Source organism: Pontibacter korlensis (assembly GCF_000973725.1).
Lineage (GTDB): Bacteria > Bacteroidota > Bacteroidia > Cytophagales > Hymenobacteraceae > Pontibacter > Pontibacter korlensis.
Genome location: NZ_CP009621.1, coordinates 2,685,344 through 2,743,014 on the forward strand (window position 1 = coordinate 2,685,344; position 57,671 = coordinate 2,743,014).

At 43.1% G+C, this 57,671-nt stretch carries 37 protein-coding genes (2 of these 37 running past the window's edge); 27 read left to right on the forward strand and 10 right to left on the reverse strand.

Going from position 1 to position 57,671, the window contains the following annotated elements:
- On the reverse strand, positions 1-1,354 hold the 5' portion of the coding sequence (locus tag PKOR_RS24475) for a T9SS type A sorting domain-containing protein (RefSeq protein WP_158453765.1). It extends 818 nt beyond the left edge of the window; 1,354 of the gene's 2,172 nt are visible here — the first part of the coding sequence; the start codon lies at positions 1,352-1,354; its stop codon lies beyond the left edge, outside the window.
- A 667-nt stretch (positions 1,355-2,021) separates the two neighbouring features.
- Here PKOR_RS24475 and PKOR_RS11715 point away from each other — a divergent pair.
- Positions 2,022-2,324 carry a hypothetical protein gene (locus tag PKOR_RS11715; RefSeq protein ID WP_046310934.1) on the forward strand — a complete coding sequence of 101 codons (303 nt, stop codon included), beginning with the start codon at positions 2,022-2,024 and terminating at the stop codon, positions 2,322-2,324.
- Positions 2,325-2,458: 134 nt separating this feature from the next.
- Positions 2,459-2,935: a hypothetical protein gene (locus PKOR_RS11720; RefSeq protein ID WP_046310936.1), complete on the forward strand. Its 477-nt coding sequence runs from the start codon at positions 2,459-2,461 to the stop codon at positions 2,933-2,935.
- Between the two features lie 33 nt (positions 2,936-2,968).
- Here the strand turns inward: PKOR_RS11720 and PKOR_RS11725 are convergent, their stop codons facing one another.
- Positions 2,969-3,670, reverse strand: a complete 702-nt coding sequence (locus PKOR_RS11725; protein ID WP_046310937.1) for an MgtC/SapB family protein — start codon at positions 3,668-3,670, stop codon at positions 2,969-2,971.
- 221 nt (positions 3,671-3,891) lie between these two features.
- Between PKOR_RS11725 and PKOR_RS11730 the strand changes: the two genes are divergently transcribed.
- Entirely contained in the window at positions 3,892-5,241 is a 1,350-nt protein-coding gene (locus PKOR_RS11730; RefSeq protein ID WP_046314404.1) for a GntP family permease, read from the forward strand.
- Between the two features lie 134 nt (positions 5,242-5,375).
- Here the strand turns inward: PKOR_RS11730 and PKOR_RS11735 are convergent, their stop codons facing one another.
- Positions 5,376-6,239 carry an SDR family oxidoreductase gene (locus PKOR_RS11735; RefSeq protein ID WP_046310938.1) on the reverse strand — a complete coding sequence of 288 codons (864 nt, stop codon included), beginning with the start codon at positions 6,237-6,239 and terminating at the stop codon, positions 5,376-5,378.
- A 508-nt stretch (positions 6,240-6,747) separates the two neighbouring features.
- On the opposite strand from PKOR_RS11735, the gene pelA reads away from it, so the two are divergent.
- A complete protein-coding gene (gene pelA, locus PKOR_RS11740; protein ID WP_071843213.1) occupies positions 6,748-7,899 on the forward strand; it encodes a pectate lyase in 1,152 nt (383 codons plus the stop codon).
- 23 nt (positions 7,900-7,922) lie between these two features.
- On the opposite strand, the gene PKOR_RS11745 is transcribed toward pelA, so the two are convergent.
- From PKOR_RS11745 to PKOR_RS26180, 5 genes are all read right to left on the reverse strand, one after another.
- Complete coding sequence (locus PKOR_RS11745; RefSeq protein ID WP_046310939.1) at positions 7,923-8,258, reverse strand: hypothetical protein; 336 nt, start codon at positions 8,256-8,258, stop codon at positions 7,923-7,925.
- A 432-nt stretch (positions 8,259-8,690) separates the two neighbouring features.
- Positions 8,691-9,386 carry a hypothetical protein gene (locus PKOR_RS11755; RefSeq protein WP_046310942.1) on the reverse strand — a complete coding sequence of 232 codons (696 nt, stop codon included), beginning with the start codon at positions 9,384-9,386 and terminating at the stop codon, positions 8,691-8,693.
- Positions 9,387-9,486: 100 nt separating this feature from the next.
- The gene (locus tag PKOR_RS11760) at positions 9,487-9,681 is read right to left on the reverse strand and encodes a hypothetical protein (RefSeq protein ID WP_148561675.1); all 195 of its coding nucleotides are present in this window, start codon (positions 9,679-9,681) and stop codon (positions 9,487-9,489) included.
- A 295-nt stretch (positions 9,682-9,976) separates the two neighbouring features.
- Positions 9,977-10,321 (reverse strand): hypothetical protein, encoded by a 345-nt coding sequence (locus tag PKOR_RS11765; protein WP_046310944.1) that lies wholly within the window; start codon positions 10,319-10,321, stop codon positions 9,977-9,979.
- A 111-nt stretch (positions 10,322-10,432) separates the two neighbouring features.
- The gene (locus PKOR_RS26180; protein ID WP_462938321.1) at positions 10,433-10,675 is read right to left on the reverse strand and encodes an FEKKY domain-containing protein; all 243 of its coding nucleotides are present in this window, start codon (positions 10,673-10,675) and stop codon (positions 10,433-10,435) included.
- A gap of 513 nt (positions 10,676-11,188) precedes the next feature.
- Here PKOR_RS26180 and PKOR_RS11775 point away from each other — a divergent pair.
- Positions 11,189-11,686 carry a GNAT family N-acetyltransferase gene (locus PKOR_RS11775; RefSeq protein WP_046314406.1) on the forward strand — a complete coding sequence of 166 codons (498 nt, stop codon included), beginning with the start codon at positions 11,189-11,191 and terminating at the stop codon, positions 11,684-11,686.
- A gap of 66 nt (positions 11,687-11,752) precedes the next feature.
- On the opposite strand, the gene PKOR_RS26095 is transcribed toward PKOR_RS11775, so the two are convergent.
- Complete coding sequence (locus tag PKOR_RS26095; RefSeq protein WP_046310948.1) at positions 11,753-12,124, reverse strand: Fur family transcriptional regulator; 372 nt, start codon at positions 12,122-12,124, stop codon at positions 11,753-11,755.
- Between the two features lie 183 nt (positions 12,125-12,307).
- On the opposite strand from PKOR_RS26095, the gene PKOR_RS11785 reads away from it, so the two are divergent.
- From PKOR_RS11785 to PKOR_RS11835, 10 genes are all read left to right on the forward strand, one after another.
- Complete coding sequence (locus PKOR_RS11785; RefSeq protein WP_084694771.1) at positions 12,308-13,150, forward strand: FAD-dependent oxidoreductase; 843 nt, start codon at positions 12,308-12,310, stop codon at positions 13,148-13,150.
- Between the two features lie 477 nt (positions 13,151-13,627).
- A complete protein-coding gene (locus tag PKOR_RS11790; protein ID WP_046310949.1) occupies positions 13,628-14,182 on the forward strand; it encodes an RNA polymerase sigma factor in 555 nt (184 codons plus the stop codon).
- Positions 14,183-14,251: 69 nt separating this feature from the next.
- Complete coding sequence (locus PKOR_RS11795) at positions 14,252-15,271, forward strand: FecR family protein (RefSeq protein WP_046310951.1); 1,020 nt, start codon at positions 14,252-14,254, stop codon at positions 15,269-15,271.
- The gene (locus PKOR_RS11800; protein WP_148561676.1) at positions 15,240-18,614 is read left to right on the forward strand and encodes a SusC/RagA family TonB-linked outer membrane protein; all 3,375 of its coding nucleotides are present in this window, start codon (positions 15,240-15,242) and stop codon (positions 18,612-18,614) included. Before PKOR_RS11795 ends, PKOR_RS11800 begins: the two co-directional genes overlap by 32 nt.
- A 24-nt stretch (positions 18,615-18,638) precedes the next feature.
- Positions 18,639-20,198, forward strand: a complete 1,560-nt coding sequence (locus PKOR_RS11805) for a RagB/SusD family nutrient uptake outer membrane protein (RefSeq protein ID WP_046310952.1) — start codon at positions 18,639-18,641, stop codon at positions 20,196-20,198.
- A gap of 38 nt (positions 20,199-20,236) precedes the next feature.
- Positions 20,237-21,661, forward strand: coding sequence for an alkaline phosphatase PhoX (locus tag PKOR_RS11810; protein ID WP_046310954.1), 1,425 nt, complete (start codon positions 20,237-20,239; stop codon positions 21,659-21,661).
- Between the two features lie 51 nt (positions 21,662-21,712).
- Positions 21,713-23,554 carry an alkaline phosphatase gene (locus PKOR_RS11815; protein ID WP_046310956.1) on the forward strand — a complete coding sequence of 614 codons (1,842 nt, stop codon included), beginning with the start codon at positions 21,713-21,715 and terminating at the stop codon, positions 23,552-23,554.
- A 25-nt stretch (positions 23,555-23,579) separates the two neighbouring features.
- Complete coding sequence (locus PKOR_RS11820; RefSeq protein ID WP_046310957.1) at positions 23,580-24,434, forward strand: endonuclease/exonuclease/phosphatase family protein; 855 nt, start codon at positions 23,580-23,582, stop codon at positions 24,432-24,434.
- Positions 24,435-25,110: 676 nt separating this feature from the next.
- The gene (locus tag PKOR_RS11830) at positions 25,111-28,362 is read left to right on the forward strand and encodes a SusC/RagA family TonB-linked outer membrane protein (protein WP_235337490.1); all 3,252 of its coding nucleotides are present in this window, start codon (positions 25,111-25,113) and stop codon (positions 28,360-28,362) included.
- A gap of 49 nt (positions 28,363-28,411) precedes the next feature.
- Positions 28,412-29,890, forward strand: a complete 1,479-nt coding sequence (locus PKOR_RS11835) for a SusD/RagB family nutrient-binding outer membrane lipoprotein (protein ID WP_046310960.1) — start codon at positions 28,412-28,414, stop codon at positions 29,888-29,890.
- A 76-nt stretch (positions 29,891-29,966) separates the two neighbouring features.
- On the opposite strand, the gene PKOR_RS11840 is transcribed toward PKOR_RS11835, so the two are convergent.
- Entirely contained in the window at positions 29,967-32,516 is a 2,550-nt protein-coding gene (locus PKOR_RS11840; protein ID WP_046310962.1) for a phosphocholine-specific phospholipase C, read from the reverse strand.
- 1,613 nt (positions 32,517-34,129) lie between these two features.
- Here PKOR_RS11840 and PKOR_RS11845 point away from each other — a divergent pair.
- The 12 genes from PKOR_RS11845 to PKOR_RS11905 all read left to right on the forward strand — a co-directional run.
- Positions 34,130-37,159 (forward strand): SusC/RagA family TonB-linked outer membrane protein, encoded by a 3,030-nt coding sequence (locus PKOR_RS11845; RefSeq protein ID WP_235337491.1) that lies wholly within the window; start codon positions 34,130-34,132, stop codon positions 37,157-37,159.
- A 12-nt stretch (positions 37,160-37,171) separates the two neighbouring features.
- Positions 37,172-38,824, forward strand: coding sequence for a RagB/SusD family nutrient uptake outer membrane protein (locus PKOR_RS11850; RefSeq protein ID WP_046310964.1), 1,653 nt, complete (start codon positions 37,172-37,174; stop codon positions 38,822-38,824).
- Between the two features lie 87 nt (positions 38,825-38,911).
- Complete coding sequence (locus PKOR_RS11855; protein ID WP_052738829.1) at positions 38,912-41,011, forward strand: glycoside hydrolase domain-containing protein; 2,100 nt, start codon at positions 38,912-38,914, stop codon at positions 41,009-41,011.
- 482 nt (positions 41,012-41,493) lie between these two features.
- Positions 41,494-43,338 (forward strand): PLP-dependent aminotransferase family protein, encoded by a 1,845-nt coding sequence (locus PKOR_RS11860; RefSeq protein ID WP_046310967.1) that lies wholly within the window; start codon positions 41,494-41,496, stop codon positions 43,336-43,338.
- A 696-nt stretch (positions 43,339-44,034) separates the two neighbouring features.
- The gene (locus tag PKOR_RS11870; protein WP_052738830.1) at positions 44,035-46,878 is read left to right on the forward strand and encodes a TonB-dependent receptor domain-containing protein; all 2,844 of its coding nucleotides are present in this window, start codon (positions 44,035-44,037) and stop codon (positions 46,876-46,878) included.
- Positions 46,879-46,890: 12 nt separating this feature from the next.
- Positions 46,891-48,324, forward strand: a complete 1,434-nt coding sequence (locus PKOR_RS11875) for a RagB/SusD family nutrient uptake outer membrane protein (protein ID WP_046310970.1) — start codon at positions 46,891-46,893, stop codon at positions 48,322-48,324.
- Between the two features lie 81 nt (positions 48,325-48,405).
- Positions 48,406-49,743, forward strand: coding sequence for an alkaline phosphatase family protein (locus PKOR_RS11880; RefSeq protein WP_046310971.1), 1,338 nt, complete (start codon positions 48,406-48,408; stop codon positions 49,741-49,743).
- Between the two features lie 1,136 nt (positions 49,744-50,879).
- A complete protein-coding gene (locus PKOR_RS11885; RefSeq protein WP_084694774.1) occupies positions 50,880-51,485 on the forward strand; it encodes an RNA polymerase sigma-70 factor in 606 nt (201 codons plus the stop codon).
- Positions 51,486-51,557: 72 nt separating this feature from the next.
- Positions 51,558-52,499 (forward strand): FecR family protein, encoded by a 942-nt coding sequence (locus PKOR_RS11890; protein WP_046310973.1) that lies wholly within the window; start codon positions 51,558-51,560, stop codon positions 52,497-52,499.
- A gap of 113 nt (positions 52,500-52,612) precedes the next feature.
- On the forward strand, positions 52,613-55,954 hold the full coding sequence (locus tag PKOR_RS11895; protein ID WP_071843141.1) for a TonB-dependent receptor: 3,342 nt from the start codon (positions 52,613-52,615) through the stop codon (positions 55,952-55,954).
- Entirely contained in the window at positions 55,941-57,485 is a 1,545-nt protein-coding gene (locus PKOR_RS11900) for a RagB/SusD family nutrient uptake outer membrane protein (RefSeq protein ID WP_052738831.1), read from the forward strand. Before PKOR_RS11895 ends, PKOR_RS11900 begins: the two co-directional genes overlap by 14 nt.
- 46 nt (positions 57,486-57,531) lie before the next feature.
- Positions 57,532-57,671 carry the 5' portion of a calcineurin-like phosphoesterase C-terminal domain-containing protein gene (locus tag PKOR_RS11905; protein WP_046310976.1) on the forward strand. Its footprint extends 1,444 nt past the window's final position, so the window shows 140 of its 1,584 coding nt (coding positions 1-140); its start codon is at positions 57,532-57,534; its stop codon lies off the right edge, out of view.

Consider the following 57,671-nt stretch of genomic DNA (forward strand, 5'->3'; position numbering starts at 1 on the left):
TTTCATCGTTGAAATCGATCAGATACCTTTCTACAAGTAGCTCAGTGGATTCTGGTGTTACTACAACTGTACGGGTGGCGATGCAGCCAGTCTCTGGGTTTGTTACTGTAACAGTATAATCACCGGCCACGGTAACAGTAGGATTCTGCTCGTTGGAAGTATAGCCGTCCGGGCCGGTCCAGCTGTAGTTTAAGTCTTCTTTATCTGATGAGGCCGTAAGCTGTACAGAGCCGCTTGCGCAGTAGAGTTTGCCGCCGGTGGCGGTTAGGGCCGGGCTCTCTTCGCGGGTCACAACCACGGTGTCCTGTAATCTGCAGCCATTAATAGAATTATCCATTATCAAAATATAAGTGCCCGGCGCATCTACTACAGGGGTAGGAGTTCTGGCCCCCGAAACAATATGGCCTCCTTCATTTGCTAACCATATTAAGTGAACCCCTCGCTCCATATTTCCTTCCAGCTGCACAGAAGGAGACGTACAGGTCAGTTGCTTGTCCGGACCTGCACTGCCCTTCGGATAAATAGGAGGGTATACGGTTTGACTGGCCGAGGCAGAGTGACCTGTGGTGGTATCAGTGACGGTCAAGATGTATTCACCGGGCACCTGTGCATGAATTTCCTGTGACGTTGCTGAGAAGTTATCTGGGCCTGTCCAGCTGTAGGAGATTCCTTCAAATTTATACTCACCATTTACAGTAGCACGCCCAACTAGACCACTGCCTGGGCCGTTGCACTCTAATGTGCTGCTTCCTGTTAAGCCTATTTTCGCTTCTAGAGGTACAATGACTTCATAAGTCACAACCATTTCATCCTGCATTGTGCAACCGGCTGGGCTTGTAAGGGAAATGGTATAGGTGCCTGGCGCGTCGACAGTAGGTGTATAAGTGTTTGCTCCAGACACAATATTGCCGCCGTCGCTGGCTTCCCATGATACATGGTAAAAATTGTACGCTTTACCCTGCAGCTTTAAAGAGGTGTCTGATGAGTACATCACTAAGTCAGGACCAGCATAGTCACCCGGAAAGCCAGGCCCATATACTATATACTCTTTAGAGGTTGCCAGGCCATTAGCATCTCTGGCAGTGAACCTGTACCAGCCAGGAACTGACACTACTATATCTTTTTGGGTAGACTCGAAGCTCGCAGGTCCGGTCCAGTGGTAGCTGAAGCCTTCTTCAGTAAGAACATCATCAACGTATACTTGGCCTTCCATTAAGACCTCCGTGACGGCGCAATCTAATATGTTGCCGGTTTCAGAGGTGTTCACTTCTAGTCTGATTGCGTTTGCTTCAGACTGAAAACCAAATCCAGATTTTGCTACTGCATTAGTATTGGCTACAATGAATATAGTCATGCAGATATAAATGAAGCACAGAAAATGGTTGACTTGCTGCCTTTTAGAGGGTGTGTCTTGCATGCTGTAACTGTAAATTTTTTTCATAGCGTTTTATGTAAGAATATTTGGTTAGTAAAGTCAAAGCGGGGCCATGCAGATGAACTCACTGGCTTCACCGCTTTTAGGAACTTAGTTATGTTGAATAAGGTGGATTTCAGCTGATGCCCATATAATTTGTAGAGAGGTAACCATCAGATAAAGAGGAGTTAAGTGTTTTTTTGCATAGGCTTGGATTAAGTGTTATTGTGTTTAAACATTGTTATTGCCCCAGTAAAATGCATTGCACATGATTTCTGAAATACACAATACTGATTTTTGTAGATTTTGCTAATGATAATTACAACAGTGCAACTCATTTACAGCATTGGTGACAAGCCTTTATATATTGTATTTGTGAATGATGTTTAGAAGAATGGGTAAAGTGTTCTATTTCCTGAGTACAAAGCATGTAGAATAAAGTGAACGGAGTTGAGTAGAAAATTTAAGATGAAGTTATTGTACAATTTTTTGATTAAAGACATTAAGAGTTAATGCAATTAAGCAGCGGGTATAATAGGACCATTCTTCTATAGAACAGGCTCAGTGAGATTTATATTAATAGCTTCCTGCTACTATATTTGTAGCTATGAACTCCATTAAACTGAGCTCTTATTACCGCCTCTATGCCTTCTCCGACTATCAAAGTATGAAGTCTGCTTTGCCCTATATGAGGCAGGTGGTGTTGGCCAAAGGACTAGCAGAAGTAGAGGAGTCGGAGGCACGGCGTTATGTGTGGCGCATCAGTGGGAAGGGCTACAAAAATTACCTGGAGCCCTATAGCACCCAGAGCACCAAAGGATCTGGAATTACCTCTCTCATCACAGCGCTACAGTCTCTGTATAAGCGCAATGGCTTTTCTGCCCGCTATATTGTAATTGAACGCGGATGATAGGTCTAACTTTTCGCAGGCACTAGTTATTTATACACATTAAATTGTGTTTTATTTCCTTTATTTTGTACAAATAATGATGTAAACTTATGCTTATTTGTATATAAGAACTGTGAACATAGTTCTCAGAGCGTATGAATAAGCTGTTTAAAATAGCCAAAGCTACTGTATTATCAGTGGTTTTGGCGCTGTGCCTGCACAGCCAGGCCCTTTCCCGAAATGCTCAACAGCAACCAGTAGCCAGTGGAGATACAGTGTGGGTTGTAGTAAACCATGTAAAGCCTGACATTCGGGAACAGTTTGAGCGGTTTGTTTATGAGACCTTCTGGCCAGCCTCTAAAAAGTTAAACAGCAATGCACAGCGTGCTTTCAACCACACACGTGTGCTAAACCCTGTAGGTCCCGAAGAGGATGGTACTTATACCTATGTTTTCTTGATGGACCCTGTGATTAGTGGAGAGGACTACCATATTGATAGCCTTCTTAGGAAAATGTATAGTGAACAAGAGGCCAATGCTTACTACAAACAGTTTGAGGAAACTCTGGCCAGAGGAGGAGAAGTGTATGTAGTTGTTCAATCCCAATTGCTGGGAGGAAGAGCAAACCGGTGATGAAATATAGTTGAATGGGGGCAGAAGCAAGAGTTAGAAATCCATACCTAATGATATTTGCCCTACATCCTTCAGCTCGTTCAGGTCTTTGTAAAAGTGTTTTACTTTCAGGTTTTCCGGCACAATAACATAGAGCATAATTTTAGAATTGTGCTTGTTCCTGGACTGTGACACACTGATGTTCTTTGTGATGATGCCATGCTTTTCTAGAATGGCAAATACCTTACTTGTCTCAATCTTAGCAGACTGAAAACTAATTTTCAGCGTCTTCAGAGAGCCGCCGTTAAAGATCTTTCTTCCTATCTTATCCAGTATGGCGAGTACAAAAAGCAGGAGAAGCGTTACGATAACGGCCGCTTCGTACATTCCTGCTCCTACTGACAGGCCTACTGCAGCAACAGCCCATATGGTGGCCGCAGTTGTTAGCCCATGCGTATTTCCTCCCAGCCTGAAAATAGCTCCGGCACCCAAAAAGCCTATGCCCGAAACCACCTGGGCTGCAATCCTACCTGGGTCCACATTAGGGTATTCAGAAAACTGCTGCGGAATGTAAATAGAAATGAGCATCAGCAGGCAGGAAGCAACCGAGATAACCATGTGGGTTCTTAATCCAGCATTCTGCCGTCGGCTTTCCCTTTCCCAGCCCAAGAGGCCTCCCAGCAATGTGCTTAAGAATAACCTGATGACAATGCTGCTTAAAGAGATTTCTGTTGATGCTAGAATTGATAAATCCATAGGGTATTTGTAGAGCAAGTAATTCAGAAAGCTTTACTGTTGTTGCTTCTGAAGAGTTTATCATTTATATACGCATCTGCTGTAAGATTTATAGAATGAGTGAAACGGATAAGGCTTAGGAAAAGCAGCGGGCGAGTTGATTAGTTTCTATAAATATTAGGATCCTCTATTTTTTCTGTGGCTTTTTTCCTAAAATGCTATTTCCACAGAACCCAGCCGCCATGATAGATTACTCCTTGCTCTTCGCTGTTTTTGCCGGCATAGCATTGCTGCTTTTCCTGATACTATACTTTAAGATTCAGGCTTTTTTAGCCCTGCTGATGGCAAGTATAGCAGTAGCCTTGTTAGCTGGTATGCCTGCCGCTGACATCATCACCAATATACAGGCTGGTATGGGAGGTACCCTCGGCTTTATTGCTATTGTAGTGGGGCTAGGCGCAATGTTCGGAGCCTTGCTCGAAAGCTCAGGCGGTGTGCAGGCGCTTGCAGCCTACATCTTAGATAAGACCGGTGAAAAGCAAGCTTCCTGGGCTATGGTGGTGACGGGCTTTCTGGTTGCGATACCAGTATTCTTCGATGTTGGCTTTGTTATACTTGTGCCTATAGTATATGCACTTCAGAAGAAGACAGGAAAATCTGTTCTTTTCTATGGTATTCCCTTACTGTCGGGCCTGGCCATCACACATGCTTTTATTCCGCCTACTCCCGGGCCTGTAGCAGTTGCCGATATACTTGGGGCCGATCTGGGGTGGGTGATAGCCATTGGCGTTATTGCTGGAATACCTGCAGCGGTGGTAAGTGGTCCTTTGTTTGGCCGGTATATTGCCAGCCGCATACATGTAGAGGCTGTTACAGAAGCAGAGCAAGCCGCTAAACCAATAGAACTGCCTTCTCCTGGTTTGGTGGGCGGCTTAATAGGTTTGCCCTTGGTACTTATACTCCTGAACACGCTTCTGAATAGCCCGCTGTTTAGTGATGCACCACTCCCTGATTACCTGTTAAGAGGTTTAGCTATGCTGGGGCATCCTTTTATAGCGCTTATTATTGCTAACCTGTTTGCCTGGTACTACCTGGGCCTACGCAAAGGCTTTAGCAAAAGTCAGCTGCTGGAGTTAAGCTCAAAATCTTTAGGGCCAGCCGGGTTGATTATCCTGATTACAGGTGCAGGTGGCGTTTTCAAACAGATACTTACAGAGATAGGTGCAGGCAAGATGCTGGCTGAGGTGATGGCAAGCTATGGCTTTTCGGCTCTGGTCGTGGCTTTTCTAACAGCCGCCGCCATACGTGTGCTGCAAGGGTCTTCTACCGTGGCCATGATTACTGCAGCAGGTATAACAGCTGCGTTTCTGGAAGGGGGAGGATACAGTGAGGTACAGCGGGCACTGTTAGTAATTGCTATTGCTTCCGGGGCAAGTATACTATCACACGTAAACGACAGCGGCTTCTGGCTCGTGAGTAAGTATTTCGGTCTGACAGAGCAGCAAACACTTCGCTCCTGGACGGTAGTGACTACCCTAATCGCCCTCGTTGGTTTTATAACAGTACTGCTCCTGAACCTGGTGGTGGCGTAGGGGCTACAACTCTACTGTTAGGCTCCGGGTAAAACAAAGCGAGCAGGAAGTGCCCGAAGCTTCTTCCTGCTCGCCTTGGTAGGAATGTTTTTTGGCTGGAACCTCCAAAGAACTAGTAAAGTATTAATAGACTTCTACTGGCCTTGTGGAGCTCCTTTCAAAGCATCAGCCACAGCGACTGAAAGAGGAGTGGTAGGGCGGCCAATAAGTGATGATAGTTGGCGGCTATCGTCATGCAGCGCACCGTTTGCCGCCGCTGCATCCCAGCTAGCGATGGCTTGTGCCAACCCCTCTGGTAAGCCGAAGCTGGTAAGAGCAGCAGCATAGTCGGCTTCAGATAAGTTTTTGTAAGGAATGTCTTTACCTGTTTGCTTGGAGATCTCTGCAGCCAGATCGCTCAGGGTATAAGCTTCGTCGCCGGCAAGTTCATACACTTTGCCTTCGTGTCCCTCACTAGTCAGCACAGCAACAGCCGCATCAGCATAGTCGGCACGGGTAGCGAGCGATAGTTTACCTTCGCCTGCACTTCCTATAAAGGCACCACCAGCAAGTGCACCCTGAATAGAACCAGTATAGTTTTCGGTGTACCAGCCGTTACGCAGCAGGGTGTACGGAATTTCAGAGTTTTTCAAAGCAGCCTCTGTCGCTCTATGCTCTTCAGCAAGGCTGATTGGCGAGTTCTCTGCATGAAGAATGCTGGTATAGGCTATCCTTTTAATTCCTGCATTCTTTGCGGCCTCTATTACGTTATTGTGTTGCGCAGCACGTTGTCCTACTTCACTTCCAGAGATCAGCAGTAAGGTATCAATACCTTCTAAGGCACGCTCCAGCGTTTCAGGCTTGTCGTAATCAGCTTCACGGGCCTCTACACCAAGGTCAGAAGCCTTTTCAGCAGACCGCACAAGCGCAACAATGTTTTCAGTGGCAACTTTTTCTTTGAGTTTGCTAACTACAAGGCGTCCAAGTTGTCCTGTAGCACCAGTGATTCCAATTTTCATTTTATTATGCTTTTCAAGTTTATCAATTTATTCAGTAAACACAGTTTCAGTAAACAGCACTGCCTTCATAGTATACTGCTAATGCTTGATTCTCTAAACAGGTTTAGGGTGATAATGTTATCTGATGCTGTGCTGGATGTAACACTAACAGTGCGGCATAAAGCTGGTAGTCGTGGATGTACGCTTCTAGGGCGCGAAAACAAGCGGACTGCAGGCGTTTCTAGAGCAAATAATTCGCTGCAGTAAGGTAGTTCTGGTGCTATCGTTTGCTGTACACAGCAAATCTAAGTATAGCATCAGGAACAACTGCCAGCACCGTTCTTGATCAAATCTGCATACTTTGTAGAGCATCCCACATACCTAAAGAGCTTAATCTAAAACTGTGGTTTATCCGCTAATTCAGGTGGGTTTGTGGAAAGAGCCATATGTTTTTCTTAGATTGGTAAGTGAACACACTGATGATTTAACCATGGTTGGCAATTTGCTCCGGTACTCCATAGCTCCACTTATGTCTCAAGGTTTCCCGGCGGGAGCCTATTTATACTTCCTCCTCTCTTTTTCTGCCTGCACAGGTCAGGCACAGACTGCAAGCAAAACTAGCACTGTACAAACTGCTGTGGCCTCCAACTCCAGTGCCCTTGAGCCAATAAGGTGGAGGGATGCACTGCGGCAAGAGGAGGGGTGGTACTCTTCACCTGAGGCAATGCGCATTGCCGATAATCTTCTGCTCTACCAGCGCGACAATGGCGGTTGGGACAAGAACATGGATATGGCAAAAGTGCTGACTGAGAAAGAGGAAGAGGAGCTCAGGTCACCAATAGAGAAGGGACGAGTATCTACCATCGACAACAAAGCTACCTTCACCCAGATGGAGTACCTTGCCAGGGTGTACCAGGCTACGGGGCAGGAGAAGTATAAAGCGAGCTTTTTGCGCGGCATGGATTACCTGTACGAGGCGCAGTATGAGAATGGTGGCTGGCCGCAGTTTTACCCGATCCGGGAAGGGTATTATGAGCACATAACCTTTAACGACGGAGCGATGATCGGCGTGATGCGGCTGCTACGCGATGTGGCTCAGGACAAACCGACTTACTCTTTTGTGGACGCTACTCGAAAAAGTCAGGCAGCAAAAGCCGTGGAAAAGGGTGTGGAGGCAATACTGAAAACACAGATAAAAGTAAATGGGCACCTAACAGCCTGGTGTGCACAGCACGATAAAACAAACTTTGCTCCGCAGAAGGCTCGTGCCTATGAGCTGCCTTCCATTAGCGGGGGTGAAAGCGTAGGAATTGTCAAGTTTCTGATGGAGATGGAGCAGCCGAATCAGGAGGTGATAAATGCCGTGGACGGTGCCGTGTCCTGGTTAGAGCGTGTAAAAGTAGAGGGCATAAGGCTAGATAAGGTAGAAATACCCTCCATAAATAAGGGGTATGACCTGGTGGTCGTAAATGACCCGGCGGCACCTGCTTTGCTGGCACGCTTTTACAAGATTGGAACAAACCAACCAATGTTTGTGGGTCGTGATGGTATAGTGCGGGAAACAATTGCTGAGATAGAGCAGGAGCGAAGGGTTGGCTACAGCTGGTATCTTGAATTCCCGCAGGACCTGGTAGAGAAAGCCTACCCAGCCTGGAAGCAAAAGTGGAAAACCGCAGAATAACAGTTGCTTCTCTCCATCTTGAGCTAATCCGGCTTCTTAACCTGAAGGTAGAAAAAAACTGTAGAATCAGGTACGGCAGCTAGAATATAAAACTGCATTGAAGAGTCTGGCTGCATCAAGGGCATCGTAGCTTTTTGCTTCTCCGTCTTCTTTTGGTTCACAGCTGCGTCCTTACGCTTTTGCAGATATCTGCTCGTTATATCATTGTCAGGTGAAGGACTAGTCCTAAGGTATTTTAGGTCAAGCTCTTTCTTTTTAAGTGGTGGCAACTGCTTTGCTTTCTGTTCGGCAGTCTGAGCATAGGCGCCAGCCACACATGAGGTAAGAAGTGCTGCCACAAGTATTATTTGCCTTTTCATTGTTCTATAGCTCTGGAGCTCATGTAAGGATGTTTATCCTTTAACTAAATCTCAAGTTTCTAACCGAACTCTTCTGTGAATCAGGCTTAGTCCTAGTAATCCTTAGTCAATTCAGCACTCTGATTATTGCTGCAGCTGAATCTAACCCAACATAGAGGCCACACATTATCAGAAATCTGTATTTGAATAGTAATGGATGTTTATCCTTATTTTTCTTTATCCAAAGCTCAAAATAATATATCACTGTGGCTAAGGCGATACAGAATATGCCAACAATAATCCAATGTTCTACTGCCATAACATTAGTATTGATTAGTCTGCTTGCTCATTTGTTATTTTAAATATGAAAAAAAACATACTAAAACACCAGCTGTTTAGATACTCTTTGTTAACCTGAAGATGTTTGTGCATGAGGAGCTATACCTAGAAAGGTTAAGGCTTAACCTTGGTTGAACTGATGCTTCTTCTAACCGTTCTCTTGGTCTTAAATATCAAAGGCAGGCACACCCCGTAGACAGTAATCATGGCTGGAATTATTTTAGCGGCAACTTTGCCGTAGAGAAACAACAGGATAAAAAAGCTAACGTTTGCTATGACAAGTAAAGCAATTGCAATATGCTTCAAGGTCTTGTTCTCGGGTTTCTCTAAGCCTTCTTCATAATGCCTTTCAACAAAGCCTAAAAAATGCTCTGCAAAAGCATCATAATTTGTAATACGATCAGAAGTTCTGTAAGGGACAATCTCTACCTTCTTGCTATGCTTGAACTTTAGAATAAGAAAGTGACGACCCACCCCAGACGTTAACAAAGTACCTTCTTTCAGCTCATAGTATTCAAGGTCATCTAAAGAGTATTGCTCCCCGTCTATGGTTATCTCTGTTTTAGCTTTGTCTAAGATGACACATACATTCTTCCAGAAGAGATGCTTCTTGTTGTAAATTAGATAAATGGGAGCTAATACAAGAAGAGCCAAAGGCAGTAAGAAATCCCGGTACAGAAAGTCTGGGATGTATGCCTTTAGTGCAGGAGCGTTCAGAAGCGCTAGCAGAAGGAGCGGTACAAGCACAACTCCTATTATAGACAGTCCTGCCACAGTACGGCTTCTAAGAATGTCAAAGTTATATTTCATAAGTTGTGCTTATACTTATCTCATGGCTGGCACAGGTGCTAGGGCTTATACTATGGCAAAGAGCTATTACTCTGTTCCCTTGATAAGTAAGGAGTGTAGACTATCTCTTACTATACTTTTCAGTAACAATGATCAATTCATCTACCTCAATGCCTTCAAAGTCCCAAGCATAGTCTCTTTCAGTTAGAGTTATTTCTAAGGTTAAAGAAGTATCTGAAAGGCTGGTGACTTTATATTCAAACGGCGGATGCGAAGAATCTTCATTTGGAGTTAACTTAAGACTTTTCTTATTCAAGGACCATGTTCCTATCACATAGTTCCTTTGGAAAATATAATCCTTTTTCAAAAGTAGCCATGTAGACGTGCTAATAATGTCTTGCTGTAGCTTTCCATTAACTTAAATTTCCTCCGATTGCCAATCAGCAGCCAAATCAGTTGGGCTTACAGTGTCGTCTTTACAAGAAAGGAAGAACAAACTAATGCTCGTCAATACTGCCAATGGGATAGTTTTTATGTTTTTTTAGTTTAGTTTTTAGCCGACAGGCTGGTTTCAAAAGTGTTTTGGTTCTTTTTTAGGGGTGTTGTGTGACTTAGGCTTCTATACCGACTACGCCAATATACTTCGCGTTCTGGTAGAACTCGCTGCATGACTCCTCATCCCCACTTCCACACAGTGGCCTGCCCTCACAATCCGTCGGGGCGACTGCCACGTCAGCACAGTGGTTCTCCAACACATAGTACTGCCTGCCTTGGTATTCATACAAGCTCAGAAAGTTCTTACAGCCTAATTCTTCTCCCTTGTAGCTAACCATGCCGTTTTCTTTCAGATAGGAATCCAGGCAGTCATTCTTACAGGTGACCTCATCTTCCTTTTCACAACCAAAACTGAAGAACAAGAAGGCAATCATGACGAGATTCAGGATAGGGTACTTCATAGCTTTCTAGAAGGATTTATTTATTTTATACTATTTAACGGTCTCGTACAGGCAATGGGTGAAGCGTCAGCTGAACATAATGCCTGTGCCTTGTTACCTGTCGTTTTTATTCTATTTTTCTTCTTCTAAAAACATCACATTTGGTCGGACTTCTCTGCGCCATTTCCCACCATACTTACTGTCCAGATAGTTGAATACTGTCTTATTACATTCTTCAATGCATTCGTATGCTGGTGGAGTACATCCAAAGTCAAAGTACTGGACTTTGTACTTCCTCTCAAACCTATGCTGATTCTTGTAAATTACAGGTGCAATGCTTCCAACCAAGAGTAGCTTCGGCTTACCGCTTGCTATATCAGCGACGCCTTACTTACATCAATGCCTACTACTTTCTGTTCTGCTTGTGAGACCATAACCTTAAGAATTAGCAAGTGTAAACTAGGTGAACTTTAAGAGGAGACTATGGCGGGCATTATCTATCCTGATGCAGGCTTTGAAGCCTAATGGAACTGTCCAACGTAACCATAGAAAAGGAAGGGGATTCTCATGTTGAACAGGTTCTAAAGACCATATACGCTTAAAAATCTTTATCCTTCCTTTCTGCTCTTTCTATACAAGTTAATACATAATGACAAACATAGGATACGCTTATCTGCATTATGTGCGTAAGTGCACCTGTGTATCATCAAGCTAATAAAGTGGGTGCTGCTATTGTTATTTCAGGCACTATCAACACGTTGTATGGATTATTCAATATAGTAAATAATTATTAAATGTGCCTAGATATTGTGTTGACAAAAACAGAGAGCTTCGTATACTTTGCTTTAGCTTACTTTTGTCTCCATTGATCATTTGGAGTGGTTTGATATGAAGATCAGAAAAGCAGACCCGGTAAGGGATTACGATAAAGTATGGGAAATATTCTCGGCTGTTATCAAGACAGGCGACACATATGTTTTTGACCCCAGCACACCGAAAGAGGCCATGAAACAGCACTGGTTTGCCAGCTATATGGATACGTTTGTGGCAGTTGATGACGATGACAACATTCTGGGGACTTATATCATTAAGCAGAATCAAATTGACTTGGGGAACCATATTGCCAACTGCAGCTATATGGTTAGCCCTCATTACCAGGGTAGGGGGGCTGGAAAGTTTATGTGCGCACACTCAATTGAGTTCGCACGACAAAAGAAGTATCTAGGCATTCAATTCAATATTGTAATTAGCACAAACACAAATGCGGTAAAGCTATGGGAGCGGTTCGGCTTTGAGATAATCGGTACAACCCCAAGTGGGTTCAGGCACAAAGAACTAGGGCTGGTAGATACCTACATTATGTTCAAAGATCTACGGGCAGGGTAGAGTCCTATGGCAAAAACTGGCGGCCATTCCGCGTATAGTTCTCAAGACAGAATTGTGCTGCAGATGTTAGCAATTTGAGCAGTAACCAGAAACAACACCATTGAAGTTAAGTGTACGATAGGCTTTGGGTAACTTAACCTCAACTTCGTTTGGCAGGCATTCTATTTTGCCGCAGCTTATGCACCTGAAATGGAAATGGTTGTGCTGATACTTTTTGTCAGAACAGTTTTTGCAACAGGCAAAATACTGCTTACCATCATCCCCAACAATTTTGTGAACTACCCCATCCTCTAAAAAGCTGTTCAACACTCTGTAAATGGTTACCCTATCTACAGCATCTCCAAGTTGAGCCTGTAGAATATCCTGACTTAACGCAGACTTAGCTGCTTTCAACAAATTCAGGATCAGCTGTTTTGCTTTAGTATTGCGCTTGGTCATGATTTCTAAACATTTATTATTGCAACAGTGTTGCAATAATAAATGTTTTACTACCTTCGGGTTAAAATAACTGATGCACTCTTACCAATAGTTGCTATGCAGGAGGCAGGTGATATCAATAGGAAGCTAAATGGACTGTTATGACAAGTAAAGAATATGATGTAATTATTGTTGGAGGCAGCTATGTCTTTAGGAAGGGCACTAAGAAAAGTGTTGGTTATAGACAATGGGAAACCCTGTAACAGGCAAACGCCTCACTCTCATAACTTCATTACCCAGGACGGCGAAACACCAGGAGCTATAGCCCTTAAAGCCCGGGAGCAGGTGCAGAAGTATAACTCTGTACATTTCTTTGAAGGCACTGCTGTAACTGGAAGAAAGTCAGAATCAGGCTTCGAGATAGAGGCTCAGACCGGCGAAATATTCTCAGGTTCCAGGTTAGTTTTCGCAACCGGACTAAGAGACATCATGCCTCCAATAAAAGGCTTTGCAGAGTGCTGGGGTATCAGTGTGCTTCATTGCCCTTACTGTCATGGTTACGAAGTAAAGCAGGAGAAGATAGGTATAATTGCTAACGGAGATGTAGCTTTTCATTATGCCCAATTAATTTCTAACTGGACAGCGGACCTGATACTCTTCACCAATGGCAAATCAACTCTAACCGAAGAGCAGACCAGAATAGTCTTAAAGCACAACATTCAAATAATTGAGAAGGAAATAGATTCTCTGGAACATAAAGATGGGTATGTGCGACAGGTTGTTTTCAAAGACAACTCGGTGAGCCCAGTTAAAGCTATTTATTCAAGGCCTGCTTTCGAACAAAGAAGTGGTATTCCGAAAGCCTTAGGTTGTGAACTAACGGAGCAGGGGCTATTAAAAGTTGACAACTTGCAAAGAACAACGGTAAAAGGAATTTATGCCTGTGGAGATACCTCCAGCGGACGTGCTGTGTCGGTTGCTGTTTCTACCGGTACTATGGCTGGTGCGGCATTAAATAACCACTGGCGGGAAGAAGAATTTAGTTAGTAGAAGTGGTGAGTGTTTACAGGTAACTTTCATAAATTAGGAAGTTTTAAACCATAAAAACTGGTAGATGAAAAGCTTATCCTAAAGAACCTGCAGGGCAAAAAGATCCTGCCATTGCCTTAGACGCTGGCGCAGCAAAATATTGTGAAGTTGCAGCTGAAATGTATAGAGAAGTGGTAGATCCTCTTGTACCTTGGACCGGATTTCGCTGAGTTTTTAACGGCTGCATTACATATTGTTAAGACTGCTCCTGAGTATGCAGTGTTGTTATTTACAACTACTAGTTCTACTCTTACCGAGGTATAAGCTATTGCTTGTTGGAGTAGTTGCTATACTGCCCGGGTTTCTTTATAAAGCTTTACTAATTCATTTTAAAACGTGATTATGAGTGTGAGCAGGTAATAGTTTAATAACATAACCTTTGCTTTGATGTAATAGCCACTCGTTTCCTTTGTCTGGAAAAATTGTGTGGGTTAAATGGTGTCAGCAGAGACTTGGATTAAAATTCAAAACGGTTCGGAGGAAGCCTTTCAGGAGTTATTTGATGAGCAGTGGAAGCGTTGTTTTTCTCTATCCTATAATATGCTACGCGACAAGGAGCAGGCTGAAGATCTGGTGCAGGAAGTGTTTACGGATTTATGGGTCAGGAGAAAAACCCTGTTACTCCAAAATCCAGAGGCTTTTCTAACCCAGATGATCAAAAATAAAGCATTTAGCTCTTTATCACGAACGCGTATTCCCGTTAGAAACCTGGAAATACTTGAAGAGCTTCATAAAGAGTTTTCCCCTGAGGATACCTATATACTTGGGGAACTTCATGCTCAAGTTAATCTTCTTATAGAAAGCTTGCCGCCACGTTGCCGTGAAGTTTTTGTTTTAAAGAGGTATGAAGAAATGAGTGTGGAGGAAATTGCCACAAAGCTAGATATATCTATCCGTACTGTTGAGCACCACTTATACCAAGCTGCCAAAATTCTTAAAAGCAACTTATACCCCATTATGCTATTGTTAATATTGCGTGCTTCAATTTAACATATTCATTACTACTCTGCACTAAGTACAAAGTGCCCTTTCGGATACTTACTCATGAAAAGCAATTATATGAGTAAGGAAAAATACTGGCAGCAAGTCTTTCATAGATATTTACAGGGGGAAGCCAGCCAAAAAGAAAACAATACTTTACAGAAATTCATTCTGTATCTAGAGCAGAATCAGAATGAAGAAGCCATTTGGAATGAAATTGGAGAGCCTGACGAGGAAATAAAGAGGCGTATACAACTTAAGATTACACTCCAAAAGAAACACTTAAACACTCCTATTGTGTGGTATAAGCGGCAGGCTGTAAAGATTGCTGCAACTATTCTGCTGATATTAGCCAGCAGTGCCTTTCTATACACAAGCGTTAACCACAACAATATACCAGCCGGAACACAGGCTGAACAGTTTACATCTGTTTTGGTTGCGCCTGGCCAGCAAAAAGAACTTGTTCTGCCTGATGGCTCACGGGTAAAGCTTAACAGTGGCAGCGAACTGAAGTATAGCGCCAGCGAATTTGGTAGTGAAGAGCGTAGGGTATACCTGAAAGGGGAAGCCTTTTTCGAGGTAAAGCGAGATACTATGCATGCTTTTGTTGTCGAGACGCAAGGCCTTACTACCCGTGTTCTTGGCACCTCCTTTAACATCAATACACACGATAGCGAACATGCTGTAACAGTAGCTACAGGGCTGGTAGAAGTATCTGAAAAGATAACAGGCAAGGCTAATAAAGTGCTGCTACATCCTTCAGAGAAAGCAATATTTAACGTGGAGGCAGGTGAGCTGCAGAAGTTGAAGCAGGTAAGTCTAGATGATTTTGCCTGGACTGAGCGCATACTTGTCTTACAGGACATGCCTCTTCATAAAGCTATTGACAGAGTGGAACGATGGTACGGAGTAGAAATAGCATATAACTCAGAAATGTCTGGAAGAAGGCTTACAGCCAGATACGAGAATGAGACGCTTGAAGACGTGATGCAAAGCCTCTCTTTCCTGCTTGACCTCACCTGGGAAAAGACAACACCTTATAAACTAAATCTTAAAAATCCTTCTAATGATGCGAAAAAAAATACGGGCAAAAAATAAGGCAGCTTCTCGTAAGAGATACCCTCTGCTTTTTCTTGCGCTGATGGGTACGGCTTCGTTGCCTTCCTATTCACAAGCCACTGAGTCATATCCTGTTAATTTTTCAGTAACAAACGCTAGCTTACCTGAGATTTTCAATAAACTTGAGGCTACCACAGGCTATAGCTTTGCTTATACTGATGAGGTGGCAAAACTAAATAAATCCTTCTCTGTGGCTAAAACTAAGTCGATTGATGAGGTACTAAAGAAGTTATCAGAAGAAGGTAATCTGAAGTTTAGAAAAGATAACAAAACTATTTCTATAGCGGTTGATGAGGCTGGCAAAAAAGAAAAGCAGCAAATAAGTACCGTTTCAGGACAAGTAAAAGACAATACAGGCCAACCGCTACCAGGAGTCTCAGTTACTATAAAGGGTACATCTAAAGGTGCTGTTACTGATGTTGATGGAAATTATTCCGTTAATGTTTCTGGTCTGGATCAGCCGGTTCTGATTTTCTCCTATATTGGCTTTGCCAGCCAGGAGGTGGTAGTAAACAACCAGAGCCAGCTTGACATTGTACTTGGAGAAGATACAAAAAGTCTGAGTGAGGTGGTAGTGATTGGTTACGGTACAGCCAAAAGGTCAGATATCACCACTGCAATTACTACGCTGCCCAACGCGGATAAAATCGCCAATCGTCCTATTTCTAATGTAGCTGATGCTTTGCAAGGAAATCTGGCTGGTGTAACGGTTACACAAAGCGGGGGAGATCCTTCAGCTGCGCCACAAATAGTAATAAGAGGAGCCGGTACCATCAACAGCGAATCCCCTTTGTGGGTAGTGGACGGCATGCCTTATTATGGTGGGCCTCTGAATCCCAGAGATATTGAAACTTACACCGTATTGAAGGATGCTTCTGCTGCTGCAATATATGGAGCACAGGCTTCATCAGGCGTTATACTTGTCACTACTAAAAGCGGTAAGGCCGGAAAGCCAAGAGTTTCATTAGACACTTATTATGGTTGGCAATCGGCTCATAAGTTGCCGGAAGCGCTTAATGCCGCAGAACAGTCTGCTGTATATAACCAAGCCGCAGATAATGCTGGCGCATCACGTCCGGATGCCCATAACCCGGACAAGAACCCGTGGGGGCAGGTAACACGCACTAACTGGATAGATGAAATTTTTAGAACGGGTGGCATATATAACATCAATGCCAGTATCAGTGGTGGTAACGACAAAGGCCGCTATTTATCCTCCTTTGGGTATCAAAACAAAGATGGTGTCTTGCTGAACACGAACCTGAAGCGATACAATTTCAGGATAAAATCAGACTACGATTTTAGTGATAAGGTGCGCGTAGGGCAGAACCTCTACGTTAACCAGAGTAATTCTCAAGGAACAAATACCTCTAACAGCTACTCCGGAACTATTATAAATGCCATTTATATGCCGCCTGCAGCACCAGTTTATGATGAAGAGGGTAACTTTCACGGAGTTGTGCCTGATAACCTGGTAAGTTCATTTGGTGGTTCTTATGGCGATACCTATAACCCTGTTGCATTATTACTTCGCCCTACGGTAAACAGCCCGAGCCTTAATATAAACGGAACAGCCTATGTAGAGTATAGTCCACTCGCAAACTTAAAGTTCAGGAGTGGCTTTAGCATGGACCTGTTGCGGGATTCTTACAAGCGCTTTGATCCGCGCATTCCGGAACCAGGCAAGCCTAACTCCATGAACTACCTGACACAAAGTGAGGCAAGCAGAAATAAGTGGATATGGGATAACCAGTTGTCTTACCAGAAAGCCATTGGGAAAAGCTTTTTTGATGTAACAGCTGTTTATTCGGCACAGCATACCAACTATGAGTACAACTGGCAAAGAGGACAAAACTTTGACCGTGAAGATGATTGGTTCCAGTACATGGGCAATGCCAAAGAAATCATTGAAAGGCCAACCAGTAGCGTGTATGAAGACGCCTTAACCTCTGCAATAGGAAGAATATCTTACAACTACGATGACCGTTATTTCTTAACAGGTAGTATGCGTCGGGACGAGAGTTCGCGTTTACATGCCGACAATAACAGCGACATTTTCCCTGCAGCTTCTGCTGCCTGGAAAATATCCTCAGAGCCTTTCTTTCGTACCGATTTCTTCCAGATGCTGAAACTTAGAGCATCCTGGGGACAGATTGGCAATATACAGTCGGTTGATTACTATGCTTACAATGTGCCATTAGAGGCTGGAAATGCCTACCTTGGTGCTTCTCCTGCTTTTCAGCAAGCTTATTATATCAATAAAGAGTCTAATCCAAGGCTGGAGTGGGAACGTTCGGAGACCTTTGATGTTGGTCTGGACGTTGCCATGTTTAACGACCGCCTGACGCTTACTGCTGATTATTATGAGAAGTATACAAGAGGACTTATACTGCCGGTAGACCCCAACCGCCATGTCGGGGTACAAAATGGCGCTACCAGAAATGTCGGAACTGTACTAAACAAAGGTCTTGAACTGGCACTGGGCTACAGCGGGAACATAGGTGAGCTGACCTACCAGGTAAATGGTAATATCACTACGCTTAAAAACGAGCTACAGGATCTGAATGGCTACGGCAATGATCACATTGTGCATAACCAGAATGTGCGCAGTATGTTCTCTCCTTATCGTTCTACGCCAGGCCAACCACTTTTCTCTTACTACCTGATACCGCACGACGGTATTTTTCAGTCAAATGAGCAGGTAGCTGAATATACGAATGCACAAGGAGAGTTAATTCAGCCAAATGCTAAAGCCGGTGACCTGATCTTCCGGGATGTAAACGGTGACGGTAAGATTGACGACAATGACCGTGTGTATATGGGTAATGCCATGCCAGACGTAGCCTATGGTCTTAACTTAAACCTACAATGGAAGAACTTTGACCTTACTTTGTTCGGACAGGGCGTAAGTGGCGTGAAACTGCTGACTGGATATAAATACTCAACCTATAATGCAGGCCTACAAGGCTACAATCTGGATCGTGCTGTGCTGGATGCGTGGACACCTCAAAACACAGGAGCTTCTATTCCAAGACTTTCTACCAGTGATACAAATCTAAACTTTGGTACTGCCTCTGACTGGTACCTGGAAAAAGGAGACTATTTCCGGATTAAAAACCTGATGATTGGCTATACCTTGCCTGCCCAACTTATGAGCAGAATCAGGTCTGGTGCCAGTTTAAGAGTTTATGCTGCTGCTGAAAACCTGCTTACCATTACTCCTTATGAGGGGCTTGACCCTGAAATAGGAGGTGTAGGGCTAGACATGGGTACTTATCCTGTACCACGCACTTATACTGTCGGATTAAACCTGCATTTCTAAAAACTTAATTAAGAAATCATCATCATGAAAATAAAAAAGTTTCTGCCATTAATGCTGTTGCTGACTCTATCTGTAGGGTGCAGCGATGACTTTACTGAACTTACTCCAAAAGGATCTACCACCTATTCCAATTTCTGGAAAACAGAACAGGATGCTGTTGCCGCCTCTAATGCCTTGTATACTCACATGTATAACGATGTAATGTTTGGTCGGGGCTTCTTCTGGTTTATCAATGCCTCTGACGACATGGTAACGGGTCGTTCTAATGCTACTGCTGAAAACATCCGCTACTTCAGAACAACGGGTGGAGAAAGCTATATCCGGAACATATATGGTAATTTGTATCAGACTATCCGGCGCGCTAATGAAATAATTAAGAATGTGCCGGACATACAAATGAATGAAGCTATGAAAAACCGGATTCTGGGCGAAGCTTATTTTATGCGGGGTTTTTCCTATTTCTACCTGGCATCTTACTACGGCGACCAAAGGGCTGGAGTGCCCATTGTAACAGAAGAAAACATGGAGCAGACCCATTTTGGTCGTGCTGCCAATGCTGCAGAAAATTATAAGCTGGTGGAGAGTGATCTGAAGAAAGCAGCAGAACTGCTGCCGCTTTTCACTAGCTACAGCGATGAAGATAAAGGCCGAGCACATAAAGATGCAGCTTTAGGATACCTGGCTAAAACCTATTTGTACTGGGCCCGCTATGATGCCTCTAAATGGGCTGATGCGGAGCAAGCGGCTGATGCTGTCGCCAATTCAGGTTCTGGTCGAGCACTGATCAACACAGGTAACCCCAAAGAGGATTTTGCCAGCGTTTTCTACATTGCTAATAACTGGTCTAGTGAGTATATCTGGTCGGTAGTGTCGGGAAGGCAGACAGGCAGTATTTTACCTGGCGTAATGCTCGAAAACAAAGGCTGGGGTAAGTATAATGGCTGGGGATATTTTCAGCCTACCTTAGAGCTTTACAATGAGTATGAGGCTGCTGACGTACATAGAAGAAAGGCAACTATACTCGAGTTCGGGGATGAATTTCAGTATTTGGGCCAGACAAGACGCTATGCTTCTTCAAACTCACTGACAGGCTTGCAGTTTAATAAATATATGGAGCCATACCGTTACCCAGTGGAGGAGCACCTCAACTCCAATGGAGATGAGCCTACTACAGACCTGAATGTACCTCTGCTGCGCTATGCCGAAATACTGCTGATAAAGGCAGAAGCTCAGATCATGCAGGGTAAAAATGGAGATGTGCCACTTAACCTGGTACGAGCCAGAGCAGGTTTGGAACCTGTTACAGGAGCTACTATTGCCGATCTGAAGCACGAGCGCCGTGTTGAACTGGCAGGTGAGTTTGCTGACCGGCATCTGGATCTGGTACGTTGGGGTGATGCACAGGCTGCCTATAGCGTAGCACCCCACGGACGTGTTCATGCCGATAAAACTAATCCTGATGCACCATATCAGGTAGTTGAACTGGAAGCAGCCCGTAACTTTAATCCGCAAGTGCATCATGTCTGGCCTATTCCGCCAGATGTTGTTAGTAGTTCAGATATTCCTCAAAACCAAGGTTGGTAGAAATTACCATAAGCCTTTACTTATAAAATATTTGGTTGATGAATAACGCAAACTCCTCTGCCTCACGCCGTCACTTTTTGAAATCGTCTGGTATTGCAACGTTGGGCTTTATGGGGCTCTACCAGTTTGTAGTGCAGCCATTACAAGCTTTTGGAAAAGAGGCTTTGGCACTGGACGCAGGATACGGCCCCCTGGTCACGGACTCTGCAGGGCTTCTTAACTTGCCCAAAGGTTTCTCTTATAAAGTTATATCGCAGCGTGGCGATAAAATGACAGACGGCTTGTTGGTACCCGGAAGGCCTGACGGCATGGGTACCTTTGCAGGGCCTAATGGTAAAACCATTATTATCAGAAACCATGAAAACAGCCCTGATACTTTTATAGAGGGAGCATTTGGGTTAAAGAATGAACTATTGCCTACAGTGAAAGCTGCAAACTTCTACGATTTTGGAAAAGGTAAACTGCCTGGCCTTGGTGGTACCACCACCATGGTTTATGATCCGAAGAAAGGAGAAATAGAAAAGCAATTTATGAGCCTGGCCGGCACATCCCGAAATTGTGCCGGCGGAGTAACTCCTTGGAACAGCTGGTTAACGTGTGAGGAGACAACCGTAAAGGCAGGCGCTTGTGATTACTTTGAGCAGGATCATGGATACGTGTTTGAAGTGCCAGCCTCAACACGAGTAGGAATGGTGACACCTATTCCTGTTAAAGCGATGGGGCGCATGAACCACGAAGCCGTGGCGGTTGATCCTAACACCAGCATTGTGTATTTGACTGAAGATCGTGGAGATAGCCTGATTTACCGTTATATACCAAATGAACCTGGCAAGCTTGCAAAAGGAGGAAAACTACAGGCATTAGTCTTAAAGGAACAAAAAAGCTGGGATACCCGCAATTGGGAAAATTCTAAAGGGCCTGAGTTTCCTGTAGGCAAGCAATTTGAAGTGGAGTGGCTGGACCTTGAGAACATTGACTCTCCGGATGATGACCTTCGCCTGGCAGGCTTCAACAAAGGTGCTGCCTGTTTCGCTAGGGGAGAAGGCATGTGGTTTGGCCAAAATGAGCTTTATTTTGCCTGTACTAATGGCGGGAAAGCTTATAGTGGACAGGTTTTCAGGTATGTACCAAGTCCAAACGAAGGCAAGCCAGAAGAAGCAAAGCAGCCAGGTAAACTGGAGCTGTTTCTGGAGCCAAATAACAAGGATATCCTGAAATACTGTGATAACCTGACCATAGCTCCATGGGGGGATGTGATTATGTGTGAAGATGATCCGCATCCATTTGTAGTGGGAGTAACACCTGGTGGCGAATTTTATAAGCTGGCGGAAAATGTTGGATTTCAGTCAGAATTTGCAGGAGGCGTATTTTCTCCTACCGGGGAAACATATTTTTTAAACATACAGGATGCGGGAATCACCGTAGCGATTACCGGACCTTGGAAAAAAGCGAAACTATTCTAAAATAAGGGCTCAGTGTGTGCAAAAGCATACCTGAGCCCTTTTAACTTTATCATGCATCGTAAACTATACACCTTATTGCTGGCTTCGGGCCTTTTAGTTACAACAGCCGCTGCGCAATCAACGGTATACACTCCGGACAACGCCCATTCACATAATGATTACCTAAATAACATACCCTTTTACCGAGCCTATCATAAAGGGTTTGGTTCTATTGAGGTGGATATTTTTCCTGTAAAAGGCGAGCTATATGTTGCCCATGAGAAGGATGAGATCAGCAAAGTAAGAACCTTATCCAAGTTATACTTGGAGCCTGCCCTTGCCGAGCTAGCAAAAGATGAGACGCGACAGCTAAGCCTACTTATCGATATAAAAGAAAATCATCAGGAGGCGCTGCGCCTGCTTGTTAAGCAGATAAAACCATTGAAAAAACTGCTTAATACTCCTGCTCGCAAAGGACAGCTGACCATTATTATCAGTGGTGACAGACCCCAGCCTGCCCGTTATGAAAATTATCCTGATTATATTTTCTTTGATGATAATCATCAAACAGTGCACACGTCTCAGCAGTGGGAGCGGGTGGGCCTTGTGAGTACCAGCTTCAGAAACTACAGTAACTGGAATGGTAAGGGTGTACTACCGAAGGAGGAGCTGGCAAGTATAACAGCCTTTGTGGGCAGCGTACATGCTGCAGGAAAAAAAGTTCGTTTTTGGGCTGCTCCAGATACTAAAACAGCTTGGTTAAGCTTAATGGATATGGGAGTGGATGTGATTGGAACTGACCGGATTGAGGAACTTGGCACAATAGTGCAGAAAAAAGGAGGAAACGAATACAAAGTGGCAGAACCTTATCCGACCTATACACCTACCTATAAAAACGATGGTGGGCAGGGGAGAGTCAAAAATATTATTTTCTTGATTGGAGATGGTATGGGGTTATCGCAGGTATATGCCACCTTTACTGCCAACCGGGGGCAGCTCAACATGTTTAAAATGCAGAATATTGGGTTATCCATGACAAGCTCTGCCGATGCTTATGGAACAGACTCTGCTGCAGGTGCAACCGCCATGGCCTCGGGGAAGAAAACTAATAACCGTGCGGTAGGAGTTAGTCTAACGGGTGAGCCCCTCCCATCGTTGGTTGTACATGCCTCTGAAGCTGGTAAAAAAACAGCTCTCATTGCAGCTTGTGATTTAACGGATGCCACACCTGGCGCTTTTTTCGCACATCAGAAGGAACGGTCTTTAGGAACAGCAATAGCCCGGGATTTACTTTCATCTCCTGTGGATATAGTGGTCGGAGCCGGGAAAAAGCATTTTGAAGCAAATGTTGACGGTAGCATTACACTCAAAGCACTAAAGGCAAAAGGTTACAGAGTAGTTGAAGAGTTACCGGATAATATGGATAAGGACAAGAAACTGGTCGCATTAGTGGCTGATAGCGCTGTTCGACCTGTTTTAGATGGGCGAGGAAACTACTTACTTTCTTCCTTCAGGAAGGTAACCAATTCTTTCTCGGATAATTCTGAAGGCTTTTTTCTGATGCTGGAAGGCTCACAAATTGACCATGGAGGGCATGGAAACAACCTTGCTCAGGTGATAACAGAAAATGCAGACTTTGACAAGGTAGTGGGCGAAGCCCTGCGCTTTGCAGACCAGGATGGAGAAACACTTGTGGTTGTGACAGCTGACCATGAAACAGGTGGGCTTACCCTGTTGGGCGGAAGTATTTCTGAAGGACGTGTTATAGGTGAATTTAGTACCGACGACCATACAGGTATTCCGGTACCTGTCTACGCCTATGGTCCGCATTCAAATGAATTCAGGGGAGTTTATCAAAATACTGAGATCTTTGAAAAGCTGCTTTCTTTGATAAGAAAGTACAAGGGGAATTAACTATTTTTTACTTATGATTTTAACTATGAAACTTAGGCACCTTATTCTTATTCTGGCATTAGTTTGCGTTTGCACGACTTTAAGCTACGCGCAGCAACTGACGGTAGGCACTTACAACGTGCGCTATGATAACCCCAGCGACACTGGAAACCTATGGGTGGATCGGGCACGGGTGGTGGCAGAGTTACTCCGCTTCCACGACTTCGACGTGTTCGGTACGCAGGAGGCCCTGAAAAACCAGCTGGACGATATTAGTCAAGCGCTGCCGCAGTATGCTCGCTACGGCAAAGGCCGCGACGACGGAAAGGAGAAGGGCGAGCACTCGGCAATATTTTACAAGAAAGACAAGTTCAAGCTCCTGGACAAGGGAGACTTTTGGCTGTCGGAAACACCAGATAAACCTTCGCTCGGGTGGGATGCCACCTGCTGCAATCGCATCGTCTCCTGGGTGTACCTACAGGACCTGGCCACAAACCAGAAGTTCTACTTCTTCAACGCCCACTACGACCACCAGGGAGTACAGGCGCGACGCGAGAGCAGCAAGCTGATCCTACGCAAGATCAGGGAAGTAGCTGGCAAGGAGTATGTTATATTAACCGGGGACTTTAACGGCGATCACGCCAGTGAGTGGTACCAGAGTGTGGCCAACTCCGGCTTGCTCAAGGACACATATAAGCAGGTAGAGCATCCTTATGCCAGCAATGCCTCTTTCAACGGGTTTAAAAACGAAGTGAAGGAAAACGGAATTATTGACCATGTGTTTATGAGCAAGGGCTTTAAGGTAGAAAAGTGGGGATTACTTACCGATACTTACTGTGGTAAGTTCCCTTCAGACCATTTCCCGGTGCTGGTTAAGCTAAGCTATGATTCCGAAATGTAATTTTCTGGATATAGATTAGGTGAGACAGAGCTTGGGTTTTAGAGCAACATCATCGACAAATAATTACTTTAAAGATAAGCCTAGCTTGTAAACAATGAGGCTGTCCAAAGAGGGCAGCCTCATTGTTTTTATCTGGAGTCATGTAGCCTTACTGCATTTTTTTACTCCTTGGAGGCACTATATATGTATAACTGGTTTGGCCAACTGTTGCTTTCCTGTTGCTGCTGCACAACGCTGCTTTTGATAGTGCTTTCAGCCTTGCCTATAACAGGTTTGTTGCATTTACTGGCTTGCCTTTGCTAAAAGTTATGTATAAGCAGTTGCTTATAGCTATTAAAGTTTTGTAAAAGTTATAACTCTTTAGCATGCTGCTGATAATGATTATATAATCATTGTTGAATATTCAGGTAAAGTTCATTCACGTACTTTGTTCCTGTTCTTAGGAAGCAAAAACAGAGGTTTATAGCGTGTGAGGAGAACAGAGAAGATATCCTGAAGCCAATCTTCAGGAATAGGTGAAAAAATATACCGAAGCAGATTTCGCTTCAGTACTGTAGTATACCTTTCCTTCTGCTTACATACCAGAGCTCCGGCATATTTCTCTTCTTTGTCCCAGGTCAATTGGTTGATCAATCTGAACTAAAAACAGGATAGAATAACCTATATAAAGTAAGCAATGATATCAACTTTACCAATAAAGCGCAAAGGAGGTTCCCGTCGCAGGTGCTTTCTTTTGCTATTGGCCATACTTGGCATCGGCCCTAAGGATGGTTTTACAATGGTGCCTGACTTTACCGTTGTCACATCATCTACTTCTGTTATCACCAATCAAAATCGTCAAAGCGAACCTTTATCGGGTTTGGTAAAAGACGCTACCGGCTTGCCACTTCCAGGTGTGTCAGTAGTGCTAAAAGGTACTTCTACAGGAACCGTTACCGACCATGAAGGGCGCTTTACAATTAACACGGCAGGCGTTAAGGAGCCCGTGCTGATTTTGTCCTACATTGGCTTTATAACCCAGGAAGTAAGTGTAGGTAGCAAAGGCTTTGTTGATGTATCGCTACAGGAAGATACTGAAACGCTCTCTGAGGTGGTGGTTACTGCTATCGGTATAAAACAGCAAAAGAAAAAGTTAGGGTATGCTACACAGGAAGTAAATACAGAAGTACTTTCTGAGGCTAAGGTTATGAATGTTGGGAGTGCTCTGTCTGGTCAGGTGGCTGGTCTTACGGTTACAAATCCTACTGGTATGTTTCAATCACCTTCATTTAACTTAAGAGGTAAAACGCCGCTTATCGTACTGAATGGAGTTCCTGTGGAAACAGACTTTTATGATATTTCCAGCGATGATATTGAAAATATAAATGTTCTGAAAGGTACAACAGCCGCTGCACTTTATGGTTCGCGTGGTAAAAACGGAGCCATACTCATCACTACGAAGAATGCCAAAAAAGAAGGCTTAGAGGTAAGCGTACGTACCAACACTATGTTTACGGCTGGATTTACGGTTTATCCTGAAACACAAACAGAATATGGCAACGGCTCTAATGGTCAGTATGAATTTTGGGATGGCGCAGATGGTGGTATCTCAGATGGAGATATGATTTGGGGGCCGAAGTTTGGAACTGGTGTAAAGGTTCCGCAATGGAACAGCCCTATTCAGGATAAAGAAACAGGGGAGGTTATACCTTGGTGGGGAAATGTTGAAGGAACTATATACGATGATAAGTCTAGATATGAGCGGGTACCTATTGATTGGGTACGGCACGATAACCTGAGAGACTTCCTGAGAACAGGAATAGTTACAGATAACTCTTTTTCTGTGGCTTATAAAGGAGACAGGGCACAATATTATGTATCAGGAAAATATGCTTATCAAAAGGGGCAGGTGCCTAATACATCCCTTCATACTGGAAGCTTGACCTTTAACTCAACTTATCAGCTAGCTGATAATCTGGAATTAGGAGCTAACCTATCTTATAATAAGGTGTATTCTCCTAACTTTCCTCGTTATGGGTATGGCCCTAAAAACCATATGTATACCATCTTAATATGGATGGGTGATGATGTGAACGGAAAAGAGCTGAAAGAGCACATGTATGTGCCGGGGCTTGAAGGATATCGCCAGGCTAACTATAACTATGCCTGGTACAATAACCCATACTTTGCCTCTTATGAGCTAGAGCAGGAGCAAAACCGTGATGTGTTAAACGGACAGCTTAAGCTAAACTGGCAGTTATCACCGAGTTTTTCAATCCAGACAAGAGCTGCCGCACGGGAAAGAGGTTCTTATGAAAATATGGAAAGCCCGAAATCTTATATGAACTACGGCGACTCACGCAATGGGGACTTTAAGGTGTGGAATAATTCTCAATTGAACTTTGATGCAGACGTCCTGGCTTCCTATTCTAAATCTTTGTCCTCTCAGATTGACCTTACTGTAAATGGTGGAGCCTCTACTTTTTATCGTAAAATACAGCAGGAATATGCTTCCAGCGATGGCCTGATAGTGCCGGGAGTATACAGCTTAAATAACACGCAGGGCCCTGTACAGGCAAGTAACTATTTCCAGACAAAATCTATCCGAAGTATTTACGGATCTGCTAACCTGGATTTATTTAATGCTGTTTTCCTTAACGTTACAGCACGTAATGACTGGTCTTCTACTCTTCCTGCTTCTAATAATTCTTACTTTTATCCGTCAGTATCACTAAGTACCATGGTATCTGAATTTATCCAGATGCCACGGTTCATTGATTACCTGAAACTTAACTCTTCATGGGCCCAGGTGTCCAGCGACTTGGACCCATATAGTATCTATGCCACTTATAGCAAAGGAGTTACTTACGGTACTATTCCTTCTGTTACTTACCCGGCAGGTCTGATTAACCCAGACATTAAACCTGAAAAAACAACTTCGCATGAAGTAGGGTTCTCAACTTCTTTTGCCAAAAACCGCTTCACTCTGGACGGTACATATTATTTTATCAAAGACGAGAACCAGATCATAGATCTTAATATTTCAGAGTCTTCTGGCTTTACTTCACGCAAGGTAAACGGCAATGTTTATGAAACCAATGGAGTAGAAGTTATTGCCGGAGTTAATGCCATACAAGCGAAAGATTTCTCCTGGAACGTAGGGCTTAACTGGAGTAAGTATGTAAAGAAAATAACAGAAGTATACGGTGGGCAGAAGTATGGTAACTTACAAGCTGGAGACCGTGCGGACAGCTACTATGCCTCCGTATGGCAAAAAAGTGCTGATGGCCAGTTAATTCTTGATGCAAACAGCGGATTACCAACCCGAGACCCATACCCGGTTAACCTGGGACACCTGGATCCTTCCTGGCGTTTAGGCTTACAAAACAGGTTTAACATCAAAAACTTTAAAGTTGCTTTAGATGTGGATGGAGCGTGGGGTGGTCTTCTTAGATCTATTACAATCGAGAAAATGTGGTGGGGAGGAAAACATCCTAATTCTGTTGAATACCGTGATGCTGAATATGCAGCTGGTAAGCCAGTTTACGTACCAGATGGCGTTGTTGTAACAGAAGGAGAGCTTACCAGAGATGTGAATGGAAATATTATTTCAGATACCCGCAAGTACAGACCTAACACGACAGCTGTGAACTGGCAAACCTGGAGCCAGATTTACCCTTACCAGGCACAGGTAACGGAAGATGAAAGTGAAAAATTTGCCAACGTTTATGATCGCTCTTACTTCAAACTCAGAAGACTTTCTGTGGGGTACGACCTGGCAAACATTTTTAAACTAGGCGCTATAAAGAATCTGGAACTTACGGCGTACGGGTACAACCTGTTCATGTGGAAGAAAATTCCTTATGTTGATCCTGATTATGGAAATGATGACAACCTGCAGGACCCTTCCGCTCGGTATGTTGGCTTCTCTCTTGATGCCAAATTTTAAACCCGCCAGACTATAATCGTCAGTTCCAAATTTCAATTTTAAACTTAACATGAAAAAGATATTCGGTTTTATGATAGCCTTGCTGGGTCTGGTTGCTTGCCAGGACCTGGAGGATATGAATGTAAACCCAAACCTGCCAACGGAATCGCACCCGCAGTTGCAGCTAACTAAAATAGAGTGGAACGCCTTTCAGGCATTTGGAGGTACCGGACCACTTTACGCCCAGAAAATGCTCGTGCAAACCGATGGCGAAAGCACACTGCAATATTATAAATGGGACCGGGGCAGTTTTGGCTCTTACTCCTCTTTAAGAGATGTAACTAAGATGATGGAAGAGGCGGAGCGTATAAATGACAACTCTTACATTGCATTAGCCAAATTCTTCAGAGCCTATTACTTCTATAACCTGGCCCTTACGTTTGGTGACATACCTTATTCTGAGGCACTGCAGGGTGAGTCAAACACTGCTTACGCGCCTGCTTATGACGATCAAAAAACTGTTTTTAAAGGTATCCTGACCGAATTAGCGGAGGCCAATACGCTTCTGAAAAATGAAAATAACATTATTGCAGGCGACATCATTTATAAGGGTGATATAACAAAATGGCAAAAGTTGATCAATGCGTTCCGTTTGAAAGTGTTAATGAGCCTTTCTAAAAAAGAAAGTGACAGTGAACTTAAAGTACGGGAAACTTTTGCCCAAATTGTGCAGGATGAGCCTTTAATGGAAAGTATAGCAGACAATGGCCAGCTGGAATTTCTAGATCAACAAGATAACCGCTACCCTGAGTTTAACTCAAGCAGCTTCGGCTCTGGTATGTATATGGATTCTACTTTTATACGTCGCCTGCAGGACAGAGAAGATCCACGCCTTTTTGTGTATAGCACCCAGACCAGGATAGGTAAAGAAGCTGGCAAAGCAATAGATGATTTCACTTCTTATGAAGGAGGCGATCCGGCTGCAGCCTATGCTACTGTAAATCTAAAAGCAGCTGAAGGTAAAGTTTCAAAAGTAAATGAGCGTTACTACCAGGACCCTACCACCGAGCCTAGAGTTTTACTGGGTTATTCTGAACAACAGTTGATCCTTGCAGAAGCATCTGTAAGAGGTTGGATCCCTGGTGATGCTGAGAATTACTATAATTCAGGTGTAAAGGCTTCCTTTAAATTTTATGAAACTTATGCAAAAGGATTAAGCCAGTATGTTAACGAAAGTAGAGCAGAAGCTTACTTGGCTAAACCTGTGAACAGCTTGGCACAGGCAAGCTCACAGGAAGCCAGGATTGAAAAAATTGTAATGCAAAGGTATCTGCAGTCTTTTTTACAGTTAAGCTGGACCCCTTTCTACGATCATTTAAGAACAGGATACCCTGATTTCCGTCGACCGCAGGGGGTGGCAATTCCCTACCGTTGGATGTACCCTCAGTCTGAGTATAACTACAATTCAGCAAACGTTTCTGAAGCCATCAGAAAGCAGTTTGGTGCCGGGAATGACAGAATCAATCAAAAAACCTGGTGGTTGAATTAAGAGCAGCCACTACATAAGTAAAAAGAACCCCTGGATGTATTATCCAGGGGTTCTTTTTTAGCAGGAACAGTATTTTTTATCCAACCACTCTTCCCATGTATGGATCACTATATCCATGCTTACCTGTCTCCACTCTTCCTGCATATCTTTTTTCGAAGGTATTATTACCTGTTACTCTTACACTGAAATCGTACCAGCCAAAGCTTTGCTTCAGATTAAGTACCAGTGTTGTAGGTGCCTTGTCTGTAGTACTGGCTTTCAACTCTTTTCGAAGATTATTGCTTTTGTAAGCAAGGTCTGTTATTTCAATGGTATAGGATTGATCGTTGCTAGTATTGAATAGCTTTAACTCCACATTTCCTGTTAACTTCTTTTTGCTTATTCTGTTACGTTCATAGTCAAACTGCACTTCAATGGCAGGGTCTTGTGCATTACCTGAAAATTCTCTGAAAAAACCGTTTGGTCCGTAGCACTTAAGATGGTAAACCCCATTCTCAAATGCATCAACTGGCCATGCATAGTCAATTTTATCTCCAGCACTTACCGCAAATGACCAATTATTCATAGTTTGCTGCTCGGCGTTTGCTTGTGAGAACTTACCAGGAGCATATACAGAAAAAGGAGAACCGGCTGTGTCTTTTTCAAAAACCTCCGTTTTAGATTCAAAGCTTATTCCGAAAGTTCTTTTATCAGCGCTTAATTTTCCGTCTACATACAACTGGTAAGGTAGTGAACAAGAGGATCTTATGCCTTCTTCCTGTTGTGGCATAAAAGCTGATGCACCTGTATTCTGGTTAATTGCTTCTACCTCTGCTTTTGTCAGTGATTTAAAGCCGGAAGGAAGTTCTTTAAACTTTGCTTTGTGTACACTTTGAATGAAGGGCTCTTTATCTATAAAAGCAGGATAAGAAATTTTTTCATTGTTGTAAGGCCGGAATACGGATGATAAATCACCACATACGGTTCGTCGCCACTCGCTTATATTAGGCTCTTTTACTTCTTTTCTAGTCTTCTTGCTTAAAAAGGTTTCCAGAAACTGCAGGCAAGAGGTATGGTCAAATACCTGTGAGTTAACCCAACCTCCACGGCTCCAGGGTGAAGCAATCACCATAGGTACACGGTAGCCTAGCCCGATGGGGCTTTCCCGAAGCCTGTCAGCAGGATAGCCTCTTTGCTCTTCCTGCTCCATTGTAACATGTTCTACCCTTGTATCAATGTTTTTTGAGGCTTGGCCAGTTTCAGGTTTACCAGTAACTGGTGGAACAAAAGGAGGGACATGATCAAAGTAACCATCGTTTTCATCATAGTTCATGATAAAGATAGTCTTCTTCCATACTTCAGGGTCTTTTGTAAGTATGTCCATCACCTCAGAAACATACCAGGCTCCGTACCAAGGTGACCCCGGGTGATCAGAAAAGTTGGAAGGTGCAACTAACCATGAAACCGTTGGCAGGTTACCTGTTTCCACATCCTTTCTGAACTGATGTAATATATCTCCCTTCGGAACCTTTACTTCACGCTGTGTGCCATTGTCATCATAGGTGAGTGTTTCAAGCTTATGGTAGTCCGGGTCGCCTGTATTTGTGGTAAAGGCCTTCTTATGAATGCTTTTCTCCCGCTCCGAAAGTATATCATACTGCTTCTGGCTCCACTTCTTCTGCTGATTTTTTACTGAAGCTAATTCTTTTTTCTTCGCTTCAAGCTCTTCTTTATCTTGCTGATTGAGTTGAATTTTATTTTCTAATGCCTCTATTTCACGAGCTAGCTTAGTTGATTTCTTTGCAAGATATTCCAGATGCTTGGCATGTAACCTGACATTATATTGAGCAAAATATTCTAGATCGTTGTCAGTGAAATTAGCTAACCAATCGTCTTCTTCTCCTGTAAAACCAACACCTACACTTAACTCATTCTGATACACTCTCCAGGATACGCCCAGGTCCTCCAAACGCTCAGGGAAAGTGGTCCAGCGTAAGTCTTTATAATCTATTTCACCATTCCACACGTGTGCCTTTGAAGTCTCAAGTTGCTTTTTCCGCACAGTGCCTGTCCAGAAAAAGCACCTATTAGGGCTTGTACCTGCTAAAGCAGAACTGAAGTATTGGTCACATACTGTAAAGGCGTCTGCTAAAGCATAATAAAAAGGTATATCAGCTCTATTATAATAGCCCAATGTCAGTGGCAGGTGTGCATAATCCTTATTGCCAGAGCTTTTGGTTTCCAGCCACTTATCATATTTTCCGTTGTTACGCGCATCTACTTGGTCGGTCCAGGAGTGGGGTAATGCACTCATCCATGTTGCCTTTGTGTCCTTTATGTTCAGGCGGAAAGGAGCAAATGTTTCACCTGCTGCATTTGATTGTAGCCAAACTTTATTTTTGTTAGGCAACTGAATAGCTCTTGGGTCATTGAAGCCCCGCACGCCCTGTAAAGTACCATAAGCATGATCAAAAGAACGGTTTTCCTGCATCAGGAACACAACATGCTCTGCATCCAGAAAAGTACTTCCAGGGTCAGCGCTAATGGACATTGCTTTTTGTATAGAGATGGGTAGCACATTGAACAACCCTGCACTTCCTGTTAATAAAGCGGCTTTTTTGATGAATTCTCTTCTAGTGTCTGACATCTAAATTTTTGAATTTATTCTTGGACTGGAGTTTTTTGACTAATAATAAAGTGCGGTTTGAAAGCTGAGCCTTTATAAAGCCTAACTTGTACAGTTGAAAGTATGCTCTTGCAGTACTTATCAACTAGATATGAGCACTGTTTTCAGGCGGAATAAAAATAAAGATTGGAGTATTAAGAAGATGTTAAAGTAGTGGAGCTCACAAATAGGATCATTGATCAAATTGAGGAGATGATAACTTAATCCAGCAAAAAGCAGGCATAGGGATACTGAAAAAATATTTTTACTTAATACATTAGGTCTTATTACAGGAAAAGGTGTTTTATATTCATGTATCAAGGAAACCTGAGGTAATTAATCGTTTCCGAGCCTAAAGGTGCATCCGTGAGTTAGCTTATCTTCCCTTCCTGGACATGATAAAGATCAGTGAAGAGTCAAAGGCTTTCTTCCCTGTTCCGGAGGCTCTTCGTGTTAACTCCTTCGAGCCGTTAAATCCTTAATAGAGAGGGAACAAGGTTGAATTATCCTTCATGGGGTGATTATTACGTTCCCTTTACCGTTCCCCGAAAACAAAAAAGCCTGTAAGAGTATGTCACTTACAGGCTTTTATTGTTTGTGATAGTGCCTTGGGCCCGACTTCAGTGGGTTCTTAACGGCTGCGAGTGTTTGAAAATGCGTGTTTACTGCGTGTATGGCGGCATGTTCATGAAGCTTCATCAGTCACAACAGCTTTTAATAAAATTTTTGCCACCTATTCTGCCACCACATATTTGAAGGCCTTAAGAGTAGTAGTAATACGTTTTAGTATCGCATAAGCAGCCTAAGTAGGAATATGACCTATCAAAGGTTTATGTTGGCAAATAGGAGAGGCCTTCTGGAAAGGGGTAAGGTATAGCCACCATACGGCATCAAATCGGACGCATGGAAAGGTGCGGGTCCAGGACAACTGGCAGGAAAAACTTAGCCTGGACAAATAGGGCAGCAAAAGACTCCAGGTGAGGTAAGGCCTCGAGCTGCAGAAGATAAGGTTTGAATGGAGCTAACATTTTATTTCTGATGGTGGACTTGCAAAGTGTTCTGCCTTTGATCCCAATATCTATCTTCCTACGTCTAAAGAATTAGGTCTATCATAGTCTGTAGCGCCTTAATGATAGGTACGCTTTGGTTGAAATCCTCAAGCTCAAGTAGCGGATCTGGAAAATAATGATTGCTTAATATTAGATATTTATGATTAACTATTTATTAATATGTTACGTATGTTTATCATCAAATTGATACAATACCTTTGCCCTAAGTTAAAGTAACGGGAGAGTAACAATACTCCAGCCATGTACTTTCGAAGGGCTTCCTCATGATCCAGCGGGTGCTTCCATTCATCAGAGAAGATTCCCCACGAATAAAGGCTTTGCTTTAAGAATATCTTCATACACTGCAGCAAAGGTTGCTGGTGCTTTAAAGAGTAATAAGTTATTCACTAAACGTTAATCAATCTAAGTATGTGTGTAAGGTTACATGTTTTTAAGCCTATACTTCAGGGTATCTGTGCTGTGTCAATGTTAGGTGTTGCGCCTGCTCATGCTGGAGATCTTTTAGAGATAACAGTATCAGAAGCTGTGCAGCAGGCTAAAGTTGTATCAGGCAGGGTAACTGACGAGAATGGTGAAGCATTGCCGGGAGCTTCTATTGCGGTAGTGGGCACTTCTGTAGGTACAGTTTCTGATACTAACGGAAATTTCGAGCTTTCTGTGCCAGTTGGTTTCGATGTGCTTGCTGTTACCTTCATTGGGTATCAAAGACAAGAAGTTCCTGTAGGAAACCAAACCAGGCTGAATATTTCTTTAGTTCCAGATGCTTCCAGTTTAGATGAATTGGTTGTAGTTGGATACGGGACGCAGAACAGAAGAGAGATTACTGGAGCAGTTTCTAAGATTGATCCTGCTGATATAAACTCCATTCCTACTTCCAGTGTCGAGGAAATGCTGGATGGTAGGCTACCTGGTGTACAGGTAATGAGTGATAATAGCCCCGGCGGCGGAGTAAGTATCCGTGTACGTGGTTATGGAACGATCAACAATAATGACCCTCTCTATATTATAGATGGCGTACCTGTTTCCAACGGTTTGAATGCCATCAATCCAACAGATATAGAAACTATACAAGTATTAAAGGATGCTGCTTCTGCCTCTATTTATGGGTCAAGGGCGGCAAACGGAGTGGTAGTAATCACTACAAAAAAAGGTAGTTCAGATCGTACAGTTATCAACCTTGATGCATATACAGGGGTACAGAAAGCTTTCAACCTACCTCGAATGCTGGGAGCACAGCAATACGGAGATATGCTTTGGCAAGCAGCCAAAAATGATGGAAGTACTCCTAGTAGCGATATTTACGGAAACAACCCGGATAATGCTGTCATACCAGCATGGTTGGATGATGGGCAAACAATACCTAGTGCTGATGTAGACTGGGTACAGGAAATTTTCAGGCCGGCGGTAGTGCAGTCATATAACCTTTCCGCATCTAAGGGTGACGATAAAACCCATCATGCGCTTTCGCTTGGATATTTCAATGAGGAAGGCACTATCAAGCACACCGGATTTGAGAGATTCTCGGCTCGCTTTAACTCCAGCTATAAAATCAAAGATATTGTTACTGTAGGAGAAAATTTTTCAGCTTCCTTAACCCGTAATGTCAGTGTGGGAACTAACAGTTCACTGGGTAGCATCGTGTACAATGCCTTTCAGTTTCCATCTATTGTTCCAGTAAAAGATATCAATGGCAATTACGGGGGAAATCCTTTGAATGATATCAGCAATCCATTGGGTAGTCTCTACCGGGCAAAAGATAACGTTAGGAAAAGGATCTCTGCCATAGGCAATGTGTTTGCAGGAGTGGATCTTGGAGATTTGTCATTCAAGACCAATTTAGGAATCGATTTTCAGAATTATAATTACAGGGGATTCTCGCCTAAGTATGATGAAATCCTCTCCCAGAATAACGTTAACTCGCTGAGCACCGATAACAGCTTTAATTATCAGTTAACCTGGTCTAATACGCTGAATTATCTTAAAAGCTTTGGTAAGCATAATGTAGATGCCTTGATAGGTCAGGAGGCGATTCAGTACTATTATGAAGGCTTTTCTGCTTCCCGGCAGAATTTCCTGTATGAGGATCCAAACTTCCGTTACCTCACTTATGGTGCAGACAATCAGCTAAATACAGGAAGTGCAAATGAGTGGTCCCTGCTCTCTTACTTTGGAAGGATCAATTATAACTTTGATCAGAAGTATCTTTTGGGAGTTACTCTTAGAAGAGACGGAACGTCTCGCCTGAGCCAGAATAAATGGGGAACTTTTCCGGCAGTATCGGCAGGTTGGCGTGTTAGTGATGAGTCTTTCTTCGGGAAGGATGGTATCGTGAGTTCTCTCATGCTACGTGCCAGTTGGGGACAGACAGGTAACCAACAGGTACCATCTTATTCAACAGTGGACAGCTATTACAACAATGCCAGATATTCTGACTATGCCATAGATGGCTCTCAGGGTTCTGTGTATAAAGGGTTGATACAGACAAGGGTTCCAAACTCTGATCTGGCCTGGGAGGTAACCCAGCAGACAAACGCAGGCTTTGACTTAGGGTTATTTGATGAGAAGCTGGCACTTACTGCAGACTTTTATCATAAAGTTACGAATGATGTGCTAGTGTACTCTCCGATTCCTCCGACTTATGGTGGAACAAACGATGGAACATGGATTAACGGCGGGCAGATGAAGAATATAGGGTTGGATGTTGCAGCAAACTATCTTGGAAGTGCAGGAGGGCTAACCTATACAGTAGGACTGAACGCATCAACGTATCGTAACGAACTAACCGAGCTAAACGGCATCTCTTATTTAGGAATACCCGCCTCCTCTCTTCATAGCATAAACTTCGGTCAGGAGATAACTAGGAGTACAGTAGGGCAGCCGATCGGAGCCTTTTACGGTTACGAGGCTGACGGAATTTTTCAGAGTGAGGAGGAAGTAACCGCCCATGAAATACAGCCCAATGCGCAACCAGGTGACTTAAGGTTCAAGGATGTTAATGGAGATGGTGAGCTTAATGGGGATGACCGTACCTATATCGGGTCCCCCCACCCAGACCTGATACTTGGTCTAAATGTGAGTCTGAATTATAAAGGGTTTGACCTGAGCATGTTGTTTAATGGCAGCATAGGTAACGACATTTACAATCTAACCAAATATAAGACAGAGTTCTTTAACCAAGCCTCATATAATAAGAGTACTGCTGTGCTGGATGCCTGGACTCCAGAGAACTCCGATGCTACAGTGCCGCGTGTTTCGTTGGATGATCCTAATAATAACATAAGGCCTTCTTCTTATTACCTTGAAAATGGCTCCTATTTTAAGCTGTACAATATGCAGCTGGGTTATAATGTGCCTAAAGATAAAGTTGGTGGCATTAGCCTGAGGGTTTACCTGCAGGCAACTAATTTGTTTACTATTACCAACTATAGTGGTATGACTCCTGAAATAGGCCTTCAAAATTATTCTTCCAGCAATCGCAACTTAGATATTGGAGTTGATCGTGGCATTTACCCTCCATCTAGAACTTTTACATTAGGAGTTAATTTCACGCTTTAAACTAAAAACGGTATGAATTTTTTCAAGACTACATATACTTCAAAATTAGTTTTTACTGCTCTTGTCATATTTTCTTCTTCCTGCTCTGACGATTACCTGGAAGAGATGACATATGGGGAAATTTCTCCTTCAGAAATGACAAGCCCGGGTAATGTTGATAGGGCGATCATAGCGGCATACAGCTTGCTAAATGGCCAGTACGATGCCTCTAGCAGTGCCTTCAATTCACCTGCCTCCAACTGGAGCTTCGGAGATGTGGTTTCAGATGATGCCTATAAAGGAGGTGGCGGTACAGGGGACCAGAACAACATCCACCTGATGGAAATATTCAATACGAACCCAACCATTATTGACATTGAGCGAAAATGGGTGGCGCTTTATGAAGGGGTGAAAAGAACAAATGAAGCTATGAGGTTGCTTCAGAATTCGCAGGAATACGATGTGGCTCTGAAAGAGAACCGGATGGGAGAATTGTACTTCCTTAGAGGGCACTACTATTTTGAGCTCAAAAAAATATATAACACTATACCATACATAGACGAAACAGCTGCAACTGTTAATGACTATGCGGTGTCTCACACCCAATATACCTCTGAGCAGCTGTGGGATAAAATAGAGGAAAACTTTAGCAACGCTTATGAGAGGCTGCCTAATGATCAGGAGGAGGTGGGACGCCCGAATAAAATGACGGCGAAAGCTTATCTGGCAAAGACTTACATCTTTCAGGGACAATGGCAGAATGCCTTGGATGCTGCTAATGAAGTTATCAATAGTAACAAGTACAGCCTACTGCCTAACTTCAGGGATGTCTTTCTTCCTGAAAATGATAACAGCTCTGAGATAATATTTGCTGTTCAGCACTCGGTACTTGATGGAGCCCCTGATAACTATAATGGTAGTATAGGTGATCGTTTGTCTGCTCCTGGTGGTCCTTTCTATTCACAGTATGGCTTTCACCGCCCGTCTCAAAACCTTGTCAATGCATACAAAACGAACGCTATCGGAATGCCGGTATTGGATAATAAGAACCTTGCCGAAGCAGATTTTGTAGATCCAAGGTTGGACCATACAGTAGGAAGACCAGGTATACCCTATCTGGATTTGGGCGTGTTGTATGAGGCAAGCTGGGCACGAGACCTTTCAACCTATGGGCCTTTTGCACCTAAAAAGCGAATTGTGTCTGCCAACTCTCCTTACCAGATCAAGACCTGGCCTTACATTAGCGCACTGAATTATTACATAATCCGCTATGCTGACTTGTTGCTATGGAAAGCAGAGGCTTTGGTTGAGCTGGGCGACTTGGAAGGAGCAAGAGCTGTTGTGAACCAAGTAAGGGGACGAGCTAAAGACAGCCAGTATGTTATGAACCTGGAAGGAACGACACCAGCCGCCAGTTACAGAATTGAAACCTACAATACCCCTTGGACTGATCAGGCCACAGCCCGTGAGGCCGTTCGAACGGAGCGTAGGTTAGAGCTGGCTTTGGAGGGGCACCGTTTCTTCGATTTGGTACGCTGGGGAGTGGCTGCGGAAACAATCAATGCGTATTTAGAGGTGGAGAAAACCAGGAGAACTCATTTAACTAATGCGAATTTCATAGAAGGTACTCACAACTATTTCCCTGTGCCGCAAAAGTATTTGGATTACTTGGCAAGTACTAAGTAATGAGAGTTTAACTATATACAACACACTATACCACAGGCAGCCACATTACAAGGCTGCCTGTGGTATTTATAACTTTTTATAAACTCAATGCGATTACTAATCCTCTTTTTTATAGTCATCTTGAGTGGCTGCCAGCAACACATCAATGTTGCACAGCAAAAACAAATGCAGATGGCCGACAAGGGTGCATCTGAAGAAAAAGTAAATGTTTTCCTAGGCTCTTCCGGCGATCATGGGCAGCTGTCACCAGCAGCTTCTTACCCCTTCAGTATGCTGAGTATAGGCCCCCAGACTTACCCTGCTACGCATACAGGGTATGAATATCTGGCCAAAGAGTTTTTGGGTTTTACGCATAGTCGCTTCGAAGGAGTAGGTTGTCTGGGCAGCGGAGGTATTATTTTGGTTAAACCTTTCCTGGGTGATGATCCGGATACAACACCATTAATTAAAGCGGAGGAAAACGCAGGGCCTGGATATTATCAGGTAGGTTTCAAGAACAAGATCAAGGCAGAGTTTGCTGTTTACAAGAACAGTGGTGTACATCATTACCAGTTACCTGTAGGTAAAAAGGGCGTTTACATTGATTTGAGTCATGCTTTTGTAGGAGGCTTTGTGGCAGAAGAACACACTGTTAGTGGTGATACCTTAAGTGGTTGGATAGAAGCAAAAACCACCTGTAGTGTTGGTATCTACCGCCTTTACTATGCAATGCACTTTAGGCAACCGGTAAAGTGGGCTACTAGAAATGAGCATGAGCTGATAGCTTCGTTTGCCCCGGATCAACAGGATGTGTATGCAGGGGTAGCTTTCTCATCTGTGGATGTAGCGCATGCCAAGGCTGCACTAAGTAATGAGCCTTTTGAGCAAGTAAAGCAAAAGAGTATAAGTGGCTGGAATCAGCTATTGAGCCGTATTCAGGTAAAGGGGGACCCTGAAAGAGAAAAGCTTTTTTATTCCTTGCTTTACCGGGCAGTACAGTCGCCTTATGTAGTTTCGGAGGAGGATGGTACATATCGGGCTATTGATGGCTCTTTGCAAACCTCCAAAAACACCGTCTATAACGGATGGGCCATCTGGGACAATTACAAAACACAGTTACCCTTGCTATCCTTTGCTTACCCGGAAAGGTTCCAGGACATAGCTTCCTCTATAGCCAACCTTTATCCTTACGGCAAAAAAGACTTTGCTACTGCACATGAGCCTTCCAACACGGTGCGTACAGAACATGCCATAGTAGTGCTGCTAGATGCTTATCGCAAAGGGTATAAAATTGATTTTCCATCCATTCTGGATTCACTAAAGCAGGAAGTGGACAAGCTGGATTACTCACATCCTGATAAAGCATTGGAGTCTTCCTACGATGCCTGGGCTTTGTCGCAGATATTAAAAGAGTTGAATCAGGATAAGCTAAGCGAGAAGTATAAGCAAAAGGCTTTGGAGTATAAAAGCTATTGGGAGAAAGACTTCAGGGATTTAACCCGAGACGATGTGAACCGCATGTCTGCACGCGGCATGTACCAAGGCACAATCTGGCAATACAGATGGTCTGTTCCTTTCGATGTGAAAGGGTTAATAGAACTGACAGGAGGGGAACAAACTTTTATAAACCAACTGGACGAGTTCTTTGGAAAAGATTTCCATAACCGTGCTAATGAGCCGGATCTTCAGGTGCCACTGCTGTACAATGCTACCTCAGAACCTTGGAAATCGCAGGCCTTAATGCATCAGTTAGCTGTAGATACTGTTGTGCAGCATTACTTTAATGACAATAGCAGGGGGATTGGCTCTTATATCGGCGTTATCTACAAAAACCAGCCGGAGGCCTATTTAAGAACGATGGATGATGATGCTGGAGCTATGTCCTCCTGGTTTGTCTTAACCTCCTTAGGTATACAGCCTGCCTGTGTGGGTTGGCCGGTTTATTACCTGAATGTACCTCTATTTGAGTCAGCTGAGATAAAGGGGCCCAATGGTAAAGCCTTTACTGTACAGGTAGAGAATTATGCTGATAAGAATTTCTACATCAAACAGGTAATATTGAACGGAGAAAAACTTGATCGTAACTGGCTGACACATGAGGAGATCATGTCAGGTGGAAAGCTTATTATAACAGCTTCTGATAAGCCGGAGAAAAGCTGGGGAGTTACGAACAGATGGGTTCCCAGTTTACAACAGCCAGAGCAATAACTCTATGAAGAGAAACTTGATGAAGTGTCAAAAGTAAGATGGCCTTTAAGTCTGGCATTTATGATTGCACCTTTGAAACAGGAGAGGCTTCTGATGAAGAAAATAGTAGGAGGTAAGAGTTTTGTTACTGTACCTCAAGCCCGACTTCAGTGCGCTCTGAACGGCTGAGGGTGTTTTGACACATGTGTATGCCCCGTGTGTGGTGGCATGTTCATGAAACCTCATCAGTGACAACAGCCTTTGATAAGTTATTTGCCGCTTATTCTACCACCTGGCTTTTCTTGCGTTAAAGCGTTATTTACTTGAAGACAATTCTGCTCGTGTGTCTGCTTATTGAACATAACACCTGATGTGTTGTTTAGAGGAATAGGTTTAAGTCTGCAATCAAGCAGCTAAAGTGCTACGCTAGGGCAAATGTGGTGTAGCATTTTTTTGATAGATTTGAGCCATCTATTTCATGGACTTATCACGATACAAATATTATGGAAGATAGTAAAGTGCTGAATTATATTGAGGATGTATTAGAAAACATGCCAGCGGACTGGTTGAGGCTAACAACTCATCGACTGGATATATATAATGAACCATTAGCCAAAACTCAGTTCCTGGAGCAGTTTGAAAGCCTATTTAAAGAGCGTAATGCTGAGACAGCAACACTCAGTGCTTTACCTACTGCTTACGATTATATCCGATTAGGTCACCCTTTGTCTTCGGTGCTAGAGTGGGCAATTGCCAGCATACACAACCTGAAGCCTGAAAATGTAATCAGTTTTTCATCCAGGACAATGCCTGTTTTAGCAGTTCTAAGGAAAAACTTGTTATCTCATAAGAACACCCGAATCGTCTATACCGGCGAGCTACCCGCTTTTTTTGATGCTGAAGTACTAGCCTATGTTTATGGGTATAAGTTCGATTTAGAACGTGTTGAGAAGCTGGAAGAGGTTTCTGAGTTTAACGGTAGTACTATTTTCTTTTCACAGGAAGATGAAGTTGGTCATGCCAACCTCACCCCGAGTATTGACTTCTATGTAAGTGTTCACGCGCAGCTTGGAAGTATAATATTGGTAAATGGTGAGCAGAATAGCGGTTACATCTCCGAAATACAGCATGTAAGAAGAAGAGAGAGCATTGCCATGACACCGGCCAATTGTTTCACTGCCTTGCAGCTGTTAGTAAAAAAGCCTGCTTCTGATCTTGAGAAGCGTGATACCGCGGCTAACAAAGCACAGGTAGTAGATCTAATCAAAGGTATAACCGGCACAAGTACAAACGCTTTGATTGGTTCTTCTGGGCTATCTATTCAATATGCGATCATGATGGGGCTCGTTCATGATGCCCTAGAAAAGCACCCAGGGAAAGACATCAGGTTTGTTGTTCCACCAAATTGCTACGGTGGTACAAACGACCAGGCAAGACGAATAGCTGCTATTCTGGACAATGTTGAGGTGGTGGATTTACTCGTCGATAGAGATTATAATATGGTTCAAAGTATTGACACCGTGCTGGAGAAGATTGCCAGCCAGGATGCTGTGCCTTACATTATCGCTGAAATTCCAACCAACCCAAGAGTTGAAGTTCCGGATCTTATAAAGTTAAGGGAGGTGCTGAGTAAAGAGCGTAAGACGGCAAGCGGAGAAACTGCTGTTGATCCGGTGTTTATTCTGGATCAAACCTTCTGCCCGAATTATCAATTTGTAAGCAAAGACGGGATTCTCTCAACGATCAGAACCATTTCATACGTGAGCGGATCGAAGTTTCCAAGTGGCGGAAAGGCTACAGCCGGTTACTGTGTAGCCAACACAAAAGCTGAAGCCTTGCTGGAAAAAATAGATCAGCACCTGAGGCTTTGCGACAACGAGGCGACCGACCTTCAGATGGAAATACTGGCAGAACAGCTGCCTTCCATGAACCAGAGGATTGCAGACGCCTACCGAAATACGCGTGAGTTTGTAAACTTCATAAAGGAAACGCTACCGGAGGCGAAGATCAATTTTGTTTCAGAAGAACTGGCAGAAGAAGGATTTACGCCATCCGTTTTTTCACTGGATCTTCCTACAAAGGGAAATACGGATGAAGAAAGGGAATCTTATAAGAGAGCGTTGAATGATAAATTGATCAATATGATGATCGGGGAAATCCCTCATGAAAGTAAATACTGTGTGAGCTATGGGCAGTTAAAAGGAAGTTACTGGACCATACCTGCCACCTCCACACAGGGAACAACCAAAGAAGCCGACAAAGATTATATTGCCCGGGTATCACTGTCCCCAAACATGGATCTTGAGCTTCATAAAAAAGTTTTCAAGGATTTTGTAGAGCAAATCTAAGGCTGATGGAGGTGCACTAAAGTCAATTGAAATGTGCCCTAGCTTAGCTATTGGGTAAAGTTATCTATTCATTCCGTTACCTGAAAACAGAAAGCCCTTGCAAACTAATACTTGCAAGGGCTTTCTGTTTCTGTACCTTGAACCGGACTTCAGTGGGTTCTTAACAGCTGCGAGTGATTTATAAAGTGTGTACAGCGTGTATAGCACATTAGTGATAGATGTTCATCGGTTTTAACAGGTTTTAAAAGAAATTTTGCACCACATCTTTGAAGACCTTAAAAGAGCAGTAATACACTTGAGCATGGCATAAGCAGCCTGAATAAGCAACAGGATTTTGTACGATACTTTATAAGAAGTATTCAGCAGCAGATAAAGTATATAAAATCCAAATGAGGTATGTTGAAGGTTGATACTGGGCTTCCCTACCTTTTCAAAGTCGCTCATGCTTAAAGAAAATAGAGAGTGGTTGTGTGTTGTGTAGTAACTAACATATAAATGCTTAAGTTTTTACAAGTAGCTGTGATGTTCGTGAACATTATCTACATAGTATTAAGATAACTTAATATTACCTCTTTAGTAAAGTCCTATTAAACTTCAGGAAACATTGGAGACCTAGCTTTGTGGACTCAAACAATACTACAAACACAAACACAAATGCGAAGGTTTTACTTATCACTTACATTGTCATTTCTCCTGATGGCAATCATGCCACATGTGCTTTGGGCACAAACTGCCATCACAGGTAATGTAAAGGATCGGCTAACAGGTATAGCATTACCTGGAGTAAGTTTAGCGATCACAGGTACTACTTCAGGTACTATAACGGCATCAGATGGATCGTTTTCTCTTCGATTCCCGCAGGATAAGAGTGAGGTTACGCTGGTAGTGCGATTCTTAGGTTATAAACAGCAGCAACTAACTCTGTCAAAGGATGAGGCATCCAAACCCCTCCTGATTATGCTTGAAGAAGATAGGATGCGGCTTGATGAGGTTGTGGTTACAGGGCAGGGAATGAGCATAAGCAAAAGGCGCTTGTCTACCGATGTAGTTAGTATAGGCGAAAAAGAACTGCAGGACGTGCCAGCCACCCGTATCGATCAGTTGCTACAAGCCAAGCTACCAAATGCCCAGATAAAACTGACTGGTGGTCAGGCTGGGGCCAGTTCTATGGTTCGATCAAGAGGTATAAACTCTGCTTTTATCAATTCTACTCCTATTATTTATGTAGATGGTGTACGAATGGATAATCTCAACACCAGAGCAGCCATTGGGGGAGGTAGTGCTCAGGGAGCTGCTATTAGTGCCATTGCTGACATACCAATGGACAATATTGAAAGAATAGAATTCATTAATGGTGGTGCTGCCACAACTTTATATGGTTCTGATGCTGCCAACGGTGTTATCCAGATTATTACTAAAAAAGGAGGCTCAGAAAGGACAGAATTAACACTGGACACCCAGATGGGAGTAGAGACTCCCACAACCGACTTTTTATTTTTTGATCGCACCAAAGATCTGTTGTTCCAGAACGGTTTTTACCAAAAGCACAATGTTGGTTTGAGTGGCGGTCAGGGAGGCTTTGGCTACAGCTTTTCAGGTGGATATACTAAAAGTACAGGTGTACAAATATTTGATAACAACAGCAATGAACGGATTGATTTACGCACAGGCTTTCGGGCAGGATTAGGTGATAAGCTTACTTATGAGAGTTCGTTTAGCTATATAAACAACAGCTATAAGCGTAACCGCAATGGTAACCAGGGGGGGTATACGGCCCTATGGTTTGCTGAGAGTGGTGCATCTGCCATCACTGGACCAAAGTTCAACCCAGACATAGACGCTCAGACTCCAGAAGAGTTTGAGCAGATGAAAGAATATGTGGCCGAAGCGGAGCGACTGCAAAACAATAAGATTAGGGTTAACCGTTTTCAAACTTCACAAATCTTCCGGTATAACCCTTTAGATAATTTAGTTTTCAAGGCAGCTGGTGGTGTTGACTACCGTGTGCAGAATGATAAAGTGGTTCAGACAAACCAGTACCTGTCGCATACAGGAGGAAAGCCTGTTGATAACCAAGGGAGCATCGCAAACTACGACCGTAAGTTTTTAGGTCTAACTTTTGAACTGAATGGTCAGTATGAGTTTAGAACTGACAATTTCTCTTTTGTAACCACAGTTGGAGGGCAGCTTTTCCGAAACGAGGATTTTCAGGTAGCATACCGAGGCGAGAACATTCGAGATGGTGCCCTTACAATAAGTGGTGCCGCCATCAGAACAAGTGACGAATACATCACGGAGGTAGTAAACTACGGTATCTATGTGCAGGAAAACATTGGCTTTAAAGATAAAGCTTTTATTGATCTGGGAGTAAGAGGTGACGGTAACTCTGCGTTTGGAAAGAATATCGGTACACAATATTACCCTAAGGTTGGTTTCTCCTACATACCTAGTGCTGAGCCATACTTCGACAGAATAGCTTCCGTGATTTCTTCTGCAAAAGTGCGTGGTAACTATGGTATTGCCGGTAATTTTCCTACTCCGTTTGCTAACGACAGAACCATATCGTTTACAGGTTTCCTGGGGGAGCAGGCTGCTTATTTCGGTCAGCCAGGTAACACAGAACTTAAGCCAGAAAGAGTGGCTACTTTTGAGTCAGGCATTGACTTGGGCTTATGGGGAGACCGCGTAATATTCTCGGGCGGGTACTATCATTCCATCACCAGCGATGCCTTGTTTATGGTTCCACCAGCACCCTCTACTGGCGAGTCTAACCAGCTAAGAAACATAGGTAAGATCAGAAACAAAGGCTTTGAATTTAAAGCTACTGTTGTACCAGTTGAAACTCCTGACTTTACCTTGAGTGCTTCTGCCTCACTTAATACATTGGATAATAAAGTGATAAGCTCAGGAGGTGCGGCACCATTCAACATCAACGGCTTTAGCGCCAGAACCATCCAAACAGTAGTGCAGGAGGGATACCCGATCGGCTTCCTGAGAGGAAATTATGGCTACTTTAATGCCGAGGGAATACTGGAAAGAACAGAAGCACAGCAGTACCTTGGCACTACCATTCCTGACCTTTTCGGTAATTTAGGTATCAACCTTCGCTACAAGAGCCTTACATTTTTTGCGAACGCAGATTACCAGAAAGGGGCCTACGCTAGTTCTTTCGACAGACAATTCCGCTTTAACTATGGTGCCAGCAACGAAGGAATTCCGCAGGCAGAGATTGATGCAAATAAGCGTACTAACTGGCTGAATTTTACAAATATGTTTGTAGAGAAGACAGATTACCTGAAAGTACGAACCATAGGTATGAATTACTCAATAAAGCCTCAACTATGGAATGGCGTGGTGAAGAATGTGTCCATTGGCTTCACTGCTGTTAACCCACTCAATTTTGCATCCTCAAGCTTTGACCCGGAGACAACCATTAGTGGAAGCGCCCAAGGACAGGGAGGAGCTACAACAGGTGGTATCTCTTATGCTACCTACTCTGCACCACGTCAGTTCCTGGGCTCATTAAGGCTTAATTTCTAATTCTGATCACTCATGAAAGTTTCAAAATCAATAGTATTTACAACTCTATTCGCAGGAGCTGCTTTATCTGGCTGCGAATTGGTAGAAGTTACCAACCCGAACGTAACGGATGAGGTATTTTTAGAAACATCTAATAGTGCACAAACCTGGCTGAACGGTCTTCGAAGGCAGCTGGCATCTACCATGAATCAGGTGGTGGTTAGCACGGAATTGGTTTCAGACAACTACTTTAATAACAGAACACTTAGTAGTAAAGTGTTTGACATTCCTCAGATAGAAAGCTACGACCTTGATGTGAATAACCTGCAAAAGGAGATTCACCGATTACGGGAGATGGCAGAGTATGGCTTGGATAAGGTTATCCCTGCGGACAAATCTTCTACGGACGCTGACAAAGCAGAAATGCTCTTTTATAAGGCTTATGCCCACCTGCTGAGTGGTGAACTGTTCGTGGCACTTCCTGGCTCTGCCAGAGGACCTGTACTTACCCCAGAAGAGCATTTACAAGAGGCTATCAAAGGTCTGGATGAGGCTATCACATTGCATCCAGATCTTGAAATGAAGCAGGGGTATACCCTTCTTAAAGCAAGGGCATATTACAGGCTGGGAGACAGGGACAATGCCACGAAATTCGCTGGGGAGGTATTGGTTAACAAAAAACTGCTTCTGCAGGTGAACTATGATGGCGTTAATGGTATGACAAATAGCATGCAGACATACCTTTTTTCTTCTACCTATAACGAGTTTGCTCCTTTGCCCCGCCTGGACTTCCTGGACCCTAAGTACTTCCACGAAACTACAGCTACTGCCGATCAGAAACCGGTAGCTATTGTGAAGGCAGAGGAAGCATACTTGATATTAGCAGAAGCAGCAATTGCATCCGGAGATCTGGCTGGCGCAAAACAAAGCCTTAAGAACTTATTAACCGAAGTAGTAAGCCAACGCCCTGTAATTACGTTGGATGACAGCAAGGAAACGCGTAATGGCGGAAACAGAACGGATTATGCTTTAACCGAAGTACTTGTTAAGTTTAATCCATCTGACAAACCCAAAGAAGGTTATGTATTGGACCGTAGTCAGGGAGCTATCAATGCTTACCCTGTATCTGGCACCAAGGTGACTTCCGAAGAACTTGACGCTATTGGTAATCAGGATGAGGCTTTGTATCTACTGTATCGTTTGCGTCAAGAGATTTTCTTTGCAGAAGGAAGAAGGATGACGGACTTAGGTATAAAATTCCCGATATCTGAGACGGAGGCATTAAATAACACCCATGTAACAGCAAACCATCAAGAAGCGCAGCTTCCATCTTTCATACCTTTAGGCCGTGAAATGGACGACTTTACTTATGATGAGCAGGGTAATGTTGTAACTATGAAACATGACATGAATCAAGTGCTGGTACAGCACAAAAGTTCTTCTGAAATATTTCCATTCATAAATTAATTATAAACTGAAATCCTGATAAATCTACCGGATCACGCAGCCTTTGGCTATAGGCATCGGTAGATTTCTACATTGATCTCTATGAGAAAGATAATATTGCTATTCATAACCTCCTTATTATGCTTTGGGAGTGCCATAGCACAGAAGGCAAAGTATGTGGTGCTCATAAGTATAGATGGGCTGAGACCAGACTTCTACATGGATAAATCCTGGCCGGCGCCCAACCTGCAACAATTGATGGAAGAGGGAGTACATTCGGAGGGTGTGAGAGGTGTTTTTCCTACCGTGACTTATCCTTCCCATACAACCATAATCACAGGTGCGCTACCAGCAAAGCATGGTATTTATTATAATACACCATTCGAGCCACAGGGAGCTACAGGGCAGTGGTTCACGGAGGAAAGACTTATACAGACAGAAACGCTGTGGGATAAAGTGAACAATGCAGGTATGAAGACAGCCTCTGTATCATGGCCTGTGTCTGTAGGTGCCCCCATACATTATAATCTTCCTGAAAACTTTTCGCTGAAGAACCCAGGAGATAGAAGAGGCCCTATAAGCGAGGCTGCTACCCCTAAAGGCCTTTTTGAAGAGGTGATGAAAGGAGCAACAGGAGAGTTAGAAGCCAATGATCTGAACCTGCGCTATTATAGTATGGACGAGAACTTGGGAAGAATGGCCGCATATCTTATCCGAAACTATAAACCTAATTTTATTAGTGTACACTTGGTGGGGGTAGATGGTGCCCAGCATGCCGAAGGAAGAGAAGGACGTAGAGTACCACGAGCTGTTGCCAATGCGGACCACGCAGTGGGTGCTATAAGAGAGGCTGTAGAAAAAGCAGGAATAAAAGACAGCACAGCTTTTATAATTGTTGGAGATCATGGCTTTGTTGACATACATACAAGCCTGTCGCCTAACGTGTGGTTAGCTCAGCAAGGGCTGATAACGAAGACTGGGGATAATGTAAACTGGAAAGCCATGTTTCATACGGCTACCGGATCAGCTTTCTTGCATCTTAAGGATAAGAATGATAGGAAAGCCCTGAAGCAGGTAAGGAAAATGCTTGACAATTTGCCGGAAGAAGATAAAAAGCTGTTTAGAGTAGTTGAAAAGGATGAGCTCCAGAAAGTTGGGGCAGCACCCGATGCTGTACTAGCACTGGCTGCTGTTAAAGGAGTAGCCTTAAAAAGAGACTTGGAAGGACCTGTGCGGAAAGAGGCGAAGGGTGGAGCACACGGTTTTTACCCGGACTTTCATGAAATCCAGACCGGGTTCATTGCTGCTGGTGCTGGAGTTGATCAAGGAAAAGCTACTCCTGAGGGGCTAGAAGGTATAGCGCCGTTTGTAGCTGAGTTGCTGGGAATCGACTTTAAGCTATCCACAGGCACTGCTCAAGCAGAAAAGGAGGGTAGATAAATCTTAGATATAGTGCGGGCGTCTTTAGTTTTTATCAAGATGCTTTCATATTAGAATGAGATACCAGATTAATAAACGCCTCCCCTGTAGGAAGCTCTGCAGGGGAGACGTTTTGCTTATGAGGGTTATAGCTCCCAATGTAGATGTCATTATTAGCTAAATTCATGCATTTTGATTTCTCAGCTCTACCTTCCGCTTAGTATTAATATTGAGTAAAGGGTAATTTAAACTGTAATAGTGGCCATATTTCTTTTCAAACAGAACCGGATGCCTTGGTAGTTGTCGAAGTAGCCTTGATAATACCGCATCGGTTCAGATATCGTGTCAGTCAAAAACACGTACGGTTACAGCGTTGTGCTAGGCACAACTTTAACCAAAAGGCTATACTACACGAAGTACTCAGGCTCTTCTTTGGATAGAAAGAAGCAAGTAAAATCTAAACCTAAAAAGAAAGAACCTGCTGAGGTAAGACGTTTCCCGTGAAGCCCTGATCTGGCTCAAAGAGATGTCAAGAGAGAGGAGAAAATTAGATTGATAGAAATGTATGAGGAAATGAAAGATGATAATAATGGTGAGCCTCACGCTAAGGAAAACAGTGAAACTAAATAAAGAAGAGGGATAGGAAGGAATAATACGTCCCCTGAAAACAAAGAAACCCTGTAAATATTTGATTTACAGGGTTTCTTTGTTTACTAAGTGTGCCTTGGGCCGGACTTCTGTGGGTTCTTAACGGCTGCTAGTGGCTAAAAATATATGTTTGCAGTGTGTATGGCGGCATGTTTATAAAGCTTCATCAGTGTAAACAGCTTTTATATGGACTTTTGCCATCAATTTTGCCACCTAGCATTTTTTTATAGAGTCCAAAGGAGCAGCTACAGCGGTACTTTATTGTCAAGGCAACACCGCCTTATTGGACATGAACATAACCTTTTTTTATAGTAAGTAGAGGTTTTTTAAGGTTGCCTATGCTAGAAGAATTTTAGGTGTCAATGTTCCGAACCATGAGGAGGCCTGGTTTTACGATCTGATTCATCAAGCATCTTCAGCATTATGCTATATTGTTAATAGCCTGTTAACAGAGGCTTAATCTCTATTCTTTTTCTTTGTAGCTAAAGAATATTGATAAAACCTATGTTATGATGTTTGACGAGTACACAGATGAAATGCTGCTTGGCTTCGTACAAGAATCGGATGAAGATGCTTTTACCGAATTGTACCGGCGCTATTGGAGGCAGCTTTATATAAGTGCTCTGAAACGCATAAGCAATGAGGATGATGCAAAAGATATTATCCAAGAGTTATTCATAAAACTTTGGAACAGACGAACTACCCTGCCCGATGAAGTAAAAGTAGCGGAGTACCTGTACACAGCCCTGCGATATCGTATAATTAACTTTATCCAGGCTGATGAGGTCAGGCTAAAATATGCTAATGCGCAGTTAACAGAGCAGGATAACTTCGCAGCCTCAGTGGCAGAATCAAGTCTCGCGCTTCAGGAGATCGAAAGTATTATTGAAAAGGCAGTAGAAGCCATGCCTGAACGTATGCAAGAAGTCTTCATCCTCAGCTATAGAAAAGGCTTTACCCCCAAAGAAATTGCCGTACAGCTTTCGCTGTCTGTGCAGACTGTCAAAAACTATCTTTCCAGCGCAAGAGCTTTACTAAAATGCAGGATAACTGAACAAAAACCACAGTTATACGCACAAGTACTGCTGATGTTTGCACCCCTCACTATCTCTTAACATAAAGTTAACTCAAATCTTAGGTACGTTGGGGCAGCTTAGCTGATATATAGGTAAATGCACCTATAAACAGTGAGCCTGAAAAAACAGCAAGAGTTACTAAGGAAGTACCTGAAAGGAACAGCTACACCTGAAGAAAAAGTATGGGTAGAGAAGTGGTACGACTCCTTTGACAATATAGATCCCTTTCATGGAAAGAAAAGCATTTCCTTGGAGGAAGGGGAGCTAATGCAATCTGCTATTCTTAAAAGGATCAAAAGAGGTAAGGTTATACAACTTTGGAAAGCTGTAGGAAGTGTTGCTGCAGTACTTATGATGGTACTGTTTGGGGCATGGGCTTTTTATCAGCAGCAAAAGAAGGTATCTAACCTGTACAGCTATGTGAAGTCCGAGAAAGGGCAGCACCTTAAGGTACTCTTACCAGATAGCTCAATCCTTTTGCTTAACGAGCTAACAACCATAAAATACGCTCAAAACAGTTTTGGAAAGACAACCAGGGAAATTTGGCTGGAGAAGGGAGAGGCTTATTTTGATGTTAAACATAGCGTACACCTTCCTTTTGTAGTGCATACTAGTCCTCTGAAAACGAAGGTGCTGGGCACAGCATTCAACATCAAAAAGTCGGACAAGCACGGTGATGTACAGGTAAGTGTAATCCGTGGCAAGGTACAGGTAAGTACCTCGAGTAGTCCTATAGCCTTGCTTACTAAAGGGAAACAGGTAAACTATGATACGCTTACTAAACGGCCTGCTTTAAGTGACATCAACCCCGATTACGCTACAGCCTGGAAGAGAAGCAGGGTTGACTTGGATGGAGCCTCATTCAATGAGTTGAGCGAAGTCTTTTACAGTTTCTATAACACAAGGCTCACAACAAGGGAAGCGAAAGTCAAGAACAACAGTTATACTCTAACGCTTGATAAAAAGGTATCAGGAGAGACTGTTTTGCAAATTATTGCCGCAACTCATCAATTAAAGTACAAAATAGAAAATGAAGACATAGTCCTATACTAGATAAAAAACAACCGCTATTACTGGTCCTAACAGCGGTTGTAGAGTCATACTATTGCCGAGGGTGTTAGTATGAAAATGCGATGATAAGTTTTTACCATTCCATTAGCAAAGATATGAAAAAAAGATTACTCATGAATGCCAAGTTACCCTTAAAGGTGCTTACTACCATACTTATTATTATTGCATTGTTCTGTCCTGAGGGGTATGCAATTGAAAATCCATCAGGACAGAACATGAATCGGAATATTAGTATTTCATTTCAGGAAGAAACAATTGCATCGGCGATTCGGAAAATAAAAAAGCAAACAGGTATCCCATTCGCCTATGATCCTGAAGCTCTTCAAGTAGAAAAGTTGCTTACGCCCACTTTAAATTTCGAAAACACCTCTCTGCGTCAAATCCTTGATAAGCTTTTAACTCCAGTTAGCATCGGCTACAGGGAAGTTAATAACACCATTGTTTTGCATAAGATAAAAGAGTCGAGGGTACAAGAGGAAAGGACTGTTACTGGAAAAGTAACAGATGAAAACGGTGAGGGACTGCCGGGTGTTACCGTTGTGCTAAAGGGAACTAGCAAAGGAGTCTCGACAGATGTTACAGGGCATTTTTCTCTTTTAGTACCTGACGGAAAGGATACCTTGGTGATATCTTTTGTAGGTTACCAAAGCAAGGAGGTTTTGATTGGTGCTGGTCAAACCATAAACATAAAACTTGTGCCAGATAGCAAAGCTTTGGAAGAAGTAGTTGTGGTAGGGTATGGTACGCAAAAGAAGGTAAACATCACAGGTTCAGTAGCAACAGTAGATGCTGAGTTTTTAGAGAACAGGCCTGTTACTAACGCTTCTCAGGCATTACAAGGTGTATCCGGGGTTTATGTAAACCAGTCAGGCGGGCAGCCAGGTGCTGATGGGGCTTCTATTCAGGTTAGAGGTGTTGGGAGTCTCAATGGCAGCGGCGCCTTAGTGCTGGTAGATGGTGTTGAGTATAGTCTAAAGGATGTAAACCCTAATGACATTGAAAGCATATCTGTTTTGAAAGATGCTGCTTCTGCTGCTATTTATGGAAATCGCGCAGCAAACGGGGTTATCTTGATCACAACAAAAAAAGGTCAGAAAGGACGTACACAAGTTGAATACAACAATTACTTTGGCTGGCAACATACAAGCTACCTACCGGATGTTGTATGGAATTCTGTTGATTATTTAGAAGGCAAAAATAGGGCATTGGCAAACGAAGGGAAAAAAGCAGAATACACTGACGAAGTAATTGCTGGCTTTCGTGACAGCTCTCAAACGAATCCTGATGTGTACCCCAATACAAATTGGTTTGATGTCATGTTTCGTCCTGCCCCTATACAGGAGCATAATCTAAGGATCTCAGGCGGAAGCGATCAGATTTCATTCTCAAGCTCACTTGGCTACCTGAACCAGGAGGGCGTGTTAATAGGTACATCTGCCAAAAAATATAGTTTATCGACAAATATACAAGCGAGTATAACAGAAAAGCTTAAGGTAAATGTGAATTTATCAAGTAACTATTGGCGCAGAAACGAGCCTCCCCAAGGAGTTAATAGAATGATAAATTACACTTACCGTACACTGCCAATACAAGCAGCTAGATTAGAGAATGGGGCTTACGGGGACATGTGGGTCAGGGTACCGGGGCACAATGTGTTTAGAAACCCATTAGCAATGGCAACAGAAGGTTATCAACATGTTAATTCTGAACGCTACCTTGCCAATATATCCGCTGAATACAAGTTACCTTTTGACATAGTTTATAAAATAAACGGTGCCATAAATAAATATAATCAGGATAATCAAATATTTGTGCCACAGGTAACTATAGAGAATCCTAAAACAAATACAACAGGTATCCTGGATTATGATCGCTTGCCGAGAAGTGTTAGGAATGCAGCGAATAATAATCTGAACACCACTCTCTTTAACACTCTGAACTGGAAAAAGAGTCTTAAAGGCCATAACATTGCGGCTTTGCTAGGGTATAGCAGGGAAACATTCTATACTTCTAACTTTAGTGCATATATAGAAGGCTTTTTAGGAAATGAACTTACTGAGATCAATGCCGGAACAATAAACAAAGAGGTTAGCGGAACGTCAAACAGAAACACACTTGCTTCTTACTTTGGCCGGCTAAACTATGATTTCAAGGATAAGTATTTGTTGGAAGCTAACTTTCGCTACGACGGCTCTTCAAGATTTGCACAAGACAACAGGTGGGGTTTGTTCCCTTCCTTTTCTGTAGGGTGGCGTCTGGACCAGGAATCTTTTCTTCAGGATGTATCTCAAATATCAGGCTTAAAGCTTAGAGCTTCCTGGGGGCAGTTAGGGTCGCAGAATATTCCAGATTACCGTTATGTTAATCTTGTTGATATAGGTGAAAACTACTCTTTTAATAATACAGTTGTGCCTGGTGCTGCTGTTAACACCCTAAGCGACCCGAATCTATCCTGGGAAGAAACAACTATAACAAATCTGGGACTAGATGCAGGCTTCTTTAATAACAGGGTTAATGTAACAGTTGATGCATTCAACAAAAAAACATCTGGGATCCTGCGTCCTGTAAGTGTACCAGCACAGGTTGGCAACTTAATTGGGCCTGTTAAAAACATCGGAAATGTTGTTAATAGAGGCTTTGAAATTGGATTGAACTATAGGAACAGTATCGGGGAGTTTAATTATGACTTCGGTACCAGCGTAAGTTATGTACAAAATGAAGTAACAAAACTCAATGGAGAAACAATAATAAGCGGTAGGAATATCACGAAGGAGGGATACGCTATTGATTCCTGGTACCTTTTGGATGCGGTTGGAATATTTCAAACCGGAGAAGAGATAGAGCAGCATGCCTATCAAGGGCCAAAGACACAGCCTGGAGATATAAAATATCGTGATGTAGACGGGAACAACGTTATTGATAACAATGACAGAATTATTATAGGTAGTACTATTCCTAAATACACTTATAACTTTAATGTAAGGGGTGAGTTCAAAGGAATCGAGCTTAGTATGTTTTTCCAGGGGGTAAAAGATATTGATTCTTACCCTACCGGAAACTTTGCTGAACCCTACAATAACGGCGCCGGGGTAACCAAAGAATGGCTTACTGACTCCTGGTCACCAGATAATCCAGGGGCACCCTTGCCTCGGCTAACAACTAGAACAGGCTATTCTCAAAACTTTCAGAACTCAACTTTCTGGTTGGAGGATGCCTCTTATCTACGATTGAAAAACATTCAGTTAGGATATACACTCCCCCAATCTTTAACTGAAAGGTGGAATATCAGTAGAGTACACATTTTTGTGAACGGACAGAACCTGCTTACTTTTTCCAAATTCAAAACAGTGGATCCTGAAAGGAGCATTACGAGATCGAATATTTATGACTACCCGACCACCAAAATATTTACAACAGGGCTAAATGTTAAGTTCTAATTTTTTAGGAAAACGGTATATGAAAAAGATAGTTTTTATGATGATTACTGCAGTGCTTTTACAAGCCTGCGACGATGATTTCCTTACAACAAATCCTACAGATACTTTTACGGAAGAAACTTTCTGGAAAACAGAAACCCATGCTTTGGCGGGTATTAACGGTACATATGCACAACTCCAGGTTTCTAACTTATACGGTAGCATAAATGTACTTTTGTTAGAAGCTATTTCTCCTAATGGATATAACTATAGTAATTCAGCGGGAGTAAATTTTATTGCTGAGGGAGTGCATGATGCCAGTAATTCTGCTTCTATAAACAACAGGTGGAATGCTAGCTACAAAGGTATTGGTCGTGCCAATACAGTCGTGGGCCATATTGATGCTATCAAAATGGATGAGGGTCTGAAGTCCCGAATCAAAGGAGAGGCAAAGTTCCTGCGCGCATTGTTCTATGCTAATCTGGTTAATTTTTACGGTGGTGTGCCTCTGATTCTTGACGTGCCAAATATCGATCAGGGTTCTTTACCTAGAAGTAGCCGTGAAGAAGTTGTGAATCAGATAGTGAAAGACTTGAATGAGGCAAGCGAAGTACTGCCGTTAAGATATACCAATACAGATATTGGAAGAGCAACTAAAGGGGCAGCTCTTGCTTTGCAAGCTCGCGTGTTGGCATACGAATCTAGATGGGGAGAAGCTGCTGCAGCTGCTAAGCAAGTAATAGACCTCAACGTTTACAGCTTATTCCCAGACTATAGGGAGCTGTTTTACCTAGAAAATGAAGGCAACGAGGAAGTTATCTTCGATGTGCAGCTAAAGTTCCCGGAGTTTGGCTCTAACTTCGATATTTATTTAGATAGGTACAATAGCCTTGCTCCCCTTCAGGACTTAGTAGATAGCTACCAGATGATAGACGGGAAAAGCATTTCTGAGTCTACTTTATATAATGCCGATAACCCATATGAAAATCGAGATCCCCGCTTACAGAAAACTGTAATTGTGCCAGGTTCAAACTTTAAAGGGAAAATTGTTAAAGACGATGCCTACCCGTTCACAGGCTATGGCCAGAAAAAATACTCAGTATATAAAGATAACGAGGTGCCTGCCAAAGTTGTGAACACAGGAGACTCTGAGCTTAACTATATCATTTTGCGCTATGCTGATGTCTTGTTACTATATGCAGAAGCCCAAAATGAAGCTAGTGGACCTGATAAGAGTGTTTATGAAGCTATCAACAAAGTACGAGCCCGAGCTGGCATGCCTGCTATTCCAGAAGGACTAACCCAGAACGAAATGCGGGAAGCCATTAGACTGGAAAGAAGAATAGAGCTGGCAGGTGAAGGCCTGTACTACGATGATATTCGCAGGTGGAAAACTGCTGAAACAGTTATGAACACAGAGATAGTTGACAGGAAGGGCCATGTTATAGGAGTAAGAACCTTTAATCCAAGCCGTGACTATTTATGGCCTATTCCTTCAGTGGCTTTACAGGAGAACCCAAATCTTGAACAGAATCCAGGTTATAATAAATAGGTCTTGCTAAGACTTTTAAATCTTTATCAAATTTATTCATATCAGAATGAAAAAATCAGCATTATTAGTAGGTAGCCTGCTTTTTGCCTTTGCAGTACAGGCCCAATCTACGGTTACAGGGTATGTGTACGAAGATGCAAACAGGAACGGAAAAAAAGAGCGTCGCGAGAAAGGCATAGCCCAGGT

Excerpts from the sequence above, each read along its gene's own strand:
- PKOR_RS26095 (WP_046310948.1), bottom strand. The coding sequence starts at position 12,124 with ATGACCAAGCGCAATACTAAAGCAAAACAGCTGATCCTGAATTTGTTG.
- PKOR_RS11840 (WP_046310962.1), bottom strand. The coding sequence starts at position 32,516 with ATGTCAGACACTAGAAGAGAATTCATCAAAAAAGCCGCTTTATTAACA.
- PKOR_RS11715 (WP_046310934.1), top strand. The coding sequence starts at position 2,022 with ATGAACTCCATTAAACTGAGCTCTTATTACCGCCTCTATGCCTTCTCC.
- PKOR_RS11805 (WP_046310952.1), top strand. The coding sequence starts at position 18,639 with ATGAAAATAAAAAAGTTTCTGCCATTAATGCTGTTGCTGACTCTATCT.
- PKOR_RS11875 (WP_046310970.1), top strand. The coding sequence starts at position 46,891 with ATGAAAGTTTCAAAATCAATAGTATTTACAACTCTATTCGCAGGAGCT.
- pelA (WP_071843213.1), top strand. The coding sequence starts at position 6,748 with ATGTCTCAAGGTTTCCCGGCGGGAGCCTATTTATACTTCCTCCTCTCT.
- PKOR_RS11855 (WP_052738829.1), top strand. The coding sequence starts at position 38,912 with ATGCGATTACTAATCCTCTTTTTTATAGTCATCTTGAGTGGCTGCCAG.
- PKOR_RS11835 (WP_046310960.1), top strand. The coding sequence starts at position 28,412 with ATGAAAAAGATATTCGGTTTTATGATAGCCTTGCTGGGTCTGGTTGCT.
- PKOR_RS11765 (WP_046310944.1), bottom strand. The coding sequence starts at position 10,321 with ATGAAGTACCCTATCCTGAATCTCGTCATGATTGCCTTCTTGTTCTTC.
- PKOR_RS11735 (WP_046310938.1), bottom strand. The coding sequence starts at position 6,239 with ATGAAAATTGGAATCACTGGTGCTACAGGACAACTTGGACGCCTTGTA.
- PKOR_RS11870 (WP_052738830.1), top strand. The coding sequence starts at position 44,035 with ATGGCAATCATGCCACATGTGCTTTGGGCACAAACTGCCATCACAGGT.
- PKOR_RS11720 (WP_046310936.1), top strand. The coding sequence starts at position 2,459 with ATGAATAAGCTGTTTAAAATAGCCAAAGCTACTGTATTATCAGTGGTT.
- PKOR_RS11790 (WP_046310949.1), top strand. The coding sequence starts at position 13,628 with ATGGTGTCAGCAGAGACTTGGATTAAAATTCAAAACGGTTCGGAGGAA.
- PKOR_RS11800 (WP_148561676.1), top strand. The coding sequence starts at position 15,240 with ATGATGCGAAAAAAAATACGGGCAAAAAATAAGGCAGCTTCTCGTAAG.
- PKOR_RS11880 (WP_046310971.1), top strand. The coding sequence starts at position 48,406 with ATGAGAAAGATAATATTGCTATTCATAACCTCCTTATTATGCTTTGGG.
- PKOR_RS11850 (WP_046310964.1), top strand. The coding sequence starts at position 37,172 with ATGAATTTTTTCAAGACTACATATACTTCAAAATTAGTTTTTACTGCT.
- PKOR_RS11755 (WP_046310942.1), bottom strand. The coding sequence starts at position 9,386 with ATGAAATATAACTTTGACATTCTTAGAAGCCGTACTGTGGCAGGACTG.
- PKOR_RS11900 (WP_052738831.1), top strand. The coding sequence starts at position 55,941 with ATGTTAAGTTCTAATTTTTTAGGAAAACGGTATATGAAAAAGATAGTT.
- PKOR_RS11725 (WP_046310937.1), bottom strand. The coding sequence starts at position 3,670 with ATGGATTTATCAATTCTAGCATCAACAGAAATCTCTTTAAGCAGCATT.
- PKOR_RS11775 (WP_046314406.1), top strand. The coding sequence starts at position 11,189 with ATGAAGATCAGAAAAGCAGACCCGGTAAGGGATTACGATAAAGTATGG.
- PKOR_RS11860 (WP_046310967.1), top strand. The coding sequence starts at position 41,494 with ATGGAAGATAGTAAAGTGCTGAATTATATTGAGGATGTATTAGAAAAC.
- PKOR_RS11745 (WP_046310939.1), bottom strand. The coding sequence starts at position 8,258 with ATGAAAAGGCAAATAATACTTGTGGCAGCACTTCTTACCTCATGTGTG.
- PKOR_RS11815 (WP_046310956.1), top strand. The coding sequence starts at position 21,713 with ATGCATCGTAAACTATACACCTTATTGCTGGCTTCGGGCCTTTTAGTT.
- PKOR_RS11785 (WP_084694771.1), top strand. The coding sequence starts at position 12,308 with ATGTCTTTAGGAAGGGCACTAAGAAAAGTGTTGGTTATAGACAATGGG.
- PKOR_RS11820 (WP_046310957.1), top strand. The coding sequence starts at position 23,580 with ATGAAACTTAGGCACCTTATTCTTATTCTGGCATTAGTTTGCGTTTGC.
- PKOR_RS11730 (WP_046314404.1), top strand. The coding sequence starts at position 3,892 with ATGATAGATTACTCCTTGCTCTTCGCTGTTTTTGCCGGCATAGCATTG.
- PKOR_RS11830 (WP_235337490.1), top strand. The coding sequence starts at position 25,111 with ATGATATCAACTTTACCAATAAAGCGCAAAGGAGGTTCCCGTCGCAGG.
- PKOR_RS11895 (WP_071843141.1), top strand. The coding sequence starts at position 52,613 with ATGAAAAAAAGATTACTCATGAATGCCAAGTTACCCTTAAAGGTGCTT.
- PKOR_RS11885 (WP_084694774.1), top strand. The coding sequence starts at position 50,880 with ATGATGTTTGACGAGTACACAGATGAAATGCTGCTTGGCTTCGTACAA.
- PKOR_RS11810 (WP_046310954.1), top strand. The coding sequence starts at position 20,237 with ATGAATAACGCAAACTCCTCTGCCTCACGCCGTCACTTTTTGAAATCG.
- PKOR_RS11795 (WP_046310951.1), top strand. The coding sequence starts at position 14,252 with ATGAGTAAGGAAAAATACTGGCAGCAAGTCTTTCATAGATATTTACAG.